The organism is Psychroflexus gondwanensis ACAM 44, assembly GCF_000355905.1.
Classification (GTDB): Bacteria; Bacteroidota; Bacteroidia; order Flavobacteriales; family Flavobacteriaceae; genus Psychroflexus; species Psychroflexus gondwanensis.
Genome location: NZ_APLF01000012.1, coordinates 1 through 57671, shown reverse-complemented (window position 1 = coordinate 57671; position 57671 = coordinate 1). Strand labels below are relative to the sequence as shown.

46 protein-coding genes, 1 tRNA gene and 1 pseudogene (1 of these 48 running past the window's edge) are annotated in these 57671 nt (G+C 35.8%); 26 read left to right on the top strand and 22 right to left on the bottom strand.

Annotated features, from left to right (window positions below; all coding sequences use genetic code 11):
- The 8 genes from purL to PGOND44_RS11610 all read left to right on the top strand — a co-directional run.
- A protein-coding gene (gene purL, locus PGOND44_RS11645; protein WP_003442266.1) for a phosphoribosylformylglycinamidine synthase crosses the window boundary here: on the top strand, nucleotides 1-3387 show its 3' portion. 267 nt of this gene lie to the left of the window's left edge; only the last 3387 of its 3654 coding nucleotides appear in the window; its start codon lies beyond the left edge, outside the window; its stop codon occupies nucleotides 3385-3387.
- A gap of 3 nt (nucleotides 3388-3390) precedes the next feature.
- A complete protein-coding gene (locus tag PGOND44_RS11640; protein WP_003442263.1) occupies nucleotides 3391-3891 on the top strand; it encodes a cupin domain-containing protein in 501 nt (166 codons plus the stop codon).
- A 506-nt stretch (nucleotides 3892-4397) separates the two neighbouring features.
- The gene (locus tag PGOND44_RS11635) at nucleotides 4398-5531 is read left to right on the top strand and encodes a hypothetical protein (RefSeq protein WP_003442262.1); all 1134 of its coding nucleotides are present in this window, start codon (nucleotides 4398-4400) and stop codon (nucleotides 5529-5531) included.
- A gap of 119 nt (nucleotides 5532-5650) precedes the next feature.
- Nucleotides 5651-7267, top strand: coding sequence for a BCCT family transporter (locus PGOND44_RS11630; RefSeq protein WP_003442259.1), 1617 nt, complete (start codon nucleotides 5651-5653; stop codon nucleotides 7265-7267).
- Nucleotides 7264-8136, top strand: coding sequence for a universal stress protein (locus tag PGOND44_RS11625; RefSeq protein ID WP_003442256.1), 873 nt, complete (start codon nucleotides 7264-7266; stop codon nucleotides 8134-8136). The genes PGOND44_RS11630 and PGOND44_RS11625 overlap by 4 nt, the downstream gene beginning before the upstream one ends.
- 6 nt (nucleotides 8137-8142) lie before the next feature.
- A complete protein-coding gene (ggt, locus tag PGOND44_RS11620) occupies nucleotides 8143-9864 on the top strand; it encodes a gamma-glutamyltransferase (RefSeq protein ID WP_040556102.1) in 1722 nt (573 codons plus the stop codon).
- Between the two features lie 156 nt (nucleotides 9865-10020).
- Nucleotides 10021-11796 carry an AMP-dependent synthetase/ligase gene (locus PGOND44_RS11615; protein WP_003442253.1) on the top strand — a complete coding sequence of 592 codons (1776 nt, stop codon included), beginning with the start codon at nucleotides 10021-10023 and terminating at the stop codon, nucleotides 11794-11796.
- Between the two features lie 99 nt (nucleotides 11797-11895).
- Nucleotides 11896-13086 (top strand): LETM1-related biofilm-associated protein, encoded by a 1191-nt coding sequence (locus PGOND44_RS11610; protein ID WP_003442250.1) that lies wholly within the window; start codon nucleotides 11896-11898, stop codon nucleotides 13084-13086.
- 80 nt (nucleotides 13087-13166) lie between these two features.
- Here the strand turns inward: PGOND44_RS11610 and PGOND44_RS11605 are convergent, their stop codons facing one another.
- Genes PGOND44_RS11605 through PGOND44_RS11595 form a run of 3 tightly spaced genes read right to left on the bottom strand, consistent with a single transcriptional unit; the run spans nucleotide 13167 to nucleotide 15930 of the window.
- Nucleotides 13167-14015, bottom strand: a complete 849-nt coding sequence (locus tag PGOND44_RS11605; protein ID WP_003442247.1) for a GIN domain-containing protein — start codon at nucleotides 14013-14015, stop codon at nucleotides 13167-13169.
- A gap of 6 nt (nucleotides 14016-14021) precedes the next feature.
- A complete protein-coding gene (locus PGOND44_RS11600; protein WP_003442244.1) occupies nucleotides 14022-15593 on the bottom strand; it encodes a PspC domain-containing protein in 1572 nt (523 codons plus the stop codon).
- On the bottom strand, nucleotides 15586-15930 hold the full coding sequence (locus PGOND44_RS11595; protein WP_003442241.1) for a PadR family transcriptional regulator: 345 nt from the start codon (nucleotides 15928-15930) through the stop codon (nucleotides 15586-15588). Before PGOND44_RS11595 ends, PGOND44_RS11600 begins: the two co-directional genes overlap by 8 nt.
- A gap of 261 nt (nucleotides 15931-16191) precedes the next feature.
- Between PGOND44_RS11595 and PGOND44_RS11590 the strand changes: the two genes are divergently transcribed.
- The 6 genes from PGOND44_RS11590 to PGOND44_RS11565 all read left to right on the top strand — a co-directional run bounded on the left by PGOND44_RS11590 (nucleotide 16192) and on the right by PGOND44_RS11565 (nucleotide 22250).
- Entirely contained in the window at nucleotides 16192-16644 is a 453-nt protein-coding gene (locus PGOND44_RS11590) for a DUF4442 domain-containing protein (RefSeq protein WP_003442238.1), read from the top strand.
- A gap of 122 nt (nucleotides 16645-16766) precedes the next feature.
- A complete protein-coding gene (locus tag PGOND44_RS11585; RefSeq protein ID WP_003442235.1) occupies nucleotides 16767-16961 on the top strand; it encodes a hypothetical protein in 195 nt (64 codons plus the stop codon).
- A gap of 86 nt (nucleotides 16962-17047) precedes the next feature.
- Nucleotides 17048-17584, top strand: coding sequence for an NADPH-dependent FMN reductase (locus tag PGOND44_RS11580; protein ID WP_003442232.1), 537 nt, complete (start codon nucleotides 17048-17050; stop codon nucleotides 17582-17584).
- Nucleotides 17581-18888, top strand: coding sequence for an anthranilate synthase component I family protein (locus tag PGOND44_RS11575; protein WP_040556100.1), 1308 nt, complete (start codon nucleotides 17581-17583; stop codon nucleotides 18886-18888). Before PGOND44_RS11580 ends, PGOND44_RS11575 begins: the two co-directional genes overlap by 4 nt.
- A 33-nt stretch (nucleotides 18889-18921) precedes the next feature.
- On the top strand, nucleotides 18922-20235 hold the full coding sequence (gene tilS, locus PGOND44_RS11570; RefSeq protein ID WP_003442226.1) for a tRNA lysidine(34) synthetase TilS: 1314 nt from the start codon (nucleotides 18922-18924) through the stop codon (nucleotides 20233-20235).
- A complete protein-coding gene (locus PGOND44_RS11565; RefSeq protein WP_003442223.1) occupies nucleotides 20232-22250 on the top strand; it encodes a protein-disulfide reductase DsbD family protein in 2019 nt (672 codons plus the stop codon). The genes tilS and PGOND44_RS11565 overlap by 4 nt, the downstream gene beginning before the upstream one ends.
- 48 nt (nucleotides 22251-22298) lie before the next feature.
- Here the strand turns inward: PGOND44_RS11565 and lysA are convergent, their stop codons facing one another.
- The 5 genes from lysA to pheT all read right to left on the bottom strand — a co-directional run bounded on the left by lysA (nucleotide 22299) and on the right by pheT (nucleotide 27535).
- A complete protein-coding gene (gene lysA / locus PGOND44_RS11560) occupies nucleotides 22299-23504 on the bottom strand; it encodes a diaminopimelate decarboxylase (protein WP_003442220.1) in 1206 nt (401 codons plus the stop codon).
- Between the two features lie 265 nt (nucleotides 23505-23769).
- Nucleotides 23770-24492, bottom strand: a complete 723-nt coding sequence (locus PGOND44_RS11555) for a hypothetical protein (RefSeq protein WP_081606530.1) — start codon at nucleotides 24490-24492, stop codon at nucleotides 23770-23772.
- A 101-nt stretch (nucleotides 24493-24593) separates the two neighbouring features.
- Entirely contained in the window at nucleotides 24594-24791 is a 198-nt protein-coding gene (locus PGOND44_RS15910) for a PaaI family thioesterase (protein ID WP_236611994.1), read from the bottom strand.
- A 32-nt stretch (nucleotides 24792-24823) separates the two neighbouring features.
- Nucleotides 24824-25030 carry a hotdog family protein gene (locus PGOND44_RS15905; protein ID WP_236611993.1) on the bottom strand — a complete coding sequence of 69 codons (207 nt, stop codon included), beginning with the start codon at nucleotides 25028-25030 and terminating at the stop codon, nucleotides 24824-24826.
- A 78-nt stretch (nucleotides 25031-25108) separates the two neighbouring features.
- A complete protein-coding gene (gene pheT / locus PGOND44_RS11545; protein ID WP_003442213.1) occupies nucleotides 25109-27535 on the bottom strand; it encodes a phenylalanine--tRNA ligase subunit beta in 2427 nt (808 codons plus the stop codon).
- A 99-nt stretch (nucleotides 27536-27634) separates the two neighbouring features.
- On the opposite strand from pheT, the gene PGOND44_RS11540 reads away from it, so the two are divergent.
- Entirely contained in the window at nucleotides 27635-28972 is a 1338-nt protein-coding gene (locus PGOND44_RS11540) for a M28 family metallopeptidase (RefSeq protein WP_003442210.1), read from the top strand.
- Nucleotides 28973-29035: 63 nt separating this feature from the next.
- Here the strand turns inward: PGOND44_RS11540 and PGOND44_RS11535 are convergent.
- The 11 genes and pseudogenes from PGOND44_RS11535 to nhaC form a co-directional block, all read right to left on the bottom strand.
- Nucleotides 29036-29111: transfer RNA gene (locus PGOND44_RS11535), tRNA-His, on the bottom strand.
- A gap of 167 nt (nucleotides 29112-29278) precedes the next feature.
- Entirely contained in the window at nucleotides 29279-33139 is a 3861-nt protein-coding gene (acs, locus tag PGOND44_RS15360; RefSeq protein ID WP_003442207.1) for an acetate--CoA ligase, read from the bottom strand.
- Between the two features lie 11 nt (nucleotides 33140-33150).
- Complete coding sequence (locus tag PGOND44_RS11525) at nucleotides 33151-33525, bottom strand: response regulator transcription factor (protein WP_003442204.1); 375 nt, start codon at nucleotides 33523-33525, stop codon at nucleotides 33151-33153.
- Nucleotides 33522-36218, bottom strand: coding sequence for a sensor histidine kinase (locus PGOND44_RS11520; RefSeq protein ID WP_003442200.1), 2697 nt, complete (start codon nucleotides 36216-36218; stop codon nucleotides 33522-33524). The genes PGOND44_RS11525 and PGOND44_RS11520 overlap by 4 nt, the downstream gene beginning before the upstream one ends.
- A 278-nt stretch (nucleotides 36219-36496) precedes the next feature.
- Nucleotides 36497-38284, bottom strand: a complete 1788-nt coding sequence (locus tag PGOND44_RS11510) for a sodium:solute symporter family protein (RefSeq protein ID WP_003442194.1) — start codon at nucleotides 38282-38284, stop codon at nucleotides 36497-36499.
- Between the two features lie 7 nt (nucleotides 38285-38291).
- Nucleotides 38292-38564 (bottom strand): DUF4212 domain-containing protein, encoded by a 273-nt coding sequence (locus PGOND44_RS11505; RefSeq protein WP_003442191.1) that lies wholly within the window; start codon nucleotides 38562-38564, stop codon nucleotides 38292-38294.
- Nucleotides 38565-38566: 2 nt separating this feature from the next.
- Nucleotides 38567-39784, bottom strand: coding sequence for a hypothetical protein (locus PGOND44_RS11500; protein ID WP_003442188.1), 1218 nt, complete (start codon nucleotides 39782-39784; stop codon nucleotides 38567-38569).
- A 113-nt stretch (nucleotides 39785-39897) separates the two neighbouring features.
- Nucleotides 39898-40200: a terminase gpP N-terminus-related DNA-binding protein gene (locus PGOND44_RS11495; RefSeq protein ID WP_162138435.1), complete on the bottom strand. Its 303-nt coding sequence runs from the start codon at nucleotides 40198-40200 to the stop codon at nucleotides 39898-39900.
- Between the two features lie 21 nt (nucleotides 40201-40221).
- A pseudogene (locus PGOND44_RS16135) lies at nucleotides 40222-40311 on the bottom strand (transposase-like zinc-binding domain-containing protein); the annotation flags it as partial.
- A 121-nt stretch (nucleotides 40312-40432) separates the two neighbouring features.
- Entirely contained in the window at nucleotides 40433-41149 is a 717-nt protein-coding gene (gene bshB1 / locus PGOND44_RS11490) for a bacillithiol biosynthesis deacetylase BshB1 (protein WP_003442182.1), read from the bottom strand.
- 3 nt (nucleotides 41150-41152) lie between these two features.
- Nucleotides 41153-42625, bottom strand: a complete 1473-nt coding sequence (gene nhaC / locus PGOND44_RS11485; protein ID WP_003442180.1) for a Na+/H+ antiporter NhaC — start codon at nucleotides 42623-42625, stop codon at nucleotides 41153-41155.
- 276 nt (nucleotides 42626-42901) lie between these two features.
- Between nhaC and lpdA the strand changes: the two genes are divergently transcribed.
- Nucleotides 42902-44308 carry a dihydrolipoyl dehydrogenase gene (lpdA, locus tag PGOND44_RS11480; protein ID WP_003442176.1) on the top strand — a complete coding sequence of 469 codons (1407 nt, stop codon included), beginning with the start codon at nucleotides 42902-42904 and terminating at the stop codon, nucleotides 44306-44308.
- Between the two features lie 358 nt (nucleotides 44309-44666).
- Nucleotides 44667-45368 carry a DUF429 domain-containing protein gene (locus PGOND44_RS11475; RefSeq protein WP_003442173.1) on the top strand — a complete coding sequence of 234 codons (702 nt, stop codon included), beginning with the start codon at nucleotides 44667-44669 and terminating at the stop codon, nucleotides 45366-45368.
- A gap of 1 nt (nucleotide 45369) precedes the next feature.
- On the opposite strand, the gene PGOND44_RS11470 is transcribed toward PGOND44_RS11475, so the two are convergent.
- Complete coding sequence (locus tag PGOND44_RS11470; RefSeq protein WP_003442170.1) at nucleotides 45370-46008, bottom strand: MarC family protein; 639 nt, start codon at nucleotides 46006-46008, stop codon at nucleotides 45370-45372.
- Between the two features lie 224 nt (nucleotides 46009-46232).
- Between PGOND44_RS11470 and PGOND44_RS11465 the strand changes: the two genes are divergently transcribed.
- The 6 genes from PGOND44_RS11465 (at nucleotide 46233) to PGOND44_RS11440 (ending at nucleotide 53205) form a co-directional block, all read left to right on the top strand.
- On the top strand, nucleotides 46233-47681 hold the full coding sequence (locus PGOND44_RS11465; protein WP_003442166.1) for a glyceraldehyde-3-phosphate dehydrogenase: 1449 nt from the start codon (nucleotides 46233-46235) through the stop codon (nucleotides 47679-47681).
- 94 nt (nucleotides 47682-47775) lie between these two features.
- Complete coding sequence (locus PGOND44_RS11460; protein WP_003442164.1) at nucleotides 47776-48387, top strand: hypothetical protein; 612 nt, start codon at nucleotides 47776-47778, stop codon at nucleotides 48385-48387.
- Nucleotides 48387-49685: an MFS transporter gene (locus tag PGOND44_RS11455; RefSeq protein ID WP_003442162.1), complete on the top strand. Its 1299-nt coding sequence runs from the start codon at nucleotides 48387-48389 to the stop codon at nucleotides 49683-49685. Before PGOND44_RS11460 ends, PGOND44_RS11455 begins: the two co-directional genes overlap by 1 nt.
- Nucleotides 49686-49688: 3 nt before the next feature.
- Nucleotides 49689-50369 (top strand): tRNA (guanosine(37)-N1)-methyltransferase TrmD, encoded by a 681-nt coding sequence (gene trmD, locus PGOND44_RS11450; RefSeq protein ID WP_003442158.1) that lies wholly within the window; start codon nucleotides 49689-49691, stop codon nucleotides 50367-50369.
- Between the two features lie 105 nt (nucleotides 50370-50474).
- Nucleotides 50475-50825 carry a 50S ribosomal protein L19 gene (gene rplS, locus PGOND44_RS11445; protein ID WP_003442155.1) on the top strand — a complete coding sequence of 117 codons (351 nt, stop codon included), beginning with the start codon at nucleotides 50475-50477 and terminating at the stop codon, nucleotides 50823-50825.
- A 151-nt stretch (nucleotides 50826-50976) separates the two neighbouring features.
- Entirely contained in the window at nucleotides 50977-53205 is a 2229-nt protein-coding gene (locus PGOND44_RS11440; RefSeq protein ID WP_003442152.1) for an NADP-dependent isocitrate dehydrogenase, read from the top strand.
- A 143-nt stretch (nucleotides 53206-53348) separates the two neighbouring features.
- Here PGOND44_RS11440 and PGOND44_RS11435 read toward each other — a convergent pair whose 3' ends face one another.
- Nucleotides 53349-53615: a type B 50S ribosomal protein L31 gene (locus PGOND44_RS11435; RefSeq protein WP_003442150.1), complete on the bottom strand. Its 267-nt coding sequence runs from the start codon at nucleotides 53613-53615 to the stop codon at nucleotides 53349-53351.
- 88 nt (nucleotides 53616-53703) lie between these two features.
- Complete coding sequence (lpxK, locus tag PGOND44_RS11430; RefSeq protein ID WP_003442148.1) at nucleotides 53704-54714, bottom strand: tetraacyldisaccharide 4'-kinase; 1011 nt, start codon at nucleotides 54712-54714, stop codon at nucleotides 53704-53706.
- 47 nt (nucleotides 54715-54761) lie between these two features.
- Between lpxK and PGOND44_RS11425 the strand changes: the two genes are divergently transcribed.
- The 3 genes from PGOND44_RS11425 to msrA all read left to right on the top strand — a co-directional run bounded on the left by PGOND44_RS11425 (nucleotide 54762) and on the right by msrA (nucleotide 57410).
- Complete coding sequence (locus PGOND44_RS11425) at nucleotides 54762-55856, top strand: Nif3-like dinuclear metal center hexameric protein (RefSeq protein WP_003442146.1); 1095 nt, start codon at nucleotides 54762-54764, stop codon at nucleotides 55854-55856.
- Between the two features lie 2 nt (nucleotides 55857-55858).
- Nucleotides 55859-56641 carry a zinc ribbon domain-containing protein gene (locus tag PGOND44_RS11420; protein WP_003442142.1) on the top strand — a complete coding sequence of 261 codons (783 nt, stop codon included), beginning with the start codon at nucleotides 55859-55861 and terminating at the stop codon, nucleotides 56639-56641.
- 118 nt (nucleotides 56642-56759) lie between these two features.
- Nucleotides 56760-57410 carry a peptide-methionine (S)-S-oxide reductase MsrA gene (msrA, locus tag PGOND44_RS11415; protein ID WP_003442132.1) on the top strand — a complete coding sequence of 217 codons (651 nt, stop codon included), beginning with the start codon at nucleotides 56760-56762 and terminating at the stop codon, nucleotides 57408-57410.
- Nucleotides 57411-57671 lie beyond the last annotated feature (261 nt).

Below are 57671 nucleotides of genomic sequence, written 5' to 3'. Positions count from 1 at the left end.
CATTTTGATAAAATGCTTTTCCAAAAGTATAATGAACTGGATCAAGACCTGTTTACCATCGAGATAGAACCGGAACCGGTTTTAGGGGTAGATGACATCGCCGCTTACAATCAAAAAGAAGGTTTAGCGCTTAATGGCGAGGAGGTCAATTATCTAAAGGACTTATCCAAAAAACTGAACCGCCACCTTACCGATGCTGAGGTTTTCGGTTTTTCTCAGGTCAACTCGGAGCATTGTCGCCATAAAATTTTCAATGGCACTTTTATTATTGATGGAGAAGAGCAAAAAGAGTCCCTCTTTAAACTGATTAGAAAAACCTCTGAAACGCATCCCAATACAATCGTTTCTGCCTACAAAGACAATGTCGCTTTTATTAAAGGACCTGAAGTTGAGCAATTCGCTCCTCAAAGACCAGATATAGCTTCAGAATATAAAAATTCTAGGTTCAACTCTGTTATTTCCTTAAAAGCAGAAACTCATAATTTTCCAACTACTGTAGAACCTTTTAATGGTGCAGCAACGGGAAGCGGGGGTGAAATTCGAGACAGGCTAGCTGGGGGAAAAGGATCTTTACCTTTATCTGGATCTGCAGTGTATATGACTGCTTATCCAAGATTAAAAGATGACAAACCTTGGGAAAAAGCCATTGCTAAAAGAGACTGGCTGTACCAAAGTCCGTTAGATATTTTGATTAAAGCCTCCAATGGGGCTTCAGATTTTGGTAATAAGTTTGGACAACCTCTCATCAATGGTTCTCTTTTCACTTTTGAACATGAAGAACACGATAGACTTTTAGCTTACGATAAAGTCGTTATGCAAGCTGGAGGTGTTGGATACGGTAAAGCTGATCAAGCTAAAAAAGAACTACCTCAAGAAAATGACGATATTGTCATCCTTGGAGGAGACAATTATAGAATTGGTATGGGAGGTGCTGCAGTATCTTCTTCGGACACCGGAAAATTCGATAGCGGTATTGAATTAAATGCTGTACAGCGGTCTAACCCTGAAATGCAAAAAAGAGCAGCCAATGCTATTAGAGCCATGGTGGAATTGGATCATAATCCTATTCGTTCCATCCACGATCATGGCGCTGGCGGACATTTGAACTGCTTAAGTGAACTGGTAGAAGACACCGGAGGCCATATTGATATCAACAAGCTTCCTGTGGGAGACACAACGCTTTCCGCTAAAGAGATTATTGGTAACGAATCTCAAGAACGCATGGGACTTGTCATCAGTGAAAAAGATTCTAAATTTTTAGAAAAAGTTGCTCTACGTGAACGTTCGCCAATGTACAGAGTTGGAAAGGTCACTAACGATCATCAATTTGTTTTTAAGAATTCTAAAACTCAAGAAAAACCTCTGGATCTTAAACTTGAAGATATGTTTGGAAGTTCTCCAAAGACCTTCATGAAAGACCAGAGAATACATAGAGAGTATAGTGACATAAAGTATAATCCAGACCACATTTACAGCTACGTGGAACAACTGCTTCAGCTGGAATCTATAGCTTGTAAAGACTGGCTAGTCAATAAAGTAGATCGTTGTGTCACTGGAAGAGTTGCTGTACAGCAAACCCTGGGCCCACTTCAAGTTCCTCTCAACAACTGTGGAGTGGTGGCTTTAGATTACAACGGGAAAGAAGGTGTTGCCAGTTCTATTGGTCACTCCCCTATTTCTGGACTTATCGACCCTGTTGCTGGTGCCAAAAATTCTATTGCTGAAGCCCTCACCAACATTATTTGGGCTCCCCTAAAAGACAATTTAACTTCCGTATCATTATCTGCCAACTGGATGTGGCCGTGTAATAATCCTGGAGAAGATGCAAGATTGTATGATGCTGTGCAGGCCGTTTCAGAATTTGCCATTAATTTAGGCATCAATGTCCCTACTGGGAAAGATTCCTTGTCAATGAAGCAACGTTATAAAGACAAAGATGTGCTTTCTCCAGGAACTGTTATTATATCCGCCGCAGCAAATTGTAATGACATTACAAATGTTGTAGAACCCATGTTTCAGAAAGATAGTGGATCCATTTACTATTTAGATTTATCTCAGCATAGTTTGGAATTAGGGGGTTCTGCTTTTGCTCAAATCTTAAGTAAAGTAGGAAGTAAAGCACCGGGAATTCATAAAGATGAAGAGTTTAAAAAGAAGTTTAATGCTGTTCAAACTTTAATTAAACATCATAAAATAGCAAGTGGACATGATATTTCTTCTGGTGGTTTGATAACAACGCTGCTGGAATTGTGTTTTGCAGACAATAACCTTGGAGCTGATATCCAGCTTTCAAAGTTTAAAGAACAAGATATTTTTAAAATTCTATTCTCAGAAAATTCTGGTATTGTCTTTCAAGTGAATGACGAGATCACAAATGAGTTTAAAGAACTTGGTATTGAGCCTTTATATTTAGGAGAAGTTAATGCCTCTGGGTCACTCAAGATTTCTCATAAAGATCAAAATTTAGAATTTAATATCAATACGTATAGAACTCATTGGATGCAAACTTCTTATGAATTCGACAAGCACCAAAGTGGTGAGAAAAAAGCCAAGGAACGTCACGATAATTTTAAATACAATGCTTTAAAATTTAACTTTCCAGGGCATTTTGATGGAAAACTTAAACCTGTAAAAGGTAAGCGAATTAAAGCAGCTATTATCAGAGAAAAAGGATCTAACAGTGAACGAGAAATGGCTAGAGCCATGCATTTAGCTGGATTCGATGTGAAAGACATTCACATGACAGATTTAATGTCTGGAGAAGAAACCCTTGAAGATGTTCAGTTTATAGCAGCAGTAGGCGGTTTTTCCAATTCTGATGTTTTAGGCAGCGCTAAAGGTTGGGCTGGTACTTTCAAATACAATGAAAATGCTAATTTGGCTCTACGTAATTTCTTTGATAGGGAAGACACCTTATCTTTAGGCGTGTGTAATGGTTGCCAACTGTTCATAGAGCTAGGACTCATTACTCCTCACCATGAAGACAAACCTAAAATGCTTCATAATGACTCTGGCAAATTTGAATGTAGATTCACCGCGGTCGATATTGCAGAAAGCAATAGCATCATTCTAAAAAGCCTTGAAGGTTCTACTTTAGGAATTTGGGCAGCACACGGTGAAGGCAAATTTCACTTACCCTTAGAAGAATCTAAGTATTCCATTCCTGCAAAATACTTCAGAGAAGAGTTTCCTTGTAACCCGAATGGTTCAGATTATAATGCTGCTATGTTGTGTGATGATTCAGGGCGACACCTTGTAATGATGCCTCATCTGGAACGTTCCACCTTTTCATGGAACTGGGCTCATTACCCAAAAGATAGAAAAGATGAAGTTTCGCCTTGGATAGAAGCTTTTCAAAATGCAAAACACTGGTTAGATAAACACTAAAACATGCTTAGAAAAGAAGAACTGATTGAGAAACTTCAGCTCGAAAAACATCCTGAAGGAGGCTATTTTAAGGAAACCTATAGAAGTGAAATCCTACTTCCAAAATCTGTTTTACCTTCTGAATTTACTTCCAGTAGAAACGCAAGTACGTGCATCCATTTTATGCTTACCTCAGATGAATTTTCTGCGTTTCATAAAGTAAATCAAGATGAAGCTTGGCATTTTTATTTAGGGGAAACCATCACACTCCATATGATTTCACCTGAAGGTGAATATTCTCAAGTGAGCATCGGAAACGACTTTGGTCAAAATGAAACTCCTCAGTTTGTAGTTCCCGCTCAGCATTGGTTTGCAGCAGAAATAAAAACTGAAGATAGCTTTGCTTTAGTAGGTTGTACAGTGGCTCCTGGATTTGATTTTGATGACTTCGAACTAGCAGAACCCAAAGAACTTCAGCAGATATTCCCTCAACACAAAGAGATCATTCAAAGGCTCACCCGATAATTTTTACATTGATTTGAAAACAAAGACTTGTGCTATTTGTAATAACGACTTTGAAATCTTGTATAGAATTCAAATCAAAAAAGGAAAAGCATGGGTATTCGCTTGTAAAACATGTGTTGAAAAATATCAAAAAGAACCGCAGTATAAATACGGAGGGACTTGGAAAGGCAAAAGACACTAGCGTATTCTAAATTTTAAAATAATTCTGTAACAGCTAAAGCCTTTCAGTTTTTTAATTTGTACTTTAATCGTTCAATTTAATAAAAATCATGATACAACTGGATCTTTTTCACTTTGAAACAGGTTAACAAAAATGAGAATTGATAAAATTATGAATCGAATTTTCAGAAAAATATCGACTTATAAATATGATCAATTTGTTGCTTTTTCTTCGCGTTTAAATCCTTTCTTGGCAGATGAAATCATTGAAGATGTAAAAAAAGAAGCTTAATAAAATCCAGAATTACATTTTTGGATTTTATCTTTTCACAAATAGAAACCCAAATATGAAAAAAATATTGCTCCTCATTTGGATTCCATTTTTAAATTATAGTCAAGACAAACCTATTGTAGATATAGGCGGAGCTTTACGTTATAATTATTTGTTCAGTTCCTGGAATTCTGACCAAAAAGATATTGGAGGTGACTTTGTCTATGATATTTTTCGAGTGAATGCTGAAGCAAGGTACAAAGGTGTGTATCTCAATGTTGAGTACCGAGAATATTCTACTGCCTTTGGGGGAGGTTTTTTGAAACGAGGTTGGATGGGATATACGCTAAGCGAACAAGAAGATATTCAAATTGGCTTAACTCAAGTTCCCTTTGGGATTCAGACTTATAACTCTAATAATTGGTTTTTTAATTTGACCTATTATGTAGGTCTAGAAGACGACCATGATATGGGAATTAAATATATGAATAAAGGAGATAAATTTGAATATCAGCTAGCTTTTTTCAAAAACTCTGAGTTGTTCGATTTGGGGGGCTCCAATGAAGTAAGCCCCAATCGATATGCGTACGATATTGTAGGTAAAAATAAGGAGATCAATCAATTTAACGGAAAGTTTATTTACAAGACTGGTGAGGAGTTCAAGCATCGCATTGGCCTTTCTGCTCAATATGGTGGTTTGTATAACATCGATACTAAAAAAACTGGAGACCATCATGCTCTAGGGCTCCACCATGAGCTATTTTACAAACGCTGGAATTTAAAGACCGAGTTACTTACAGTACGTCACAATCCCATCAATGCTGATGGACAAAGTAGAGACATTGTTCGCATGGGGGCTTATGGATTTCCTTATGATATAGCTTCAGATTTTGAAATGTATACCGCTGCCATTTCTTATGACCTCCCCGTGGATATTGGCCCCATAAGTCACCTTAAATTTTACAACGACTTTGGGTACATGGATAAGCGTGCTCAAGGTTTCAAAAACTCAGCTATGAATGTCACTGGCATGCTCATAACCGCTGGAGATGTGTATATTTATATAGATTATGCTGCAGGATATAACCATTCTTGGTTTGGTGGTGATTTTACAAACGAATTGGGACAAGGAAAACCAAACTTAGGCTGGGAAGCCAGATTCAATATAAATTTTGGTTATTACTTTTTAACGGATACCAAATCTAGATAATTTATAAAATAAGGAACCTCCAGGGCAAGCTGATGAGGTTTGAATTAGGAAAACCATTTTAAAAATTCGAGGAAAGCCTTCGAATAATTAAACCCTCAAAAGGGATTAAAATAAAATTTATGTCAGAAAAAGTTACTAGAAGTGATGAAAAGAAATCCATCTTTGGACTCGAGGTCAACGGTCCCGTCTTTTTTTCTTCCATAATTTTGATCACCATAGGAATTGCTCTAACTCTAATTTATAAGGAATCAGCTGAAGAGTTTTTTAGCACTGTCCAAAACCAAGTGGCAGAGTATGGTGGCTGGTTATTTGTATTTAGCGTAAATTTTTTCTTAATCTTTGTTGTTTACCTAGCCTTTAGCAAGTTTGGTAAAATAAGACTTGGAGGAAAGGACGCTGAGCCAGAGTTTAAGACCATATCTTGGTTCTCAATGCTGTTTAGCGCTGGTATGGGAATAGGCCTTTTATTTTGGAGTGTTGCCGAACCTGTAACCCATTTTGGCGCACCTCCTAATGCTGATGCAGACACGATTGCAGCAGCCAAGCAAGCCATGAATTTTACTTTTCTACACTGGGGTTTTCACCCCTGGGCTATTTATGCTTTAGTAGGTTTAGCCTTAGCTTTTTTCACCTATTCTAGAGGTTTACCACTAACGATAAGAAGTGTTTTTTATCCTTTTTTGGGCGATAAAATCTATGGAGTTATAGGAGATATTATTGATATTTTTGCAGTTTTAGCCACTTTATTTGGTCTGGCGACTTCACTTGGGTTTGGAGTACAACAAGTAGCTGCAGGCTTAGAACAGGTCTTCGGATTAAGTAGTGGAACTACTACCCAAGTATTGCTTATTGCAGGTATTACCTTAGTAGCAACAATTTCGGTGGTTCTTGGAGTCGACAAAGGGGTAAAGGTGTTAAGTGAGTGGAACATCAGGATAGCCGTTTTACTGTTGGCTTTAGTTTTGATCTTAGGCCCTACCCTTTTTATTTTTGAAAGTTATTTAGAAAATTTAGGAAATTATTTTAGCAGTGTAGTTGAAATCTCACTTTGGAATGAAAGTTTTACGGGAGGAGATTGGCAAAATAATTGGACAATTTTTTATTGGGGTTGGTGGATATCATGGTCTCCTTTTGTTGGAACCTTTATTGCCAGAATTTCCAAAGGGAGAACGATTAAAGAATTTATCCTTGGAGTTTTGATAGTTCCTAGCTTAATTACATTTTTTTGGATTACAGCTTTTGGAAATTCTGCATTAGATATAATTATGAATGGTAACGATGCAATTTCCACAGCGGTTGACAACGATGTAGCCACTGCCTTATTCGTCTTTTTTGAGGACTTCCCCTTTACCATAGCTCTTAATGTAGTTGCCATTCTTTTGATTATTGGCTTTTTCATAACCTCTTCAGATTCAGGATCTCTAGTTATAGATAGTCTTACCACTGGTGGTAAAATTGACGCTCCTGTGGGACAACGAATCTTTTGGGCGATTACCGAAGGAGCTGTTGCAGCGGTCCTACTTATAGGTGGTGGACTTGGAGCACTTCAAACTGCAGCAATTGCTTCTGGTTTGCCTTTTGCCATCATCCTCCTTGTCATGTGCTATTCCTTGTACAAGGGATTGAAGGATGAGGTCAAAAAACACGAACGCTACAAAGAGGATGTTCAGAAAGAAGATTACGAAGAAATTGTAAGAAAGATTATCAAAAAACGCAATAAAAATGAATCATCATGAGAACATTAAATAAAGTGTTAGTCGGTTTAGACTTATCCGATATTGATCAACAATTAATCACCTACAGTTCTTTTTTTACTGAATTAACCGACGTCAAAAAAGTTTATTTTGTTCATAATATTAAGCGATACGAAATATCTGAAGTCCTTGAAAAAGAAATCGAAAATGTAGATCTAGAAAGCATTATTACCGATGAGCTTAAGGACATGATACAAGCAAACTTTACTGCAAAAGTAGAGTGGGAAGTATTGATTTCTGATGATCCCTACACAGAATCCTTAATGAGTTATATCGTGAATAAATACAGTATCGACTTGCTTATTTTAGGCAATAAAAACAATCAAAACGGCTCCGGCAGTCTCGGGTTTAAACTACTAAGAACCATAAAATGTCAATTTTTATGGGTTCCCTCCACTATGAAAACAAAATTGGAAAAAGTGTGGATTGGTACTGATTTTTCTGGTGCTTCAAAAAAATGCTTTTCATTTGCTGAGTATATTCAATCCAAACAGAATTTTAATTTGGAGGCCGTCCATGTATATAGTTTGCCTATTCATTTTTCTCCCTACGTCTCAAACTCTAAAATAGAGCCTAAACTGAGTCGCTACGTAGACAAAAAGTTCGATCAATTTCTCAATAAAATGAATTACTCTGGGGAAGTCAAACAATATAAAATATTGGGGCGAGAAGCCAATATTGCTTCCAAATTAAAAAATGAAGCTTATAAAAATGATGTTGATTTGTTGATGGTCGCCGACAAAGGCTCCAATACTTTTTCTAAGCTCACCTTAGGTACCGTTACGGAAGATTTATTCAATAGAGATCTTAAAATTCCTTTACTTATTGTAAAAGATTATATTGGCAATTAAAAAATAATGAATACATCCCTAGCAAAATCATTTAGCTTCTTAAGCTGCTTATATGTTTTAAACCTTTCCATAGCTTGCCAAACTTCAACTACTCAGGGACCTAAGCTTGAGAAGCCAACAAACCAGGCAGATTCTGCAATGGTGGTTTCTGCTCGAGAGGAAGCCTCCAAAATTGGTCTTCAAGTTCTAAAAGATGGAGGAAATGCCTTCGATGCTATGGTAGCTACAGAAATGGCTCTTGCCGTTTGCTATCCGTTTGCCGGAAATCTTGGAGGTGGTGGCTTTATGGTTTACAGAAAAGCTAATGGAGAAACTGGAGCTTTAGATTATCGAGAGAAAGCGCCTTTAGCCTCCACCAAAACTATGTTTTTAGATAAGTATGGTCATCCCAATCCAGCATTAAGCAGAAGAGGAAGTTTAGCTATTGGGGTGCCTGGAACTATTGCTGGAATGTTTGAAGTTCATAAGAAATTTGGGAGTTTACCAATGTCAGCTTTATTGAAACCGAGTATAGAATTGGCTAAAAAAGGCTTTGCAGTGACCGAAAATCAATCGGAAATGCTTAATCACTTTCAAAAAGATTTTCTCGATATCAACAAAGATTCTATACTCTTTTCAAAAAACTTCAAACAAGGAGATACTCTCAAGAATTTAGCTTTAGCTAAGACCCTAGAAAGAATATTAAAAAATGGAAAAGCTGAATTTTACAGAGGTCAAACTGGACAAAAGTTAGTTGAATTTATAGCCCACTATGGAGGCATTTTAAGCTTAGAGGATCTAAAAACCTATGAAGCGGTTTGGCGAAAACCCATTCAAGTGGAGTATAAAGATTTAACCCTTATTTCAATGTCACCTCCTTCTAGTGGAGGTATTGTTCTGGGACAAATTCTGAAGATGATAGAAGATTATGATTTAGGAGCTTTAGGACATAATTCTACAACGTATATTCAAATCCTTACAGAAGCGGAGCGAAGAGCTTATGCCGATAGAAGTTTTTATCTTGGAGATCCAGATTTTGTAGATATTCCTGTAGATAGCTTGTTGAGTGATGACTATCTCCAAGGGAGAATGTCGACATTCAGTTTTGAGTCTGCCACGCCTTCAAAAGAGATTGAGCACGGCAAAATTATCGGCTATGAAAGTGAAGAAACTACGCATTATTCTATAGTAGATCAATTTGGAAATTCTATTTCTGCAACAACTACTCTTAATGGGGCTTATGGTTCCAAACTTTTTAGCGATGACCTAGGCTTTTTCCTTAATAACGAAATGGACGATTTTAGTGCAAAACCGGGAGTCCCAAACATGTTTGGATTAATTGGTGCGGAAGCCAACTCTATTGAACCTGGCAAACGAATGTTGAGTTCTATGACCCCTACTATCGTTGAGAAAAACGATGAATTTTGGATGAGTGTAGGGACTCCTGGAGGATCCACCATTATTACCTCGGTGCTGCAAACCATCTTAAATGTTCATGAATTTGACATGACTATGCAAGAGGCGGTCAATGCGCCAAGGTTTCATCACCAATGGTTACCAGACGAGATCGTTTTTGAAACCAAAGGCTTTGAGTCGAGTTTATTGGACTCTTTAAGGCTAAAAGGCTACACACCAATTCAACAGCAGTCGAAGATTCTGGGGAAAGTAGATGCTATCTTAAGGCTTCCAGATGGTCGTTTAGAAGGTGGCGCCGATTATAGGGGAGATGATAAAGCTCTAGGCTTCTAATGTAAGAATGATTTAAACGAAAATTTAAAACTCACTCATTATCAATTCATTAGATCTTTTATTAGAGAATTCTAAATTTTAGTTGGTTTAAAAAGATAATTTTATAGAATTTGATTCAAAAAATTTATATTTTGCATTGTTATAAAACATAAACCTATGTCATCACTTAAACGTTTATTTGATTTTCCATACTATCAATTAGAAAAATTTAATCTAGAAGATGCTCTTGTTACAAAATACAATGGCCAATGGAAATCTACCTCTTCAAAAGAATATGTTGCACAACTCAATAAAATAAGCCGAGGTTTACTAAGGCTTGGTGTGCAACCCAACGATAAAATAGCTCTTATTTCTACCAACAATAGAACAGAGTGGAATATCATGGATATTGGAATTATGCAACTTGGCGCGCAAGATGTACCGATATATCCTACTATTTCTGAAGAAGACTATGCTTATGTTTTAAACCATAGTGAGTCTAAATTTTGCTTTGTCTCCGATAAAGAGGTGTATGATAAAGTCATGGCCATAAAAGGACAAGTAGACTCTTTAAAAGAAGTTTATACTTTTGATGACGTTGAAGGCGCTAAAAATTGGTCTGAAGTTTTGGAGCTTGGAACAGATGAGAGCAATCAATCTGAGGTTCAATCTCTTATGGACAAAGTGACCGAAAACGATTTAGCCACCTTAATATATACATCGGGAACCACAGGTCGGCCAAAAGGCGTAATGCTTTCTCACAAAAATATTGCTAGCAATGCCATTAATAGTTCAACCCGCCTGCCCTTGGACCAAGGAAATGCAAAAGCATTAAGTTTTCTACCAGTTTGCCATATTTACGAGAGAATGCTTCAGTATATGTATCAATTTAGTGGGGTGAGTGTTTACTTTGCTGAATCTATTGAAACTATAAGTGACAATTTAAAAGAAGTTAAACCAGAGGTAATGTCTGCTGTACCAAGACTTTTGGAGAAAGTTTACGATAAGATTATCGCTAAAGGAACCGACCTTACGGGAATAAAGAAAATGCTTTTTTTCTGGGCCGTTGAACTAGGCTTACAATATGAGCCTTATGGTGCAAATGGCTGGTGGTACGAAACGCGCCTTAAACTAGCAAGAAAATTAATTTTTGTTAAATGGCAAGAAGCCTTAGGTGGAAACCTAAGAGTTATTGCTTCTGGGAGTGCAGCCCTACAACCTCGACTAGCCCGAGTCTTCAATGCCGCTGGAATGGCTGTAATGGAGGGCTATGGATTAACTGAAACTTCACCCGTTGTTGCTGTCAACGATATGAGAGATGGGGGTTTCAAAATTGGTACAGTAGGTCATCCCTTACCGGAAACTGAAGTTAAAATTGCAAAAGATGGTGAAATTCTAGTTAAAGGTCCTCAAGTCATGATGGGCTATTATAAAGACAAAGAGAAAACAGACGAAGTCTTAAACAATGGCTTTTTTCATACTGGAGATATCGGAGAAATAGATAAAGAAGGATTCTTGAAAATCACCGATCGTAAGAAGGAAATGTTCAAGACCTCTGGTGGTAAATATATTGCGCCACAGGTTATCGAAAATGTGATGAAACAATCTCGATTTATTGAACAAGTTATGGTCGTTGGAGAAGGTCAAAAAATGCCTGCCGCTCTTATACAATTGAATGAAGAATTTGTAAAAGAATGGGGAGAACGTAAAAACCTTCATCTTGGCAGTACATTGTCTGAAATGGTAACACACCAAGAATTAATTGACAGAGTTCAGGAAGAAATTGACTTTTACAATCAAAAATTTGGAAACTGGGAGAAGATCAAAAGATTTGAACTTACGCCAGACGTTTGGAGCATCGAAGAAGAACAACTTACTCCTACTATGAAATTGAAAAGAAGAGTTATAAAAGAAAGATATATCGATCTTTATAATAAGATTTATTCCAATTAAACCAACACCACAACGTATTAATTCATCTAAAAGAGTCCAATTGGACTCTTTTTCACTTAAAGTTTACGATTAAATACCAATTTATAGTTCCTTTGTTATATGAATCCTTCTGCATCAGGTTGGCTTACTAAATGCTTACATAGCATTGTGGAGAGCGATTTACTTTCGCTCAAACCAGAACGTTTTTATGAAACTCTAAGAAGTTCTGGATTTATTTATGGCTCTAGCCAGGCTGCTTTAATCCCTTTAAATAGTAAGCTCAAGTATACTCAGCAAGAACTTGCTAAAATTAATCTTTTTGTGGCGCTGGTATACATTGACCATAAGGCTTTTGATGATCAACCCTCAATTGAAATTATCACAAGAATAACGGGGTTTTATGAATCCATCTATTCGGAAAGAAATTATTTGAAATCTATTTTCAAGTTAAAGTCTAAACCTGAACAAAAATTGGAACAACTTATCCACAAAAGAGTTCAAACCAACGAGGGGTTAATTCAGAAAAATTTCAGTCATATTATAACCAACGCTTTGCTATTTACTGATGTGCTAACCTATAACAAAACCTTAATTAGTTCTACACCCCCAAGTGAGTATACCAAATCTTTAGAGTATCTTATTATGTCAACGGTTTACCTAGCTTTGGGTCAAAAAACCTCTCAGACCTCATACGATACTCTTATCCTGAAACTATTACAAAGTTCCTTAAGGTATAATTTCCAAACTGAAAAAGACATAAAGCAAATTGAGGACATCCACTACAGTGAAATATTAGATTATACTGGAAGTTTATATTTACTTGATCTAACTTGTATGGCTATCTATAGTGATGAAAAAGTTGAAGTTGATGAATTGAGTTTTCTATCAAAACTTGGGCCTCAATTAAATTTAAAAGACCATCATATAGAGACTGCGGTAGAGTTTCTCTTTAAATTTGTGTTCATCCACAAAAAAAATATTGCTTATTTCCATTTCAGCAATCCCTTAACTCATTTCTACAATAAGAATCAAAAAGCGGTCAAGTTGTTACTTTCTCGCAACAAGAATCGATTATCCAAAGAAATCATGCAAAGTAAAGAGCTGGTTTATTTAATCTCACAATCAACAAAGAGAGAACTCAACGCTGAAGAAAAAGCAAAAGTTAAGGCTCAGCTTTATGATATCTTCAAAAGCATCCCGTCTTTAGCTATTTTCGCTCTTCCAGGTGGTGGTGTTTTATTACCGATCATTATTAAATTCATCCCTCAATTACTACCTTCAGCCTTTAACGAAAACTACGAGAAGGATTAAATATAATCTAGGTAATTTAGGACAACAATTATAATAATTTTTAAAATGGTTACCATATGATGTGGTGTTTTAATGAATATTTATCGCTTTAATTTTATACTCCCTCCTGAATTAGATTCGTTGACAATAAGATTTTCAGAAGGTGTGTTATAATAAGAAATAGACCCTCCACTGCTGCTATTCGCCTCCAATCGTTCTAGAGGATAAATGGAAATGCTAGAACCTGAACTTGCCTTGGCTACGATACTATTTGCTTCAAAATTTTTGGAATTTATACTAGATCCGCTGGATGAATTTACATCCAATTGGTTGGTCTCACCTCTTAAGGTTATCGAAGAACCAGAGGAAGCACTCGCTGTTGTGGTTATAGAAATAGCGTCTATGGAAACCAAAGAACCACTTGAGCTTTGTACCGATAAGTCCTCTAAGTTTAAGTTGAGAGATGCACTAGACCCACTTGATGTTTGCAAGTTTAAACTCTCCAATTCTAGAGACAATTCGACGTTGGATCCGCTGGATAACTCCATTATTAAATTCTCAAATCTTAAGTCCTCTGTAGATGTCAACTTAACTCCGCTGGAGACTTCCAAACGTTCTAAATTTTCAGAAAAATAAAGTGTGATGATTTTAACATCTGCTTTCCCAATAGACTCGGAAGCTCCTATCTTAAGTGTTCCAGAAACGGTCTCAAACTCAAGAGCCTCAAAAAGATTTTCATTAGCTTCAACTAGCATATAATTAGTTGAAGAAGGGATGATGGTAACTTCCCAACCGCGCTCTAATTCAAGATTGTTGAAGCTTTCCAGGTCGAAGCGTTCTGAGATCACCTCCCCTTCGCCTTCAATTTCGCCTGGGTAATTAATGTTGAATTTGCAGCTCGTCATGCATAAGCAAGAAACAGCCAAAAATAAAATGGAAATAGTTTTCATAGTGATTTAGTTTTGAGTTGAAAGAGTATCTAGTGTAGTCCTACAGTCTAAACATTTCCAATCATTATTTTTATAGTTTAAATAATGATTGTACTTGGATCGATTGAGGTTTCTACGGTTATTAAAATTATTTAAATTTTCATCCAGATAAATCACGTGATTTTCTGGAATATAGATAGTTACTTCTACTTTTGCGCTACGGTCCGTAGGTTCAGAATTGGACAACAAATAACTATCAAGTTTCAGAACATTATCCTCTAGCTTGTATTTATAATCAATTAAAGAGGCTCTTTCTCTAGCTCTAGCTTTGCTTGACGCATAACTTTTTTTGGTTAACCTTAGTTTTAATTCATCATCGGAAGTCGATTTAAAATTAACGTGAATATTTGAATTATATAAGCGCTCATTATCAAATTCATCTTTGACAATCTTAGATTTTTTACTTTGATTTAAAGTTTCAGAAAACATAAGATTAGGATTCATTCTTATTTGCAAGGTATCACCAGATGAGATGTCTAAATTAATAACTTCTATAACTTCTGCATCATAACTCACATCTAGTTGCTTTTTCACACTTAATGTTGTGATGACCATTACAGATAAGACCCAAATACCAATTAAGGTAATATGAGCTACTTTACCAATTGATTTTAGATTAGAAAAAATCAATTTCAAACTTAGAATAAGCAAATAGAAAAAAGGAATGGAAGCTACTAGGAAGTACAAAACAATTTGAATCCAATTGGGAATGCCAAGAACAAAGAATTCTATTTGAGAGAAATCTCCCAATTCAAACACGGATAGGGTTCCAAAACTGAATAAAAAAATCAACAAACCAATAAGAACAGGCCCTGAGACGAGCAGAAGAATGATTCCCAAAAATTTAAACAGAATGATCCCTAAAGCTCTCAAAACTTCGCCTAAGCCATCTAAAAATTTAGTCACCCCAGATTTGGTCTGTTGGCCATATTTCTCGTAATCGATATCTCCCATTTTATCAGCAAATTTGGAATAGCCTTCTTTCACCTTACGCTCTATATTGGATAAATTCACAGGTTCCCCTTGCATATCTAGCTTTTGTGCCGTAGTTCTAGCCGCTGGAATTAGTATCCAAATAATCACATAAATAGCGACTGTACCTCCAAAAGAAAAGAAAGCAGAAATCACCCAAAAAAGTCTAATTAAAAGCAAATTGATTCCTAAATAATGGTTGAGACCAGCAGAAACTCCTCCAAGATAATTGTTTTCAATATCTCTATAAAGTTTTCTAGACGCTTTAAATTTTGAAGACGTAGATGAAGGCTCTTCTTCATCTTCCATCCTATAAGCTTCAGGTTCTCCCATTATAGCAATCATATCATTTACTTGAGACATGATAATCACCTGATTAGCCTGAGCCATGGACTCTGTAAACAACTCTGCAATACGAGCTTCTATATCTTGTAAAATTTCATCCTTACTCTGCTCTTTAGATAAATAGCGTTCAATTGCTTTAAGATAGCTATCGAGTTTTATAAAAGCATCTTCATCGATATGAAAAAACACATTTGCTAGGTTGATGTTTATTGTTTTATTCATTGTTCGTATTTTTTTTAGAAGTAATTGTGGTCACTGCGTAGTTAAGTTCATTCCATGTGGTTGAGAGTTCGTCTAAAAATTCCTTTCCATCCTTTGTTAATCCATAATATTTTCTTGGTGGTCCACCGGTGGATTCTTCCCATCTATAAGACAATAAATTGGCATTTTTTAATCGAGTTAATAGTGGATAGATCGTTCCCTCAACTACTAACAATTTTGCTGACTTTAATGTGTCTAGAATTTCTGCAACGTACGCATCGTTATGACTCAACACCGATAAGATGCAATATTCCAAAACTCCTTTTCGCATTTGAGCTTTTGTGTTTTCTATCTTCATGTGATCCTAAAATAAATAAGTACACGACAAAGATATATTTTTAAAACACTACTATGCTATGCAAAGTAATATATATTAACTTTATTTTAACTTTTAAGAGAAGCCCAATAGTAAAATAAGATTTGAAATACTTAACTTAATACTATGATTTTAAGCACTTTAAAAGATTACAAAAAATTATATCAAAGTCAGAAATAAAAAGGTAATAAATCATGATAAGGAAATTAATTTAGGTAAATTGTAAGGTGAAAAACTTATAAAATGAAGCTTACTCCTTCTAAAATCAATTTATTTTTACTCACCAAATTACCATCTGCTTGGCTTTGCGGTGTGCGGTTAAAACATATCGATGATACCTCTTGTGTAACAACCGCAACTCACAAATGGATTAATCAAAATCCCTTTAGAAGTATGTATTTTGCGGTACAAGCTATGGCAGCAGAATTAAGTACGGGTGCTATTGTTATGAAAGCAATTAATGAGAGTAATCTTAAAATTTCCATGTTGGTGGCTGAGAATACATCAGCTTTTCATAAAAAAGCAACTGGAAGAATAAAGTTCACCTGTTTAGATGGTGAGTTAGTAAAAACAAGTGTAAAGAAATGTGCAACTGAACCGGAGGGCCAAAAATTTTGGATGACCTCTATCGCTAGAAATGAAAATGGAGATATGGTTTCTGAATTCAAATTTCTATGGACACTTCGAAAAAAATAAAATTTATATTTTAAATAACATATCCGCTTAAAAATTTTAAGAAACGTTATTTTAAAAATTATTATATTTAGGTAAATAAAAATTATATGCCATAAATCTACTTAACTTTTAAACATATTACCATGCCAAGAGCCATGTTTGAATACACTAAAGAGGTCTTAAAAAAAGTGAGTTTTGATGTAAATTTATTTTGCAAAGAACTTAAAAAGGCGACAGAACGCTTATTGCCTTATGAACTTGAAGAACTTAGAGATTTTATTTTGAGTTTGATGCATCAGAATCCCTCTTTGAGACGATGCTTGATTTATCTTAATTAACTTTTAAACAAAACTTATAGAATCCACTATTTTTGAAAATCAAATAGTGGATTTTTCTTTTATACGTACTTTTACAAAAAATCAATATGAGTAAAATTATAGCTTTTACAGGCTCAAATTCGTCCACCTCTATTAACGATCAATTGCTTCAATACACGCTAAATTCTTTGGTGAAAGCGAGTGTCGATTATATCGATTTAAAAACGCTGTCTATTCCCATTTTTTCCGAAGACATCGAAAAATCTTCAGGTATCCCTGATGATATAAAATCTTTAAAAGCTAAAATTGATGTCGCCTCTGCTCTTATTGTGGCTGTTAACGAACACAACGGAGCAATGTCTGCTTTTTTCAAAAACATTACCGATTGGTTATCGAGAACAGACCCTAAGTATCTCCAAGACAAAAAGATATTATTATTGGCTACATCCCCTGGAGAAGGTGGTGCTAAATTCTGCTTGGACTATACAATAGGCAACTTTGAAAAATTCGGCGGTACTATTGTGGATCATTTTAGTCTACCTTCCTTTCAAAATAATTTTAGTAAATCTGGTTTAAGTGATGATTACGCTCAGGGCTTAAAGGATTCTGTTTCTAACTTTGAAAACGATTTAAACCCAGCTTGAGAACACTAAAGACCTTTCATATATCAATTCCGCAAGATTTTAAAAGCAAATTGATGCTTTGGGGAAATCAGTTTGAAGAGGCTATTTATCTAGACTCCAATCAAAATCAACAAGTGCATCAAAATTTTGAGGCTTTATTGGCAATTGAAGCCTTCACTGCCATAAAATCTGACCACAAGGAAGCCTTCTTAAGGCTAGACGAATACCAACACACTACACAAGATTGGCTATTTGGTTACATGAGTTATGATTTGAAAAACGATACTGAACACCTCACTTCTCAGAATCAAGATCAACTCAGCTTTCCAGAATTGTATTTCATTCAGCCTAAAAAAATATGGATTTTAAAAGGGGAAACTATAGAAGCTCATTATCTCAAACTTGTGGATGATGAGATAGAATCAGATTTACAATCTATTTTAAATTTTAACTCTGGTGAGGAGAATTATTCAGACCCTATTGTGTTTACGCCTAGATGGAACAAAGAACAATATATTGAAAAGGCTCAATCCATTTTGAAACATATTCAAAGAGGAGATATTTATGAGGTAAATTTTTGTCAAGAATTCTATGCTGAAAACTCAAATATTGATCCTGCAAAGACTTTTCAAAGTTTAAATTCTATTTCTAAAGCCCCGTTTTCTAGCTATCTTAAATTGGAAAATTACTATGCGATGGGAGCTAGTCCTGAGCGTTTTTTGATGAAAGAAAACCAACAATTGATTTCGCAACCTATCAAAGGAACGGCCCGAAGAGGGAAGACACGAGAAGAAGATGCAGAGTTAAAAGCTCAACTTGAAATCGATCCCAAAGAGATTTCAGAAAACGTGATGATTGTTGACTTAGTCAGAAATGACTTATCCAAAACAGCTCAAAAAGCTTCAGTGAAGGTTGAAGAATTGTGTAAAATTTACTCTTTTGAGCAAGTCCACCAAATGGTGTCTACAATAAGTTCCCGAGTAAAATCAGAATTTTCTACAGCAGAAATCTTAAAATCTTTATTTCCAATGGGAAGTATGACAGGAGCACCAAAACTATCTGCTATGAAAATAGCAGAGCAGAATGAATCTACCAAACGAGGGCTCTATAGTGGTGCCATTGGTTATATCACTCCCAATGGTAACTTCGATTTTAATGTCGTTATAAGAACTTTACTCTATAATTCTGAAAAGAAATACCTTTCTTATATGGTAGGCAGCGCCATTACAAGCCTAGCTAATCCAGAACAAGAATACGAAGAGTGTTTGGTAAAAGGCAAAGCATTACAATATGCTGTTAATACCTCCGCTGTTTCCGAAAAGTAGACTAATAAAGCTTAATTTTGAAGTTTTTACGTCATGCAAGATCGATTTCAATCCTATATTCAATCTGAATTTCCAGAACTTCTCACTACTCCTTTTCTCATTGCGATAAGCGGTGGAGTAGACAGTGTAGTTCTGGCCCATTTGTGTAACTCCTTACCTTTAAATTTTAGTTTAGTACACTGTAATTTTCAACTTAGAGGATTAGAAAGTGCTAAGGACGCAGAATTTGTAAAGGATCTATCGATTAGCTTAGGATGTGATTTTTTCATTAAGACTTTTCAAACAGAAAGCATTGCCGAAAAAAGAAAATCCTCTATTCAACTTACCGCTAGAAAACTAAGATACGATTGGTTTCAAGAATTGATTGAAACTACTTCCTATAACTACCTTCTTACCGCACACCATTTGAATGATAATCTGGAGACGTTTCTCATCAATCTAAGTAGAAGTACTGGTTTAAAAGGGCTAACAGGTATTCCACAACGAAATGCTTATATCCGAAGACCACTTTTAAAATTCTCTAAAGCTGAGCTAAAAGAGTATGCCATAAAGCATAACATCAACTGGAGAGAAGACCAGAGTAATGCCTCTACAAAATACCTTAGAAACGAAATAAGACATAAAATTGTTCCCTCATTAGTGAAATTAAACTCTCAATTCCTTGAGAATTTTGAATCTACTCTCGAAAAATTAAAACAAACCGAACTCTTAATTGAAGACTACACGGCTTCACTTCATCAAAGCTTGGTTAGCGAAGAAGTTAACCGCTTTAATATTGATATAGAAAAACTAAAAACGTATCCCAATCCACAAGCGATTTTATATCAGTTGTTAGAAGGTTTTGGATTTACACAATGGGAAGATGTCTATCATTTACTGGACGCACAAACTGGAAAAATCTTAAAGTCTTCATCACATCAACTTGTGAAAGACAGAAATAAATTGACAGTAGCACCATTATCTACAGAAGAAATTGACCCAATTATTATTGAAGAAAACGACAAAGTTGTGCATATAAACAACTCTCAACTAGAGTTTCAAGACCGCCAAAAGATAGAAGAAACGAAGAAACAATTTGCTTATTTTGACAAGTCAAAACTTAAGTTTCCCTTAAGTCTAAGACCAATCCAAAATGGAGACTATTTTTATCCGTTTGGAATGAAAGGGAAGAAAAAACTGAGTGATTTTCTTAAAGATGAAAAAATAAGTCCTGTAGATAAACCTTCTCAACTTGTCCTTTGTAATTATAATGGTGATATTATTTGGGTATTAAATTTGCGAACAGATCACAGGTATAAAGTAGAAAAAAATACTCAAAACATCCTTAAAATCGAACTTAAAGAATGATTAAAAAGATTTCGTATTTAGCCTTGGCTTTGTTCATCAGCTCAACCACATGGGCTCAATTTGGTTTATCGTCGGAAATGGCCACAGAGAATCCTTCAGAGTGGAAGGCTTCTGTTAAAAAAACTTCAGATAGTGTTTATACCGTTTCGGTAGTAGCGACCATCGACGCCACTTGGCATTTGCCCTCTCAAAAAGAACTCGGGGAAGATGAAAATGGCCCCATCCCTACCGAGTTTAATTTTGAATATGATCCCAATACACTTGAAAAATTAGGATCTACTCAAGAACCCCAAGGCATTACAAAATTTGATGAAATCTTTGAAACCAATCTCACCTATTTTCAAGATAAGGCTGTTTTTGAACAAGATTTCAAAATTAAAGCTGAAAATGCAACTCTAGATCTGGAGATCCTTTTTATGATCTGTAACGATGAAATGTGCCTGCCGCAAGATCAGCAACGTTTTAATTTTGAGGTTCAAAATAGTGTTTTACAACTCGCTGAGACCAAAGCCATAGAGATTGAAAGCAAGGATAAAGTTAATACTGAAGCCCTAAAGTTGAACCTTATAGGCAAAAGCGATTATAGACTGAATACGGATGAACCCGATGATTCCAATCTTACCATTTTTCTTCTAGGCTTTGTTGGTGGACTTATAGCTTTGCTCACCCCTTGTGTATTTCCTATGATTCCGCTCACTGTTTCCTTTTTTACTAAGGGGGCAAAAACCAAAAAGCTAGGATTGATCAATGCCATATTGTACGGAGCTTTTATCTTTTTGATTTATATACTATTGAGTATTCCTTTTCATCTTCTCGACTCTGTAAATCCCGAAATTTTAAATAATATTTCAACCAACCCCTACTTGAATGTGACATTTTTTGTCATTTTTATGATTTTTGCATTTTCCTTTTTTGGTTATTATGAGATCACACTACCCAATTCTTGGAGTAGTCGCCTAGACCAGAAAGCAACCAGCGTTGGAGGTGTTGTAGGTATATTCTTTATGGCACTTACTTTAGCTTTAGTTTCCTTTTCGTGTACGGGCCCTATTTTAGGATCCTTGTTAGGAGGTTCTCTATCTTCAGATGGCGGAGCTACTATGCTCACGTTTGGCATGGGAGGTTTTGGCTTGGCGCTAGCTCTTCCTTTTGCTCTATTCGCCTTATTTCCCAATTGGCTTAATTCGTTACCAAAGAGCGGTGGCTGGCTGAATACTGTAAAAGTTGTTCTTGGCTTTCTAGAATTAGGACTCGCTTTCAAGTTTTTATCCAATGCAGACCTCGTACAACATTGGGGAATTTTAAAAAGAGAAGTTTTTATAGGGATATGGATTCTTATAGGTATTGGCTTGGTGTTGTATTTGTTCGGAAAACTAAGATTTCCACACGATGGTCCTAAACAAATGCTAAGTAAAGGCAGGTTATTTTTTGGCGTCATCACTTTAGCCTTTGTCATTTATCTGATTCCGGGCTTAACCAATTCTCCTTCTGCCAATTTGAAATTGCTTAGCGGCTTCCCTCCTCCACTCTTTTATAGCGTCTATGAAAAAGATACCGAAGGACCATTAGGGTTGAAAGCCTATAAAGATTTTGATGAAGGCTTAAAAGTTGCTCAACAACAAAACAAACCCATTTTGCTCGATTTCACAGGTTGGGCCTGTGTGAATTGCAGGAAGATGGAAGAACAAGTCTGGAGTGTTCCCGAAGTTTACAAAACAATCAAAAACGACTATATTCTGATTTCCCTTTACGTAGACGACAAGGCTAAACTCAGCGATAATGACCAATTCAATTTTGAGAGATCAAATGGCACCGTTAAAAAAATAAGAACCATAGGAGATAAATGGGCTACCTTTCAGACCCTGAATTTTAAGAACAACTCTCAACCTTATTATGTTTTATTATCTCCAAAACTAGAGGTTTTAAATGAAACGATTGCTTACGAACCTTCGTCTAAGGCTTACCTTAGCTGGTTGATGCAAGGTTTAGAAAATTTCGAAAATAAAAAAAGGTAGAGTGTAAATCTCTACCTTTTTCTCCTGTGTTAATAAAATGAAGTTTCTTTAAAGTGCTACTTCCAATTGGTTTCTTACGATATCATCGAAGGTTTCTCGTTGCCTAATCAGGTGAGCCTTGCCTTTATGCCATAAGACCTCTGGAGGTCTAAATCTAGAATTATAGTTACTCGCCATAGAGTAACAATAGGCACCAGCATTTTTAAAAGCTAGAATATCGCCTTCGCTTATTTCAGTAATCATTTTGTTATTGGCAAAAGTGTCGGTTTCGCAAATATAACCAACAACTGAATAAAATCTTTTGTTGCGCTTTGGGTGAGATATATTTATAATATCATGCTTAGAACCATAAAACATAGGCCTAACTAAATGATTGAAACCAGAATCAATCTGAGCAAACACTGTAGAAGTTGTTTGCTTGACAACATTAACTTTAGCCAAAAAGAAACCAGCATCACTTACCAAAAATTTACCTGGCTCGAAGGCTAAGGTTAAATCTTTACCGTAGGATTTACAAAATTCATTGAAACGCTTTGTTAATTTTGTACCTAATTCTTCAACGTCCGTTTCGATATCTCCCTCGTGGTAAGGGACTTTAAATCCACTTCCGAAATCTAAGAATTCAAGATTTTGAAATTTAGCTGCCACATCAAATAAAATCTCAGCTGCGTGAAGGAAAACTCCGATATCCAAAATATCACTACCGGTATGCATGTGGATACCGTTAATAGTCATCCCTGTATTTTCAACAATACGTAATACATGAGGCATTTGATGAATAGAAATACCAAATTTTGAATCGATATGACCTACAGAAATATTGGTGTTTCCGCCAGCCATAACGTGTGGGTTTATTCTAATACAAACAGGAACTTTGGGATGTTTTGCTCCAAATTGTTCTAGAATAAGCAAATTATCTATGTTAATTTGAACTCCCAAACCTACAGCTTCTTCCAACTCTTCCATGGAAACACCATTGGGAGTAAAAATAATTTTTTCAGGATCAACCCCAGCGGCTATACCAAGTCTAACTTCTTGTATAGAAACCGTATCTAAACCACTTCCCAGCTGATTGAACAAACGGAGAATACTCAAATTTGAAAGGGCTTTAACTGCATAATGTAGACGCAAATGTTTTACTTTCTTGAAGGCTTCCGTAAGACGTTTATATTGATTTATTATAGTTTCTGAATCATAAACGTAAACGGGGCTCCCAAACTGTTGGGTGACTTCTAGAAGATTTTCGTGTGTCATTAGTTCTAAAATTTAAATATATAAGGGTTTTGCGGTTAAAGTTAATTTAATCGGGTCTTGATAGTAGACATAAGTTGAATTGAAATTACGCTGCTATCTTGGACTTCAAAGCACATTTCTTTGAAATCTTGCAGTGTTTTCGTTGTGATTTTTTGGAAAGTAATACTGTTTTAAGTCGCTTTTTGTAGGACTTAAAAAGGAACCCGCAAAACATAGCGGGTGATAATTGATATTTTATAAATTGAAAAATTATCATGTTGCAATTTTAAGCATTATAATATTTACTTCTCCAAATTGCGGTGTTAAAATTTTTGCCTTTTGCAAAACCGTAATAAATAGAGATTCCACCTATCCATTTAAACATAAATAAGTAGAGCAATATAAACTCAGTTGTATAATTATCTTCATTCATAAAAAATCCACTAGGGACTAAGAATGTACCGATTAAAGCTGAAAACAAAATAAAAAATACAAAGTTTTCGAAAGTTTTGAATGGCCACATCATAATACGGCGAAAAGGACTCAAGTCGTTTCCCCATTTATGGATTAGGTAATAATAATCATTTCCAATAGGCGCAAATAATAAAGGATCATCTGCATTTTCGAGTTTGAACAATTTGGAAGGTGCCATAATTTTAAAACCCCTTAAGTCTGTCTCATGCTCTTCTTCTAAAGTTTTAATTTTTGAGATGGCTTCGTATGGTAATTTGCCTTTGAAATATTTAGAATCCAAAAACCTCAATCTATAATTGATACATATTTGTTCAATCTGCTTGATATGGTAAATTTTGCTTGACTCTAACTTATCGATATTAAAATCATTGAAATTCATATCGTCACCAGAGGCGATTTTATTCAAAATAGTATCATTTTCAGCATCAACATTGCTGAAAATAAATTCAACTTCCTTTAGAATATCTTCATTGGAAGTCTTTTTGAATTTTACTCTATCGAGTTGATCTTTAAGATTTGTTCTTGGAAACATCATATATCATTTTCATCGTTGATGATAAAAGTAGTAACTAAGTTAAGTTCAAACAATAGCATCTTTAAATTTTAACACGTATTAAGTATATATTCAATCAAGAATTAGCTTTGTTGTAAGCGTATGAAATTATAGACCCCTCTTCCCACTGCTAAAACCTCCTTATTAGGATCTTCTTCTAGCCAACATTTCATGTTAGCAAAAAAAATTCTAGATCTTAATCTTAAAGTCTTTCCTTCTATTATTATAGCTTTGCCATGAGCAGGATTTAAAAAATCAACTTTTATGTCTATAGTGGCCATCTTATCCTTTAAAGAGCTTAGATGAGTTCTTCCTACACTCCTCCAACTGAATCCATAATTGTGGTAATAATTCCTCCATACCACCGATTGGATCTTATGTCTCCAACCACTTCAGCTCTAAAAGGAACTCTTACTTTGACGTCATCTTTCTTGATCTCCAACAATTGTAGACCTAAGAATTTATGAATTAGGACAAATTCTTCAATCATTCGCTCTACAAAGTCATCTTGTAAATCCATTTCAATTTAATTTACATTAAAAATAATAATGCCTCGATGTAAGACTATTAAGGATTTTGAATATCATTTAAAATCAAATTACCTTAAACTAGCACCAAATTCAGTTTCAAATCGATTTTGGAGTTTACTCATAACTTTATCTACCTGCTTGTCGGTGAGTGTTTTCTTTTCATCTAGAAATTTGAACCTAAGTGCGTAGCTCTTTTTTTCTTCAGGTAACTTGTCTCCTTCATAGACATCAAATAAATCTACATCCTTTAGAATATTCTTATCCGTTTTAAAGGCCAATGTTTTAAGATCATCAAATTTTATCGATTTATCTAAGAGTAATGCAAAGTCTCTTTGAGTAGATGGATACTTGGGTATGTCTTTTATTTTTAATTGATGCTTTTGAATTACCTCTAAGACAGCATCCCAGTGAACGTCTGCATATAAAACTTCTTGTTCAATATCAAATGACTTTAAAATATGAGGTTTTACTCTTCCAAATTCAACAATGGTTTTAGTATTGATTTTACCCATAAGACCTTCTGAAAATAATGAAGATTTTACTGAATGATAGGAAAGATCTGTAATTCCAAGTTTTTCAAAAATGCTTGCTAAAATTGCTTTGAGTTCAAAAAAGCCACTGGTTTCTTGGGGTCTGGTCCAAGACTTAGAAGATTTAAAACCAGTTAGAAATAAAGACAAGTGCTTAAGCTCCTCGTAATCTAAATTGAATTTGTGATAGGTTTTACCAAATTCAAAGAATTTTAAATCGGTGCTTTTCCTATTGATATTGTAGCTTAAAGATTCCAAACCAGAACACAGCATAGTTTGCCTCATAACGCCAAGGTCGGTACTCAAAGCGTTAAGAATATCTACATTGTGTTCCTCCTCTAGGTCGTCGATTAAATCTACGTAGGATTTGGTCGTCAAAGAATTTGCCATCGTTTCATAGAAACCTTGAGACACAAGTTGATCTGCTATTTTATTTTGAACTTTATAGTCATCGTAAGGAGATGAGTTGGCAACAGAAACATTGAACTTACTATCGGATTCAATATTATTATACCCATATACTCTCAAAATCTCCTCAATAACATCCACTTCCCTTTGTACATCTACTCTATAAGCTGGGATAGTAAGTCCCAATCCACTTTCCGAAACATTGTTTATTTTGATGTCCAAAGAAGTGAGAATGGTCTTAATGACTCCAGAATCAATTTCCTGTCCTATCAAATGATTTATTTTATCGAAAGTGAGAAACACTTGAAAATCTTCAATCTTCTTAGGATAAAAATCATCTACATCACTAGTCACAAGACCTCCTGAGATTTCTTGAATTAGCAACACCGCTCTTTTTAGAGCAAATTCTGTAATATTAGGGTCTATACCTCTTTCGTATCTAAAAGAAGCGTCTGTATTGAGACCATGCCGTTTGGCAGTTTTACGAATGCTTACAGAATTAAAATAGGCACTTTCTATAAATATGCTAGACGTATTTTTTGTAACTCCAGATTCTAAACCTCCGAAAACTCCAGCAATACAAAGTGGTTTTTGTGAATCACAAATCATTAAATCGTCTTCATGGAGTTCTCTTTCTATTCCATCTAAAGTGGTAAACTTGGTCCCGCTCTTTAAAGTTTTGACTTGGATTTTACGATCTTTAATTTTGTCTAAATCAAAAGCATGTAGAGGTTGCCCTAGCTCATACATCACATAATTTGTGGCATCCACAATAGTATTTTTTGGATTTATTCCTATCGCTTTTAGTTTATTTTTTAACCAGTCTGGTGATTCCTTTACCTCAATACCAGAAATGGTAACGCCACAGTATCTAGGGGCCAATTTGGGTTTTTTCACTTCTATAGATACCCTGTGACTTCTGTTTTCCACATGAAAACTACTCACAGAAGGGGTATCGATTGGTAGGTTGATTTCATTTTGAATTAATCCAGCTCTTAAATCTCTTGCTACTCCCCAGTGAGACATAGCGTCTGCTCTATTGGGTGTTAAGCCAATTTCAAAAACCTGATCGATTTCCACTGAAAATATTTCATTTAAGGGTGTTCCAGGTACTAATGCATCTTCCAAAACCATTATTCCATCGTGACTTCCACCTAGACCTATTTCGTCCTCGGCACAAATCATACCTTCACTCACCTCTCCTCTTATCTTGCCTTTCTTGATAGTCCAAGGTTGTCCTTTATCATCATATAAGGTTGTACCAATGGTTGCAACAGGAACTAATTGACCTTCAGCAACATTGGGAGCTCCACAAACAATAGTGAGCAAGCTATCTGTGCCAATATTGACTTTAGTTAACTTCAGCCGGTCGGCATTTGGATGGGGTTCACAAGAGTCTACACGACCTACAAGGATACCTTCTAGTCCACCTTTTACAGATTCGAAAGCTTCAATGCCTTCTACTTCAAGACCTAAATCTGTAAGTAAAACTTCAGTCTCTTCTGCAGACCATTTTGTATTGATGAATTGTTTTAACCAATTGTAAGAAATCTTCATACTTTATATCTATAAAGGCACAAAGATAACAAACCGCCGTAGCTCTTAAAATTTTTATTCCTCTAAAATTATAGTAAATTGAGCCTCAAAATAAACACTATGAAAAAAATTATAGCGATTGCCCTTCTAGGATTTACAAGTCTGTTTTACGGCCAGATAGATACTAGGATTTACGACATTGTGGATGAATTATCCGCTGAAAAACTTGAATATAAGGTTCAAAATCTAGTTGATTTCGGAACGCGAAATACCTTTAGTGAAACAGAAAGCGATACTCGTGGTATTGGCGCAGCTAGACGATGGATCAAAGGCGAGTTCGAAAGTATTTCAAAAAACTGTGGTGATTGCCTGAATGTTTTTTATCAAAGTGAAACCGTTACGCCAGAAATGGGAAATCGAGTTCCTAAAACGGCAGAAGTGGTTAATGTTGTGGCTGTTCAAAAAGGAAAGAAATATCCAAATTCATACGTTATTATGAGTGGTGATATAGATTCTAGAGCCTCAGACACTCAGGATTTTAAAACAGACGCTCCCGGAGCCAACGATAATGCTACAGGAATTGCCGGGGCTATGGAAGCTGCCCGTGTTCTTAGTCAATATGAGTTTGACCATAGTATTGTTTACGTAGGTTTGAGTGGAGAAGAACAAGGTTTGTATGGCGGGCAGTTTTTGGCTAAATATGCTAAGGAAAACCAGTGGAACATCATTGGAGTTCTCAATAACGATATGATAGGAAATATTGAAGGTTTGGATGGAGTTATCGACAACCGTACGTTTAGGATCTTTAGTGAAGCTTACAATCCAACTGAAACAGATAGGGAGCGACAAATGAAGCGTTTTTATGGCGGAGAAGTAGATGGGAGTTCTAGACAACTGGCCAGGTATGTTCATAAAACAACGCAAACCTATATGCCAGAAATGAATCCTATGATGGTATACAGGCTAGACCGTTTTGGTCGTGGAGGCCATCATAAACCTTTTAATGATTTAGGCTTCCCCGGGATACGTATTATGGAAGCTCATGAAAATTATAATCGTCAGCATCAAGATATCAGAACAGAAGATGGTATTGAATACGGCGATGTGATCGACTATGTCAATTTTGATTATCATAAAAAATTAACGGCAGTAAACGCTATATCCATGGCTAGTTTAGCATGGGCTCCTCCTGCCCCAACAGAGGTAGAGATTGGTGGTATTGTAGAACCTTCTGTAAAACTTGCATGGAAACAAGAAGGGGCTAAAGATATTAAAGGCTATAAGATTTACTGGAGATCCACGACTTCTCCAACGTGGGATCATTTTAGATATGTCGAGAATGTAAATGAAGTGACTCTAGAAGGAATTATTATCGATAATTTTTACTTTGGAGTAGCAGCGGTTGGAAAAAACGGTCATGAAAGCGTAGTCGTCTTTCCTTCAAAAATCCTGAGATAACTACAAAAAAAGATAAAAATGTCTAAAATAAAAAAGTCCTATCAAAAACGATAGGACTTTTTTGGGTGGAAGATGGGGCTCGAACCCACGACCCCTGATACCACAAACCAGTGCTCTAACCAACTGAGCTACATCCACCAGTTGTCTTTTAAGACATTGCAAATTTAATATAATATTGCATTCTACAAAAGGATTTCAATAAATAACAAGAAAAATAAAAAAAATGAAGTTTATCACCAAATCAATTCCCTTTAAATGAATAGGTTATAAATTTCAATAAATCAACTTAAACCAAATTTCAACACATTATTCATTTAAAAAAGGGGCTACCTTTTCTTTTATTTCATCAACAATGGTAGGATCGAGCAAAGTTGAAACGTCTCCTATTTGATCTGCTTCGTTGGAAGATACCTTTCTCATAATTCTTCTCATGATCTTTCCACTTCGAGTTTTAGGTAAACCAGAGACAAAATGAACACGATCCAACTTGGCTATAGGACCTATTTTGCTTGAAATTAATTGATTAATTTCTTTACTTAAATTTTCCCTATTTCTAGATTCTCCATCATTTTTCAAAATGATAAATCCAGCTAAAGCATTTCCTTTCACTTGGTGAGGAAATCCTACAATGGCAGACTCTGCAACTGCTGGATGCTCATTGATAGCATCTTCTATTGGTGCAGTTCCCAAATTATGACCAGACACAATGATAACATCGTCTACTCTACCTGTTATACGGTAGTAACCCACCTCATCTCTAAGGGCCCCATCTCCAGTGAAATAAATATTTTCATAAGCTGAATAATAAGTGTCGATATAGCGTTGATGATTTCCATAAACAGTTCTTGCCATACTTGGCCAAGGATGCTTAATGCATAGTCTTCCAGATATGCTATTACCTTCAATTTCATTTCCTTTTTCATCCATTAAAGAGGGCTGTATACCTGGTAGAGGAAGTGTGGCATAAGTAGGCTTGGTGGGAGTTACAAAAGGAATTGGAGAGATCATGATACCTCCTGTTTCAGTTTGCCACCACGTATCTACAATGGGGCATTTCTTTTTGCCAATATTTTCATTGTACCAATTCCAAGCTTCTTCATTAATAGGCTCTCCTACACTTCCTAAAACTTTAAGGGATGATAAATCGTATTGATTAACAAACTTAATGTCCTGTTTAGCCAATGCTCTTATTGCTGTAGGAGCCGTGTAAAATTGGTTAACCTTATATTTATCTACAATATCCCAGAATCTTCCGTAATCTGGATAAGAAGGAACACCTTCAAACATTAAGGTTGTTGCTCCATTGAGAAGTGGACCATAAACAATATAAGAATGGCCAGTAATCCACCCTATATCTGCCGTACACCAGTACACATCATTTTCTTTGTATTGGAAAACATTTTTAAATGAAAACGCAGTATATACCATATATCCAGCTGTCGTATGGACCATCCCTTTTGGAGTTCCTGTAGAACCAGAGGTATAAAGTATGAAAAGCATATCTTCAGCATCCATCACTTCTGCTTCACATTTATCATCTACTTTTTTCAATTCTTCATGAAGCCAGACGTCTCGATTTTCTTTCATCTCGATTTTGGAAAATGTACGCTTAGCGACCAAAACACATTCTACAGAAGGCGTGCTTTCCAAAGCTTCATTTACAATACCTTTTAAATCAATAGTTTTAGAACCGCGGTATGACCCATCGGAAGTGATGACCATCTTACAATCTGAATCGTTAATTCTTGAAGAGAGTGCAGATGCTGAAAATCCTGCAAATACGACAGAGTGAACTGCTCCTATCCTAGCACAGGCCAGGGTTGAAATAGCCAACTCAGGAATCATGGGTAAATAAATACAAACGCGATCTCCTTTTTGGACACCATTTCTTTTCAACACATTCGCCATTTTATTGACGCGCTTAGACAGCTCATTATAAGTGATGTGCAGTGCTTCTTCGTCTGGATTGTTGGGTTCCCAAATGATCGCCGTTTTGTTTCCCCTAGTTTTTAAATGTCTATCGATAGCATTTTCAGTAATATTGAGTTGAGCTCCTTCAAACCAACTTACCTCCGCTTTTTCAGGATTCCATTTTAAGACAGAATCCCATTTTTTTCTCCATACAAAGTTTCTTTCTGCAATGGTATTCCAAAAATTCTCTGGATCATTTTGAGAAATCCTATAGACATCAATGTATTTTGCTAAAGAATCAATAGTATAATAACTTTTGGTAAGTGCTTTTAGAGATTGTGTGACTTGATTTTTATTAGAACTAAATGCACCAATTTTTTGTTGATCAAAAATCTCTATGATCTCACTTATTACCATCGGGTCTTCAATAGTAGATGGCAGGTTGTAGGGATCTCCAGCCACTAGTTTTTTAAGCGTCCTTCTTAAAGTTTTACCACTTCTTGTTTTGGGAAGTCGTTTAACGATAACTACATTTTTTAATGCCGCAATAGGGCCGATTTTATCCCTTACCAGTTGAATGATTTCAGTTTGCATCTTATAGGATTCATAATTCTCCTCACCCAGTCTTGGAACGACAATAGCTAAAGGGATTTCACCTTTGAGCGCATCTTGTAGTCCAACTACGGCACATTCAGCAACAGAGGGGTGTTGGGATACCACTTCCTCTAGAGCCGCAGTAGAAAAACGATGACCAGAAACATTGATAACATCATCAATTCTTCCGGTTATAAATACGTAACCTTCTTCGTCTATGAAACCACCGTCCCCAGAAAAATAATAACCAGGAAACTTACTCAAGTATCCATTTTTAAAACGCTCATGGTTATTCCAAAGCGTTTGCATAAACCCAGGAGGCAGCGGTAGTTTAGAACAAATGTAACCTTCCGTATTAGCTGGTAAGACCTCGCCTTCTTCAGAAAGTATTTCAAGATCATATCCTGGAACAGGCTTCCCTGTAGAACCTGGCTTAATTGGTAAAGCATCTAATCCCATAAGATTGGCAACAATAGGCCATCCCGACTCTGTTTGCCACCAATGGTCAATTACAGGAACTTTTAGATGATTCTGTGCCCATTTCAAAGTGGTTTCATCACATCGCTCTCCTGCCAAAAATTGATATTTCAGAGAAGAGATATCATATTTTTTTATAAATTCACCCTTTGGATCTTCCTTTTTAATAGCTCTAAACGCAGTAGGTGCTGTAAACATTACATTCACTTTGTGATCTTCTATCACTCTCCAAAAAGCGCCAGCATCTGGAGTTTTAACCGGTTTACCCTCATAAATTATAGTCGTATTTCTATGAATCATTGGAGCGTAGACTATATAACTATGCCCTACTACCCAACCTACATCCGAAGCGGCCCAGAAGGTATCACCTGGTTTGGTGCCATAAATATTTTCCATTGAAAATTTAAGGCCAACAGCATAGCCACCAGTGTCTCTTACCACTCCTTTTGGTGAACCAGTCGTTCCAGATGTATATAGAATATAGGATGGATCTTGAGACTTTAAAGCTACAGCCTTTACTGGTTTAGCCTTTTCCATTAATTCTAAGTAATCTATATCATAAGATTTTTCCTCAAATTCTACTCCAAGTTTCCTATTGAAGACGATTACTTTTTCAACTTTGTGCTTTGCCTTTTCAATTGCCTCATCTACCATAGGCTTGTAGGCAATAAGTCTATCGACTTCTATACCTGAAGTGGCTGTAATAATAAGTTTAGGTTTTGCATCATCTATTCTCATCGCCAATTCATCTGGAGCAAAACCTCCGAAAACTACGGAGTGTATAGCGCCTATCCTAGCACATGCGAGCATACTGAATAATGAGTGAGAAATCATAGGCATATAAATGATGACCCGGTCTCCCTTTTCTACTCCCAATTCTCTTAGTCCACCGGCAAGTTTAGATACTTTTTCTAAAACTTCATTGTAGGTATGCTTGACTTGCTTTTGCCTTACAGCAGAATCGTATATAAGAGCGATCTCATCACCAAATCCATCTTGAACGTGCTGGTCTAGACACAAATAACTCAGGTTGGTCTCTCCATCTGGAAACCAATTGTAAATCCCTTCTGAAGTCTGCTCAAGAGCTTTAGTTGGAGCTTTGAACCACTTTATTTTTTTGGACTCTTCCAACCAAAATTCTTCTGGATGTTCAATGCTTTTTAGATATACTTCTTTATAAGTCATAATGCTATATTTTAATGGTTTGGTGTTAATAAATCAGTTACAGTACTCAAAAGCTTTTTCATTGAAAATGGCTTTTTGATATATTCTTTTGCTCCAAGACTTAAAGCCTTCTGGACATCGCTTTCTTTTTGTTTAGCACTTATAATAATAGTTTGAGTTGTATGTCTTAGTGTTTCGTGTTCTCTCAAATAATCTAAAACTTCATAACCATCCACCTTTGGCATCATGATATCCAGAATAACCAGGTCGGGTTGTAGCTTCTCTGAAAGCACAATGGCTTCTTCTCCATCTCTTGCGATGAAGATATCATAGTTATTCTTTCTCAAAGTATACTCCAACGCCATAATGATGTTGGGTTCGTCATCTACTAGTAGTATCTTTTTCATGACTTGAATTTTGGCAATTTTATTATAATTTCCGCACCGATTTTTAGTTTTGGATTTGCATAAATCTCTCCTCCATGCATCTCCACAATTTGCTGGCATATGGCTAGTCCAAAACCACTTCCTGTTGGCTTTTTGAAAGTTTGATTCTTAGACTGATAAAACTTCTTAAAAATTAAGTGTATATCCTCTTCTGGAATTCCTTTCCCATTGTCTTTTATTGTACACACTATTTCTTCTGAATTGTGCTCTAGAAAAACTTCAATAAGTCCCTTCTTATCAGGGACAAATTTTAAAGCATTAGAAAGCAAATTAGTAAAGACTTGCAAAATTTTACTGTAGTCGAATTCCAATACTACATTTGAAACAGGTTGAAATCTGACATCGATATTCTCCTTTTGAGCAATACTACTTATTCCATGTATAGCCTCTTGAACGCATTCGTCGAGACGATGGGATTTTAAGGTTAACATATCTCTACCTGAAGCCATTTTTTCTAAATCTAAAATATCATTAATCAGCACATTTAAACGCTCTGTATCTTGAATGATATTACCCAAAAATCTTTGCTGAAGCTCCAGCGGCATGTCATCGTCTTCTGATAGAACTTCTGAGCTGGCTTTTATAGACGTAATTGGTGTTTTAAGCTCATGTGCAACCGTATCTAAAAAGTCATCCTTCAATTGATCTTGAATTTTAAGTTCTTCATTGGCCAATTTTAAATCTGAAGTTAGCTTTATCAATTTTTGAGATTGTTCTTCCAGAGATTTATTTACAGAAATGGTTTCTCTATTTTCTTCAAGTATTTTAAGCACTTCGACCAAAGAGACTGGCTTTTCTTTTGCCACATTAGAAATCAATATTTTCGCTGAAGCACTACCTACTGCTCCGGTGAGTAGACGTTCTGAAAAGTTTATAAATCTTGCATCTGCCAACTTTTCTTCTGGATTTACCTGGTATCTCTTTCTAAAAACCTTTAAGGCCTTATCAGCTTTTTCTTGCCCAAGAAAGCGAATTAAAATATTCTGAATATCCTCCACGTAGGCTTCCCCTTTCCAAACAAAAGCATTCTCTTTAAGTTGAATGACTTTTTCACTATTTACGAACATCTCTCCGTAATTGCGTTCTCTATAATTACCTTTTCTAATGACGGACAACACTAGATAAGCTCCAGTATTCAGAAGTAAACTCCAGTATAAAGCGTGATTTACAGGATTCAGTAATTCGATTTCGAAAAGAGCGTAAGGCTTTAAAACTCCTATACCGAACAATCCCTCTTCTACAAATTTATTATTATTCAAAACATTTTCAGTAAAAAAAGGCAGCAAATAGGTAAAAACTATGACACTCATTCCAAGTAAGATTCCAACTTTGGACCCTAAAGCAGAGCCCCTATTCCAAAACATTCCTATAAAAAAACTTGGAGCTAGCTGGGCTATAGTTAAAAATGAAATGAGCCCAATCGAAAATAAAGAAACCTGTGGATTGAACATTGAATAGAGTAAATAAGCAAGAATTATTGAGCTAAAAATACAAAGCCGTCTTATGTTTTTTATGGTTTTCTCATTGTTCAAGGACTTATTATTGGTTAGCTTTTTTAAAAAACCATAGGGTATAATGAGGTTATTACTCAACATCGTAGACAAAGCAACTGTAGAAACCACTACCATTGATATGACTGCAGAAAGACCCCCTAAGAAGACTAAAACAGCAAGCCATTTATCGCCAAAATGCAAGGGAATAAGAAGCGTAAAATAATCTGCATTAGATTCATTTCCTAGAATCAACAAACCACCCCAAGCTATAAAAATAACAAAAACATTGAAAAGCAATAAGTATAAAGGAAACAACCAAATGGCCGTTTTAAGTTGCTTGCGGTTGTTGAATTCTACCACTGAAGTCTGAAACTGTCTTGGCAATAGAAAAATTGCTAAAAAGGAAAGTGCGATACTAAAGTACCAGTTTATACCTCCGTTTAAACCATTTATGGTGCTAAGCTTATTCAAGTTTAAATCCAAATTAGCTTGTTCATAAAGGTCTGTCGTCCCATCAAAAACATAGAAAGTGACATAAACACCAACGATTACGAAAAATGTAAGTTTCAAAATAGATTCAGCAGCGACAGAAAACATGACTCCTGTTCGGTTTTTGGAAGCATCTAGAGATAAAGTCCCAAAAAATGAAGCAAAAACTGCTAAAATGAGAGCGATATAAAAAGTGGAATCTGTGATAACAGAGGTCCCTTCAATTCCTATCGTCGAGGTAGAAACAATTTCAAAAGTTTCAGAAATTGCTTTGAGCTGTAAAGAAATATAAGGAATGATGCTAGCAAGACAAACTAAAGTCACCAGAGCACCCAGTGACCGGCTATTTCCATATCTTAGAGATATAAAATCTGCAATACTAGAGATATTATAAGCTTTGGATAGTAAAATAATTTTCTTGAGTACTATAACCCATAATGGGGCGGCTATCACTGGACCAAGGTATATGGTAAGAAATTCTATTCCAGACGTTGCAGCCATCCCAACGCTACCATAATAAGTCCAAGCAGAACAATAAACCGCAAGTGAAAGTCCGTAAATAGCTGGATGTGAAACTAATTTTGACCCTTTATTTTTTTCAGCAAAAAAAGCAATGAGAAACAAAATTCCCAAATAAACAAATATGAGAGCTATGAGTGCAGTTTTACTCATTAATCTGAATATTTTTTAAGGATTGAAAATGAGATGACAACACTTATCAACCAAATTACAAAAATGAAAAAGTAGAATAAGGGAAATCCCAAAACCGAAACATCAGAATTGTAAGCGAAGACAAACGGTATATTAATAAGCAAGATTAAACTCAAGCTTAAAAAAATAAGTTTTTGTTGATGTCTCTTTTTCATTAACTCTGAATTGCGACTTAATTTAAATAAAATTCTCAAGAGAATGAGCTTGTATTAACTTTCTCTTGAGAATTAATCTAAAACCTAATGATCTGAAGCTTCTCCTACTCCACTTGGTATTCTTACACTTTCAACCATTTCTTGAACTTCAAGTGGAGGTTCTGGTGTAAACTTACTTATCACTATCGAAACAAAGAAGTTAACGAACATAGCAACAGATCCAAAGCCCTCTGGAGAAATACCAAACCACCAATCTTCTGGGGTACCTCCTCCAAAAAAGTCAAATTTGAATTTCAACATATAAAATAACATCAGGCATATCCCTACTACCATACCTGCTATTGCACCCTCTTTATTCATTCGCTTATAAAATATACCCAAAATTATCGCTGGAAAAAAAGAGGCTGCTGCCAAACCAAAGGCCAGAGCAACAACCGCTGCCACGAACCCGGGTGGATTTATGCCAAAGTAACCTGCCACAACCACAGCCGCTACCGCTGCTAAACGTGCAGCAACTAATTCTCCTTTATCAGAAATGTCTGGTTTAATCATTTTCTTGATGAGATCATGAGAAACAGAAGAGGAGATAACCAGTAGAAGTCCAGCAGCAGTAGATAATGCAGCAGCCAAACAACCAGCAGCAACTAGAGCAATAACCCAGTTAGGTAAATCCGCTATTTCCGGATTAGCTAAAACCATTATATCACGATCTACATAAAGCTCATTTTTGTTTTCTGAAGGATTTTCAACTAAACGTTCTCCACTTTTGCCCCTTTCGTTTTCTGAAAATATCGGAATTCCCGTTAAGGCTTCACCACCCTCTTTAGCAGCCCCTAAATATTGAATTTTACCATCGGAATCCTTATCTATCCAAGCGAGTAAACCCAAATTTTCCCAAGTCGTAAACCATTTTGGCATTTCGGCATACTCTTTTTCGTTTACTGTTTCTAGTAGATTGAGTTTTCCAAAAGAAGAAACAGCAGGGGCTGTAATGTATAAAATACCAATAAACAGCAATGCATATCCTGCAGATTTTCTTGCATCTTTAACCCGTTTAACCGTGAAGAACCTTACGATAACATGTGGTAAACCAGCAGTACCTACCATTAAGGCAAGAGTAATCGCAAAAACATCTATTAAATCTTTAGAACCTTCAGTATAAGCGCTAAAACCAAGCTCCTGACTTAAGCCATCTAGCTTGTCTAGCATGTAAGTGTCTGGTTGACTAGCAAGCGTATCTCCCATCCCAAACATTGGAATAGGGTTTCCTGTCGCTTGAAAGGATATGAAAATTGCAGGAACCAAAAAAGCAAAAATTAAAACACAATATTGAGCAACTTGGGTGTAAGTAATACCTTTCATCCCACCTAATACCGCATAAAAAAGGACTATAATCATCCCAATGATAACTCCTGTTTCAATTTCTACTTCCAAAAATCTTGAAAAGACAACCCCTACCCCTCGCATTTGACCAGCGATATAGGTAAAAGAAACAATTAGTGCACAAATAACAGCAACAGATCGAGCTGTTTTTGAATAGTAACGATCTCCTATAAAATCGGGAACTGTGAATTTTCCAAATTTTCTCAAGTAAGGAGCTAGCAATAGTGCTAATAAAACAAAGCCACCGGTCCAGCCCATCAAAAATACTGATCCATCGTACCCCATGAATGAGATAATACCAGCCATCGATATGAAAGATGCCGCAGACATCCAATCTGCAGCAGTAGCCATGCCATTTGCTAATGGCGAAACACCTCCGCCGGCAACATAAAACTCTTTAGTTGAACCAGCTCTGCTCCAAATCGCAATTCCAATGTATAGAGCAAATGAAACGCCAACAAAAATATAAGTAAGTGATTGAGAATCCATAGTTTATTTATTTATCGTATCCGTATTTTTTATCTAATTTGTTCATTAACCTCACGTATACAAAAATTAATATGATGAATACGTAGATAGAACCTTGTTGTGCGAACCAAAAGCCAACATTGAAGCCTCCTATCTGAAATTGGTCTAGCCAGTCTTTAAAAATTATACCTGCTCCATAGGATACTAAAAACCAAATGGGGAGTAGTATAGCAAGATATTTGAGGTTTTCTTTCCAATAAGCGGAGGCGTGTTTCTGTTTGTTGTCAGTTTGTTTATCCATAGTTATAAGTATATCATAGCCTGAAGGCTAAGGGTGTTCTGGTTTATATTTCCGAATGACTCTGATTTGTACTCTAAAGTTAATTTTGAATTATGACCATTCAGAAAGGCGTTTATCCCCAATCCTAAAATAGTTCTATCCTGATCTGAAGCATCTATAAAAGTATAGTTATAGGAAACGTAGGGTTGAAAACGAGTTGTAGAATTTGTACTTGAAAGAAGATACCCAAAGTGTCCGTAAAGCATCTCACCAGAAGAATAGGGTCCTAATAAATAATTTGTCCCATAATCATTAGATTGAAAAACGGCGTAACTTGTTAAAGAAGCCCCTTGTTCTCCTATTGGAGCATCATAAAATAAATCTGCAGCAAAAAGATTCACATTCTCACCAACAGCTTGATTTTCTTTAATTATGACCGCTCCATTTGGATGATGGTAAAACCCAGCACCTACATTAAAGATTCGCTCAGTACCTAAGTAAGTCCCTACTTTATATGGAAGGAAGTTGGATTCCAGATTAAGGAAATTATATGCAAAATAACCTGTGTACGTTTTTCCAGCTTCAGCAGTTCCCAGAATATTGGCACCTCGGTAGACCGCATTAGTATTAGATAAAGGATTGGTGTCTAGACCATTCACAATTGCTTCATTAATTGCTACGTTATATTGAAGTTTTCCAAAATTACCTTTAGCAAATACACCAACATGCCTGGCAAACTGGTCAACAAGTCCTAAAGTAGCCCAAGACGATCTATTATTATCTAATGTCATCAAATTTAAAGTTCCTTGAGAATTCAATCTCGACAAACCATTCCAATAATGAAGTCCCCCACCAACTACGATCTGATCTGAAACATCGTATTGTGCCCAAGCATCATGCATAAAGACTTGAGGAGCGCCATCGGCTCCCAAAGGATCCATATTTGAAGCATTCAGGCTATTAATACCAATATGAGTTAGAATTAGGAAGTCTTTTGTTATTTGACCATAAACAAGTAATCGTGCACGTCTTAATTGAAAAGAAACATCGGCTTGGTCGTCTGAACGAGAGTCTGAAAAGTTAGCTTGCGTTTGAACCCAAGTTAAAATTCTAACGTACTTATCATCGCTATCGTCAAACTTAATTTTGAATCCTCCCTTATAATAAGGTGACCCTTGAGAAAACCCACTCTTACTAAAAACAAGTGCAAACAATACAAAGAGTGTAATATAATATCTCATTATGTGTCAAGTTTTTAATTTTTTAAACTTTTTATTGCTAATAACTTGACACGAACTTGAAATAATAAATCTGTTAATTAAAATTAAATATATATTTTTGGTAACTGGTATAGCTATTCTTTAAATCGTTCCCATTTAATAACCATGAATTTATCTCCAAGTTCTGTGACAATCATACCAGATCCTTTTGTGTTCTCTGGTAGAGAAAAGTAATTTCCAAGTTCGTTTTGACTTAAAATTTTGTAGGTGGGATGAAAATCTAAATTTTGAACTTTTTGAATATTATACTTCTTTACCCAATTCATCACACTCACATGAGAAATTCCTAAAATACGTTCAATTTCACGATAAGTGAGCCCTTCTAAATATAGCTGAAGCGCTTTAGTAACATAATACTGATCAATTTTTTTTCCCAATTTATTAACAGTGAAAAAGTAATTACATGATTTACATTTATAACGCTGACGGTCGTTCACGATACCACTTTTCACTATTCTATCAGATTGACATTGAGGACAAAAATTCATATATATTAATTTTGCATAAATATATCAAATTAGCAATATATTTTAATGAAATTGACCATAAATAAAAAACCCAAAAGTCAATTTATCGACTTTTGGGTGATACGTTTTTGGTTTAAAATTTCTAAATAAGATCTAAAATTGAATCAACTGCTGGATAGCGTTCAACAGTGAAGCCTTCGCCATGTTCAGTCCCTATAATTCGACCTAAATTCCTAGCTCTGTAAGTAACACTGTCAATAAAATTGGAGCTTGAAATTGGAGTGTTTGGCTCCTTACTCCCTTGATCAAAAAATTGGGTTTTATAAGCTTTTACACTCTCTAACTTCTTCTCCATAAAACCAGAAATATCTACAACAAAATCTGGTTCTATATCGTACCACTGTATGTAGTGATAAATATGTTTTGGCCTCCATTCCTTTTGAGAATTACCTTCATAAATCGTTTCAATCTTTTTTAAGCCACTTAAAAAACAGGCATCACTCACAAGCCTACTTCCTTTTCCATGATCTATATGTCTATCGTGTATTGCATTACACAGGACTACGTCAGGTCTGTACTTGCGTAAGATTTTGATGATTTCTAATTGGTGAGCCGTATTATTTGAAAAAAAACCATCACTGAATTCTAGATTTTTCCTTACTCTTACTCCAAGAATTTCAGCAGCATTTTTAGCTTCTTGGTCCCGCGTTTCTGCAGTCCCACGTGTTCCAAGCTCGCCGCGAGTAAGGTCTAATATCCCAACTTTTTTCCCTTTGTCAACTTCTTTGGCTAAGGTTCCAGAGCAGCTCAATTCTACATCATCTGGGTGTGCTCCTATCGCTAATATATCTAATTTCATAATTTACTTTTTCGTCAATTGTTTAATCTTAATGTTGAAAGCTGCAAAAATTAGAGTAACAAATGGGCTCAAATAGTTGAAAATCGCATAAAAGAAATAATCTGCTACAGGCACTCCAAGTACGCCACTGTGATACGCTCCACAGGTATTCCAAGGAATTAGCACAGATGTCACCGTTCCAGAATCTTCTAAAGTTCGGCTTAAGTTTTCGGGGGCTAACCCTTTTTTCTCATAGGCTTTGGCAAACATTTTCCCAGGGACAACAATCGCCAAGTACTGATCTGAGGCGGTCAAATTTAAAACTAAACAACTAGAGACTGTACTAAAAAATAACCCAAAAGTAGATGTAAATAAATTCAAGAGGGCTTCACTTATTCTTTCCAAAGCTCCAATCGCATCCATAATTCCACCAAAGACCATGGCGCAGATAATCAACCAAATAGTCCCTAGCATACCAGCCATTCCCCCAGCAGAGAATAAGTCTTGTAAAGATTTGTTCTCTGTAGGGATAGTAATATCCACAGTAATTGCGTCTATAATTCCTCTATAAGCGGTTTCAAAGTTCAAGGTCTCCCCTCCTCCAATCATTTGAACGAGATCTGGCTGAAAAATAAGTGCAGCTCCAGCAGCCATAAGTGTTCCCAAAAGCAATGCAATAAGTGGAGGTGTCTTTTTTATAATTAACGCAATCACAACTACGGGAACTAGAAATAACCAAGGAGTAATGTTAAAAGAGGCGTCAATAGAACCCAGAATTTCTTCAGGATTGGTTTGTCCAGAGGTGTCTAAGTTAAGACCTATAATAATGAAAGCAATAAGGGTAACTATTATTGTAGGAACTGTAGTTATAGTCATATACCTAATGTGAGTAAACAAATCTGTACCCGCCATGGCAGGAGCCAAATTTGTCGTGTCACTCATAGGAGATAGCTTATCGCCAAAATATCCACCAGAAAGGACAGCCCCAGCCGTCATCGCTACAGAAACTCCAAGCGCTTCTGCTATACCAATTAAGGCGATACCAACGGTCGCCGAAGTCGTCCAACTACTCCCTGTTGCAATCGAGATCACGGAGCAAATGACTACGGTAGCTGCCAAAAATATAGTAGGGTTCAAAATTTGTAATCCATAGTATATCATTGTTGGAATAATACCACTCAGCAGCCAAGTTCCGGCGAGTGCTCCAACCATCAATAAAATAAGAATAGGCTCGGCAGTTGCCTTAATATTCTTAGCCACATCCTCAATCATCACTTCAAACTTAACTCCTTTAACAACTCCAACAATAGCTGCAACAGCTCCACCCATCAATAAAATAAACTGATTAGAACCTCCTAAGGAATCATCTCCATATATAAATACATTATAGGCTAGCATACCTATTAATGCTATAATTGGAATAAGGGCTTGCCAAATACTTAATCTTATCTTGGAATTGGACTGAATTTCTTCAGTATCGTTTGAGGCTTCACTCATGTTAAATATTTAAAATCGACGTAATGTTACAATTTTGTGACTTATTTCACAATACAAACCTATAGTTTTATCCACATCAGATAATCAATAGCCTTGCTTTCAAGAAGTTATTTATTTTTTCCATTCTCATTTTCTTAATAGGTCTTCTAATTTGCGTGAAGCTATCAAAACAAAGTCACTATCAAGAATTTAACAAGGTTTTCTAGCCTAGAAATTGTCCTTTAGTGAAGAAGGTGTAAATTTGTAATACTTTATTTTGAAACTAAAATTCGTAATATGAATACATACGATGTAGCCGTAATCGGCTCTGGACCTGGCGGCTATGTAGCAGCCATTCGCTGTGCACAACTAGGCATGAAAACCGTTATCATTGAAAAATACGCAACCAAAGGTGGAACCTGCCTTAATGTAGGCTGTATCCCCTCTAAAGCTTTGTTGGATTCTTCGCACCACTACGAAGACGCCATAAAAAACTTTGAAGAACACGGCATAGATATTTCCGGAGAGGTCAAGGTCAATCTGAAAAATATGATGAAGCGGAAGTCTGGTGTTGTCGATCAAACCACCAAAGGAATTGATTTTCTGATGGATAAAAATAACATAGAGTCTTACCAAGGTGTTGGATCTTTTAAAGACAAAACACACATTATCATTACTGATGCTGATGGCAAGGAGACTGAAATTGAAGCTAAAAACACCATTATCGCTACAGGAAGTAAGCCTTCTAGCTTACCATTTATCGATATTGACAAAGAAAGAATTATCACCTCTACCGAAGCGCTTTCTTTAAAAGAAATTCCAAAACACCTCATTATGATTGGTGGCGGAGTGATTGGTCTTGAGCTAGGACAAGTCTATAGAAGATTAGGGGCAGAAGTTACAGTCTTGGAATATATGGATCGCATCATACCTGGCATGGACAAAGACCAAAGCAAGGAGTTGATGAAAGCCATGAAAAAACAAAAAGCAAAATTTATGCTTTCTCATAAAGTGAAATCCGTGGAACGCAACGGAGATGAAATCACTGTGAAAGCTGATGATAAAAATGGTAAAGAAGTAGAATTCAAAGGAGATTACTGCCTAGTCTCTGTTGGAAGACGACCTTTTACTGATGGTCTAAATGCCGAAAAAGCTGGTGTTGAAATCAAAGAAAATGGCAAGGTGAAGGTGAATGAGAAATTACAAACGACGGCAGATAATATTTATGCCATTGGAGATGTCATTGAAGGCCTAATGCTTGCTCATAAAGCTGAAGAAGAAGGCACATTCGTCGCTGAAGTCATTTCGGGACAAAAGCCACATATCGACTATAATCTTATCCCGAATGTGGTTTACACTTGGCCAGAAGTAGCTTCTGTAGGTAAAAACGAAGAGCAACTCAAGGAAGATAACATCAAGTATAATACTGGTAAATTCCCAATGCGTGCCCTAGGGAGATCTAGAGCTAGTGGGGATGTAGACGGATTTGTAAAGATTTTTTCAGATAAAGAAACAGACGAAGTTCTGGGAGTACATATGGTTGGCGCCAGAGTAGCCGACCTTATCGCAGAAGCGGTGACCGCCATGGAATTTAGAGCTAGTGCAGAGGATATCGCGAGGATGAGTCACGCTCACCCAACCTATGCGGAAGCTGTAAAAGAAGCAGCCCTTGCCGCAACAGGAGATAGAGCTTTACACATTTAAAACTTCAATAAGGATTAAACTAACCGGTATAGAAATATATCGGTTTTTTTTTGCTGATTTTGTTAGCGTCAACCTAAAGTCTGTAGACAGGAAGCTCCAAGTTATCCTTGATTTAAAGCTCCGTCCTGAGTATACGTTAATTTCAATAGCTGTAACTTTGCTCAACATACTGTACCAAATTAAACCCATAATGTCGCAATAAATCGTTTCTTTTTCGCCTGATTTTTATCAAAAATAATTACCGTAACTAAGGCTATGCTAATTATTTTTTATTTCAATCAATCAAAAAATAATTCAATTAATTTATACGACATTATAAATTTAATTTGGTATTAATCATCTGAAGCCTTTTTAAAAAATGAAAATAGCTGGTATAGATTCCTGTCCATTGGGCTGGATTGTGATTTTGCATGACCAAAATGGATTTTCTAGTTTGGCCGTCACACAATTTTCAAAATTGGTCGACTTACACCCCGATCTAAGACGTGTATTTATAGACATTCCTATTGGTTTATCTTCTGAAGGTTTCTACAGAACAGTGGAAAGCTCTATGCGAAAGCAATTAGAAAAAAGAGCCTCTACCATTTTTACACCAGCTTGCCGAGAAGCTGTCTATGCCAAAAATTATGACGCCGCTCGAGAAATCAACAAAAGGGTTTTAGGAAAGAGTATTTCTATCCAAAGCCATAATATTTCTAAAAAAATAAAAGAAATCGATCAGTTTTTTCAGGAAAAATCAAACGCTTTAGAGATATATGAAAGCCATCCTGAAATTGTTTTCAAATACTTAAACGACTCTAAGGTGATCAACTCCAAGAAGTCGACAAAAGAAGGCTTTCAAGAGCGTTTTCAAGTTCTCATAAGCTTAGCTCCTGAACTGGAAGACCTTTACCATTCGATTATATCTTCGTATCCAAAATCGAAAGTAAAACCAGACGATATAATGGATGCGATGTCTCTTTGCATCTCAAATTCAAAAAGTGAAATAAACAATCTAAGGTTTATAGAAGATGAAAACCATACAGATGCTAATGGGATTTCAGTAAAAATCGCTTATTAACTTACTGTCCTGAAATAATTTCTTGAAAGATAGGTTTGAAGCCGCTTAAAAAGAATTCTATAGCGATTACCATAATGATAAGGCCCATTAAACGCATCAGAACATTATTTCCTGTTTGCCCTAATAGTTTTATGATTTTGCCAGCACTCAAAAGGATAGCTAGCGTGATACCAAGAACCACAATAATAGCTCCAATTAACACGGCTTGCATTTCTACCGTTTTAGCATCTTCCATCATCACAATGGCATTGGTAATAGCTCCAGGACCGCATATCATTGGGATGGCTAAGGGAGTGATAGAAATATCGTTGACATAAGTTTTAATCTCCGACTCTTGAACTTTCACTTTACCAAGTCTAGCTTGTAGCATATCCATACCCATCAAGAAAAAGATAATTCCTCCTACTACTCTAAAACTGTTCACCGATATGCCGAAAAATTTAAAAAGGATTTGACCCGTAAATGCAAATATAATAACGGTAACAAAAGAGGCTAAGATTGCTTTTTTGGCTGTAGCTTTTCGACTTTCTTTATCCAAATCAGAAGTCATTGTCATAAAAATGGGCATCACACCCAAAGGGTTTATGATGGTAAAAAAGGTAGTAAAGGAGAGAATCCCAAAACCTATCAATTCAGTCATTAGTAACGGATTAAGTTCAATTTAAAAATCCTGCAAAAGTATTTTGAATTTTCTGATTTGCAATGCGAATAATTTAAACTTTAAGATAAGTTTTTTATTCAAATTTTGAAGAATGAAAAGTTTGAATAAAGACTTTAAAAAACGTGCTTTTTTTCTTAAAAAACAGTTTACGAAAACGATTGAAATCTATACTTTTGTCGAAATTTTAAAAATCAATTCTTCCAATGACTCCATCACAAGTATACGAAAAGGAACTTTCTTTTCAAGCAGACCGAAGACGCGCTTCAGTAAAGTTTATTAGTATTGTTAACGACTTATGGTATGAAAAATCCATCGAACTCGTTTTATTTAGAAATTCTCTTATCAATAAAAATGTTGGAGAAATTTTAAAGCTCCACGAATACGCAGGTGCATTTGTCAATAAACCTATCTCTATTTTCGATTCTACAGAAATCGCAGAAGGGATAAAAAACCTCCATCTACCTCCATCCAAATTAGATATTGGAAAATTGACTTTTGAATATCTTCAAAATGAAAACAAAGATCAGGATGTGATGAGTTTTCTTTCCAATAAACTGAAAGACTCTCAAAGTTTTAATGCGATTACCCCCAAAGATGTTGTGCTTTACGGTTTCGGAAGAATAGGACGTCTAGTCGCTCGGGAACTGATGGCCAAAACTGGTAAAGGAAACCAATTGAGGCTTAGAGCTATCGTCACCCGAGGAAAAATCACTCAGGACGTTTTAGAGAAAAGAGCTTCCTTATTAAGAAACGACTCTATTCATGCCGATTTTAATGGAACCGTTCAAGTAGATCTAGAAAATTCTTCCCTTATTATTAATGATACTACGGTAAAAATAATTTCTGCTCAGCAACCGGAAGATATAGACTACACTGCTTACGGTATTCAGGACGCTTTAGTCATTGACAACACTGGCGCTTTTCGAGATAAAGAAGCTTTAGAAAGACATTTGTCGTCCAAAGGAGTGTCAAAAGTTTTATTAACCGCTCCATGTAAAGGCATTCCTAATATCGTTCATGGCGTCAACCATAAGGGGTATGATCCCAAAAAACATTCTATCTATTCTGCGGCCTCTTGTACGACAAATGCCATTACTCCAGTCTTGAAAGCCATAGAAGATAGTTTTGGTTTGGAGCATGGTCATCTAGAAACTATTCACGCTTACACCAATGATCAAAACTTGGTGGATAACATGCACAGCAAGTACAGAAGAGGTCGAGCAGCAGCTCTTAATATGGTAATCACAGAGACCGGAGCAGGAAAAGCAGTGGCTAAAGCCCTTCCACAATTGGAGGGTAAGCTTACATCTAATGCGATAAGAGTTCCAGTTCCCAACGGATCTTTAGCCATATTAAATTTGAATTTAAAGGACAAAGTCACCAAAGAAGCTCTAAATTCTAAAATTAAGGAATACGCCCTTAATGGTGAACTAGTGGAACAAATCAAATATTCTATAGATAATGAACTCGTCTCTTCAGACATTGTCGGGGTTTCTGCTCCCGCTATCTTCGATAGTCATGCGAGCATTGTAGATGAGAACACCAACTCCGTAGTTCTTTATATTTGGTATGACAATGAATTTGGATATAGCCATCAAGTAATACGATTGGCAAAATACATTTCAGAGGTCAGGCGATTTACATATTATTAGTCTCCCAAAAAATCCTTGAATTTCAAGGATTTTTATTTTTGATTTCGTTTTTATTAGCTGCATTTTAAATACTTTTGCTCAAAATCAAATTAGTATGAAACCATTACGCCTTTTAGCTATTGCTTTTTTTTGCACCAGCCTATCTTTTTCTCAAAACACAGAGGATAAAGAACAAGACCAACAGCCTTCAGCAATAGAAAGTCTTGAAACTGTAGTAGACGAGTCTAATAATTATCAGCAATATAAAGTTGTAGAAAAAGTTGAAATCAATGCTGCGATAAAAAAAGTTTTTACTGCTTTTGATTTATTGAATACTGAGATCTCTAATTTAAAAGACAGTATTCAATCTCAAGACAAACAAATTCAAAGTTTGAACACAGAAGTATCAGACCTGAATAAAGAATTGTCTAGTCTTCAAAACGAAAAAGATGAAATTGTATTTTTAGGAATGTCCTTAACAAAATCGAGTTATAAAACGATAACGTGGTCGATCATAGGCGTTCTTGTTGTTTTGTTATTCTTATTTATTTTCAAATACAACAGGAGCAACCTTCTTACCAAAGAAGCTAAGCAGAATTTAAAAAATCTAGATGCAGACTTCGAAAATTATAAACGGATCTCTTTAGAGAAGCAACAGAAACTGGGAAGAGAACTTCAAGACGAGAAAAATAAAGTTCAAAAATTGAATAAGGGTAATCAAAAATAATGTCCAAGACCGAAGGTTTTTATGAATTTTTGACTGAAGATACTGATGCTAGAATTTGCGAATCCATCCCGGATGATCAATGCACACATCTTCCGAAAAACTTTATATTAAATGTTTTTAATGGTAGCCTTACTAAATTTGCAGAAAAATTAATAAGTCCAGGGCTTACTCTACCTTGGATATTGAGCTTTCTTGGAGCACCACTTTTTCTTATCGGTATGTTGGTTCCTATAAAAGACATAGGTTCTCTTCTGCCACAGCTTCTTGTTAGCGGAAAAATAAGAGAGAAACGGAAACGAAAACCGTATTGGGTTGCTGCTGGATTTACCCAAGGCTTCTGTTTACTTGTTTCGGCAATTTTACTTGCCTTCCTCGATAACCAGACCTTGATAAGTTATGCTATTGTCTTCTTGTTACTTCTATTTAGTATAGCTTCAGGAGTTGGCTCTGTAAGTTTCAAAGACGTAACTGGAAAAACTGTCCCCAAAGGAGAACGAGGACAAATGTTGAGTTATAGATCTACATTTGGGGGCTGTCTAGCTCTTATCGCTGGAGGTACTTTGGTCTTTTTCCTAAAAGGAGAGGATAGTAAATGGCTGTACGTAGCTCTATTTGCTATCGCTGCCCTACTTTGGATTTTTGCCTCATTTATATTTTCGGCTATTAAAGAACAACCAGGTTCTACAGAGGGAGGAAGAACGCCTTTGGAAGAAATAAAAATTGGAGCTTCCTTGTTGAAGAAGGATTCATCGTACAGGAATTTCATCATTACTAGAGCATTATTGATGGCCATACCTCTCTTAGACCCGTTTTTTATTCTGCTTGCAAAAGATGTAAGTAAGGAAAACTGGAACTATTTAGGTTATATCATTGTTATTGGGAGTCTAGCACAAATAGTAAGTAGTCCTATTTGGGGAAGATTGGCAGATAGATCTAGTTTACAACTTATGAGAATTTCAGCGGGTTTGTCTATCTTAAGTATTTTATATGCGCTGGTTTTTGTTTATTTTGATAGCGAAACCCTCAATTTTTACTATTTTATGCCAGTCTTATTCATTAACGGAGTTGCTTATTCTGGAGCAAGGCTGAGTAGAAAAACGTACATCATAGATTACGCCCCAGAAAAAGAAAGGCCCACATATGTCTCTGTTGCAAACACATTAATTGGATTATTTACCATAGTAGCAGCTTCATTCGGCCTTATTGCACAACATTTTGGACTGGCCTACCAATTTTGGTTTTTCCTCTTACTCTTGGTCGCCTGTATAACATTGAGCTTCACACTCAAAAAAGTTTAAGAAATGCGAATAGATATCATTACTGTAGTTCCGGATTTGCTAAAGAGCCCATTTGAGGCTTCTATCCTAAAGAGAGCCATTGAAAAAAAACTAGTTGAAATTCATATTCATAATCTCAGAGATTATACCACGCTCAGTTATAAACAGATTGATGATTACCAATATGGTGGCGGAGCAGGAATGGTGATGATGGTAGAGCCTATCGACAAATGTATTTCTAAATTGAAAAGTGAAAGAGATTATGATGAAGTCATTTACCTCACCCCAGATGGAGAAGTTTTAAACCAAGCTATGGCAAATACGCTTTCCCTTAAAGGCAACTTAATTATGCTTTGCGGGCATTACAAAGGAGTAGACCAACGCGTAAGGGATCTTTTTATCACAAGAGAAATTTCTATTGGTGACTATGTCCTTTCTGGAGGAGAGTTGGCAGCAGCAGTCTTGTGTGATAGCATCATAAGACTCATCCCTGGCGTACTTGGAAACGAAACCTCTGCCCTTACCGATGCTTTTCAAGATAATTTGCTATCTCCACCCATCTATACAAGACCTTCAACCTACAAAGGATTGGAAGTTCCAAAAGTCTTATTGAGCGGACACCAAAGAAAAGTCGACGAATGGAGAGATGAAAAAGCCCTAGAAAGAACCAAAGAGCTCAGGCCGGACTTATTGAAGGAAGATTAAATTTAGGTTTGCATAAAACGAATTTTTATGTATTTTTGCAATCGCTAATTCAACCTCTGACGAAATGCGTGAATGTTGGTTTAGGTTATATTAAAACCCAATACAATGGATTTAGTAAAATTTGTACAAGACGAATTTGTAGAAAAGAAAGATTTTCCAGAATTTTCTGCTGGTGATACTATTACAGTATACTACGAAATAAAGGAAGGTCAAAAAACACGTACTCAGTTTTATAAAGGAGTCGTGATTCAGATTAAAGGATCTGGAGCTTCAAAAACCTTTACTATTCGTAAGATGAGTGGAACTGTAGGAGTTGAGAAGATTTTTCCAATTAACATGCCTGCCATTCAAAAAATTGAAATTAATAAAAAAGGTAGTGTTAGACGCGCTAGAATTTATTACTTCAGAAACCTTACTGGTAAAAAAGCAAGAATTAAAGAGAAAAGAACTAACTAGTTTATTTTTTCGATCTTTTAAAAAACCTTCTATTGAATTCAATAGAAGGTTTTTTTAGTTTTTAACAGCCTTATAACCGACTCCGCAAGGTTTTTAGATTTCAAATCTTTATCTTTGAGGGTTAAACAATTTTTAAAATAAATTATAATTCATGGAAGAATATAGCACAAAAATCATTTACACAAAAACGGATGAAGCACCAGCTCTGGCCACCTACTCTTTTTTACCAATTGTAAGGAGATTTACAGAAAGTGCCGGTATAAATATACTATCCAAAGATATCTCTTTGGCAGCAAGAATTTTGGCTACTTTCAGTGATTACTTAACTGAAGAGCAAAAAGTTGATGACAGCTTGGCTTATCTTGGAAAGTTAGCCAAGTCTCCTGAAGCTAATATCATAAAACTTCCAAACATAAGTGCTTCTGTTCCACAACTAACTGAAGCTATTAAAGAACTACAAGATAAAGGATATAAAATACCTAGCTATCCTGGAGATCCACAAAACGATAAAGAAGAAGATATAAAAAATAGATTTGAAAAAGTCTTAGGAAGTGCTGTCAATCCGGTTTTAAGAGAAGGTAATTCAGACAGAAGGGTTGCTGGTCCCGTAAAAGAATATGCTCAAGATCATTCACATAAATTAAAGGAATGGAGTAAAGAGTCCAAGACCCATGTTTCTACAATGAAAGATGGAGACTTTTATGGAAGTGAAAAGTCTGTTGTTCTTACTTCAGAAGATGACGTGAAAATTGTTCATACAGATGCTAACGGCAATCAAACTGTCTTGAAAGACAGCACAAAGCTTGAGGATAAAGAAGTTATAGATGCCTCTGTCATGAGTAAGAAGGCTCTACGTGAATTTTTGGCTGAAGAAATAAAGGATGCCAAAGAAAAGGATGTTTTGTTTTCCATTCACTTGAAAGCAACCATGATGAAAGTTTCGGATCCTGTGATTTTTGGTCACGCTGTTACAGTCTATTTTAAAGAGATTTTCGATAAATACGAAACAGAATTTGATCAGATTGGTGTAGATCCCACCAATGGTTTAGGTGATGTTTACAATAAAATCTCTAAACTTCCTGAAGAAAAGGCTAAAGCCATCATCAAAGAACTTGAAGAAGTTTACACTAATAAAGCGGATTTAGCGATGGTAGATTCCTCTAAAGGCATCACCAACTTGCATGTCCCAAGTAATGTTATTATTGATGCTTCAATGCCCGCAGCTATAAAAGCTGGAGGTAAGATGTGGAATAAACATGATAAGACTCAAGACATGAAAGCTGTTATACCAGATAGAAGCTATGCTGGAATATATCAACAAGTGATTGATTTTTGTCAGAAACACGGAGCTTTTGACGTGACTACTATGGGGAATGTTTCTAATGTAGGATTAATGGCCAAAAAGGCTGAAGAGTATGGTTCTCATGACAAAACGTTTATTATCCCTAAAGAGGGTCGTGTAGAAGTTTTAGACCATAACAATAAGGCTTTAACGACTCACGATGTAAAAGAAGGTGATATTTGGAGAATGTGTCAAACCAAAGATCTACCTATTAAAGATTGGGTAGGCTTGGCAGTTAGAAGAGCGAAAAAAACAGAGAATCCTGCTATTTTTTGGTTAGATGAAAATAGAGCTCACGATGCAAATCTTATCACTAAGGTGAATTTGTATTTAAAAGACCTTGATTTAACTGGTTTGGACGTACAAATCATGAGTCCAAAAGAAGCAATGCAATACACCCTAGAAAGAGTAAAAGAAGGTAAAGACACTATCTCTGTAACGGGTAACGTCCTTAGAGATTACCTAACAGACCTCTTTCCTATTCTAGAATTGGGCACAAGTGCAAAGATGCTATCTATTGTTCCATTACTTGCTGGTGGCGGTTTGTACGAAACTGGCGCTGGTGGATCTGCTCCCAAACACGTTCAACAGTTTTTAAAAGAAGGCCATTTAAGATGGGACTCTCTGGGAGAATTTTTAGCTCTTGCGGTCTCAATTGAAGATATTGCAGAAAAAACCAACAATGAAAAGGCAAAAGTTATCGCCAAAACATTGAATAAAGCAAATAGTCAATATTTGAAAAATGATAAATCTCCATCTAGAAAAGTCAATGAAATTGACAATAGAGGAACACATTTCTATTTAGCTTTATACTGGGCAAATGCACTTGCTGAACAAAGTGAAGATGCAGATTTAAAATCTGAGTTTGAAAAAGTAGCAAACTTTTTGGAAGAAAATGAATCTAAAATCAACGATGAGTTACTTAAAGCTCAAGGCCATAAGAACGACATTAACGGCTATTACTTTCCAGATGAAGATTTAGTCGCCAAACAAATGCGACCAAGTTCAACATTAAATTCGATTATTGATATTAAATAACTGAATTGGAACTTTGAATTCATTAAAAAAAGCCTCAAGAAATAAATCCTTGAGGCTTTTTTTTTAGTTTATTGTCATTAGAATTTAAAACCAAAAAAACCTTCAATTTGCATTGAAGGTTTTTGTTATAGTCTAAAAAGGAATTAAGCCTTTTTATCTTCTTTTTTGAATTTCTTGTATTTGCTTTTGAACTTATCAATACGTCCAGCACTATCAACAAGTTTAGTCTTACCAGTGTAGAATGGATGAGATGATCTTGAAATCTCAAGTTTTATAAGAGGATATTCTGCTCCGTCAACTTCAAGAGTTTCTTTGGTTTGGGCTGTAGATTTGGTTAAAAACACGTCATCGTTAGACATATCCTTAAACGCTACTAATCTATAATTTTCTGGATGTATTCCTTTTTTCATCGTATCGTCTTTACTAAATTATTTCAGGTTGCAAATTTAAATAAAAGAATCTATTATACAAGCAAATATTAGAAATGTTTGTAACTATCTATTCCAAATGGTCAAAGACTTGCTTTTCTATATTTAATTTCAGTGAATCTGGATCATTTAAGATACGAGATTCAATTGGAAGATAGAATAATTTCTCAGTAGAGAATTCAGTTTTTAACCTCATATAGTCTTTTTGGGTTGTCAATAGTAAAGGTAACTTTTGAAGTCTTTGTATTTCAGCAGCAGAGAATTCATGATGGTCTGGGAATTTTTCATGGCTAAACTTCTTATCCAAAGCTTTTAAATGATGGACTAAAGGGCTTGGGTTAGCAATACCAGTAACAAGGGTGAAATTATTAAAACTATTGATATCTATTTTTTGAAGTGTATTTGTAACAAATTCAGAATAGAGAATCGTAGAGAATAACAACTTTTGATAAGGCTTGGGCCTCAATTGCAGAGCAATATTTTTTTGCTTTGTTCTGCTTAAATCCTTTGGACACTTAGTGACTATAATCATGTCCGCTCGTTTTGCGCCCGTTTTAAACTCTCTTAAGTTTCCTGTGGGAAGCACAAAATCTCTCACATAAAGATCCTTATAAGTCGTGAGTACTATAGAAAAGTCTGGTTTTACTTTTCGATGTTGAAAGGCGTCGTCCAAAAGAATCATATCCAGTTTTGGATAAGCCCTTAGCAAATTGGAAATTCCCCTCTGTCGATTAGCATCAACGGCTACTTTTAAGTCTGGGAAGTTATTTTTGAATTGTAAGGGTTCATCACCAACGTCCGATGAGGAATGATTGGTGTTAACCTCTATAAATCCTTTAGTAGCCCTCTTATACCCTCGACTTAAGGTTGCTAAGTTATACTCTTCGCCTAACGTCCTCACCAAGAGCTCTATCATTGGAGTTTTTCCTGTGCCTCCTGTATTTAAGTTTCCCACGCAGATCACTGGAACCGAATAAGATTTCGACTTTAAGAATTTATGATTATATAAAAAATTGCGAATAGATAAAATGCAGCCGTAAAGGACAGATAATGGAAAAAGGAAATATCTAAAGTATTTCATGATTGCGAAATTATAATTTTTAAATTTAGACATTAAATTAATTTCACATGATTGTAAAAAATTTTACTGATGCTATAGAAGAACTGGCCCCTTCTTACTATGCTGAAGATTTTGATAATACAGGCCTTCTTATAGGAGAATTCACTACAGAGGTGACTGGTGTTTTAGTTACTCTAGACACGCTTGAAACTATAGTTGACGAAGCTATTGAAAAAAAGTGCAACTTGATTATTAGTTTTCATCCTATTATTTTTTCGGGCTTAAAGAAGCTGAACCGGAAAAACTATGTAGAGCGTGTGGTGCACAAAGCTATAAAACACGATATCGCTATATATGCCATGCATACCGCTTTAGACAATGTTTATAACGGGGTAAATGGTATGATGTGTGAAAAACTTGGATTGTTAAACACTTCGATCTTAATTCCAAAATCCAAAACCATTAAAAAGCTCACCACCTATGTCCCAAAGGCAAATGCAGAGGTCGTAAGACATGCTCTATTTGAAGCTGGCGGTGGTAATATTGGAAATTACAACTACTGCAGTTTTAATATTAACGGAACTGGGACTTTTAATGGAAATGAAGATTCCAACCCTAGCATTGGAACCCCTGGAGTTACTCAGTTTGAAGAAGAAGTTCAAATTAATATGACGTTTTCTTCTCATCTTGAATCTTCTCTCATAAAAGCACTTTTCAAGAGTCACCCTTATGAAGAAGTCGCCTATGAAATTGAAACTTTAGAAAACCTAGACCAACAGAGAGGAATAGGTATGGTAGGCGAATTTGAAATAGCTAAAACTGCTGAAGAAGCTCTTAGGCATGTGAAGTCTGTATTCAAGACCAAAACTATACGTCATTCCCAGTTTATTTCTAAAGACATAAAGCGCGTTGCGGTTTTAGGCGGCAGCGGAGCTTTTGCTATTGATCGAGCTAAAGCGGCGAAAGCAGACCTTTATATCACAGCAGATTTAAAATATCATGACTTCTACAGAGCTGAAAATAGCATCATTTTAGCAGATATTGGTCATTATGAAAGCGAGCAGTATACAAAAGATTTAATACATGCTTATCTTACGAAAAAATTTGCTAATTTTGCACTCGTTTTATCAAATAATAATACCAACCCGATTCAATATTTTTGATTATGGCTAAGAAAAAAGAGGTTACAGTAGAGCAGAAATTGAGAGCTTTATATGATTTACAGTTAATAGACTCACGTATTGACGAGATTAGAAATATGCGAGGAGAATTACCTCTTGAAGTTGAAGATTTGGAAGATGAAGTTGCTGGACTTACCAAAAGGATTGATAAGCTAGAGTCTGATCTTGAGATTACAGAAGAAAAAATTAAAGAGAAGAAATTGTTCATAGTGGAAGCGGAAGCTATGATCAAAAAATACAAAGGACAACAGGACAACGTTAGAAACAACAGAGAATTTGATGCGTTGACTAAAGAAGTTGAATTTCAAGAATTAGAAATTGAATTAGCTCAAAAACACATTAAAGAATTCTATGCTCAAATAGAACATAAAACTGTCGTGATTAAAGACGCTAAAGAAAAATTAGCAGAAAGACAAAATCACTTAGATCACAAAAAATCTGAGTTAGACAATATCTTGAAAGAAACTGAAAAAGAAGAAGATGCTCTTGCAATAAAGTCTGATAAGTTTAAAAAAGATATCGAAGAGCGTTTAGTGAAAGCTTATACTAGAATTCGCAAAAATGTGAAAAACGGTATGGCCGTCGTGACCATACAAAGAGGAGCTTCTGGTGGTTCTTTCTTTACCATTCCGCCACAAGTTCAAGTTGAAATTGCTGCTAGACGTAAAGTTATCATCGATGAACACAGTGGAAGAATCCTTGTAGATCAAGAATTGGCTAGAGAAGAAGAAGAGAAAATGGAAAAGATGTTTACAAAATTGTCGTAAATCCTAACCTAACTTATATCAAAAGCTCAAGTATATCTTGGGCTTTTTTTTATGTCAAAATTTAACTTGACCTTAAAAACAATCCTAGTTATAAATCCTATTTTTGAAGTAAAAAAGAATGAAATCATTTTATAGTTTAATACTACTTTCCATTCTATTTGTGAGCTGTGGAAAAGCTCAGAATTCCCAAACAACCAGTAAACTAACTTCAGAAAGTTTTTCTAATGACACGTATGAGAGAGCTTACTTTGCCAGCGGTTGTTTTTGGTGTGTAGAAACCATTTACGAGAGCGTAAGCGGTGTAAAAGAGGTGTTTTCTGGGTATTCTGGTGGGCATACCAAAAACCCTACCTACGAGTCTAGCAATACAGGTAGAACTGGTCATGCTGAGGCTGTAGAAGTTATTTACGATCCAAAAGTGGTATCCTTTAAAACTCTTATAGATGTGTATTTTGGATCTCAAAATGTCACACAACAAAACGGACAGGGCCCTGACATTGGATCGCAATACCGTTCTATTATTTTCTATCAAAACGAGGATCAAAAAGCGATTATTGATACTAAAATGGAAGCACTTTCCAAGGAATACAATAAACCCCTAGCTGCTGAGGTTATGGCTTTCGATAAATTTTGGATGGGAGAAGAATACCATCAAGATTATAAAGTAAAAAATCCTAATAATCCTTACATACGAAATGTATCGGTACCAAGGTACACTAGGTTTAAAGTTAGATTTCCGGAGTTGCTAAAACCAAAATCCGAACGCTAAAAAAGCAAATGACAGCAGCGTTTTGTCATTCCAACAGAGAAGCCCTTTTGCTTCGATGAGAAATCTCTTTGTCATTCCGACAGAGAAGCTGTTTTGCTTCGACGAGGAATCTTTGTGTTTTCGACAGAAAAAGATTCTTCAGTCGCCGAAAAGGCTCTTTCAGAATGACAGCAGCGTTTTGTCATTCCGACAGAGAAGCTAAAACCTAAATCCGAACGCTAATTCCAAATTTTAATTCACAAAAAATGCCGCACTATTAGC

Excerpts from the sequence above, each read along its gene's own strand:
- acs (WP_003442207.1), bottom strand. The coding sequence starts at position 33,139 with ATGACTTATAAAGAAGTATATCTAAAAAGCATTGAACATCCAGAAGAA.
- msrA (WP_003442132.1), top strand. The coding sequence starts at position 56,760 with ATGAAATCATTTTATAGTTTAATACTACTTTCCATTCTATTTGTGAGC.
- PGOND44_RS11505 (WP_003442191.1), bottom strand. The coding sequence starts at position 38,564 with ATGGATAAACAAACTGACAACAAACAGAAACACGCCTCCGCTTATTGG.
- PGOND44_RS11455 (WP_003442162.1), top strand. The coding sequence starts at position 48,387 with ATGTCCAAGACCGAAGGTTTTTATGAATTTTTGACTGAAGATACTGAT.
- PGOND44_RS11425 (WP_003442146.1), top strand. The coding sequence starts at position 54,762 with ATGATTGTAAAAAATTTTACTGATGCTATAGAAGAACTGGCCCCTTCT.
- PGOND44_RS11540 (WP_003442210.1), top strand. The coding sequence starts at position 27,635 with ATGAAAAAAATTATAGCGATTGCCCTTCTAGGATTTACAAGTCTGTTT.
- trmD (WP_003442158.1), top strand. The coding sequence starts at position 49,689 with ATGCGAATAGATATCATTACTGTAGTTCCGGATTTGCTAAAGAGCCCA.
- rplS (WP_003442155.1), top strand. The coding sequence starts at position 50,475 with ATGGATTTAGTAAAATTTGTACAAGACGAATTTGTAGAAAAGAAAGAT.
- PGOND44_RS11435 (WP_003442150.1), bottom strand. The coding sequence starts at position 53,615 with ATGAAAAAAGGAATACATCCAGAAAATTATAGATTAGTAGCGTTTAAG.
- PGOND44_RS11565 (WP_003442223.1), top strand. The coding sequence starts at position 20,232 with ATGATTAAAAAGATTTCGTATTTAGCCTTGGCTTTGTTCATCAGCTCA.
- lpdA (WP_003442176.1), top strand. The coding sequence starts at position 42,902 with ATGAATACATACGATGTAGCCGTAATCGGCTCTGGACCTGGCGGCTAT.
- lpxK (WP_003442148.1), bottom strand. The coding sequence starts at position 54,714 with ATGAAATACTTTAGATATTTCCTTTTTCCATTATCTGTCCTTTACGGC.
- PGOND44_RS11585 (WP_003442235.1), top strand. The coding sequence starts at position 16,767 with ATGCCAAGAGCCATGTTTGAATACACTAAAGAGGTCTTAAAAAAAGTG.
- PGOND44_RS11525 (WP_003442204.1), bottom strand. The coding sequence starts at position 33,525 with ATGAAAAAGATACTACTAGTAGATGACGAACCCAACATCATTATGGCG.
- PGOND44_RS15910 (WP_236611994.1), bottom strand. The coding sequence starts at position 24,791 with ATGGCCACTATAGACATAAAAGTTGATTTTTTAAATCCTGCTCATGGC.
- PGOND44_RS11460 (WP_003442164.1), top strand. The coding sequence starts at position 47,776 with ATGAAACCATTACGCCTTTTAGCTATTGCTTTTTTTTGCACCAGCCTA.
- PGOND44_RS11610 (WP_003442250.1), top strand. The coding sequence starts at position 11,896 with ATGAATCCTTCTGCATCAGGTTGGCTTACTAAATGCTTACATAGCATT.
- lysA (WP_003442220.1), bottom strand. The coding sequence starts at position 23,504 with ATGACACACGAAAATCTTCTAGAAGTCACCCAACAGTTTGGGAGCCCC.
- PGOND44_RS11605 (WP_003442247.1), bottom strand. The coding sequence starts at position 14,015 with ATGAAAACTATTTCCATTTTATTTTTGGCTGTTTCTTGCTTATGCATG.
- PGOND44_RS11520 (WP_003442200.1), bottom strand. The coding sequence starts at position 36,218 with ATGAGTAAAACTGCACTCATAGCTCTCATATTTGTTTATTTGGGAATT.
- PGOND44_RS11615 (WP_003442253.1), top strand. The coding sequence starts at position 10,021 with ATGTCATCACTTAAACGTTTATTTGATTTTCCATACTATCAATTAGAA.
- PGOND44_RS11625 (WP_003442256.1), top strand. The coding sequence starts at position 7,264 with ATGAGAACATTAAATAAAGTGTTAGTCGGTTTAGACTTATCCGATATT.
- PGOND44_RS11420 (WP_003442142.1), top strand. The coding sequence starts at position 55,859 with ATGGCTAAGAAAAAAGAGGTTACAGTAGAGCAGAAATTGAGAGCTTTA.
- PGOND44_RS15905 (WP_236611993.1), bottom strand. The coding sequence starts at position 25,030 with ATGGATTTACAAGATGACTTTGTAGAGCGAATGATTGAAGAATTTGTC.
- PGOND44_RS11500 (WP_003442188.1), bottom strand. The coding sequence starts at position 39,784 with ATGAGATATTATATTACACTCTTTGTATTGTTTGCACTTGTTTTTAGT.
- PGOND44_RS11590 (WP_003442238.1), top strand. The coding sequence starts at position 16,192 with ATGAAGCTTACTCCTTCTAAAATCAATTTATTTTTACTCACCAAATTA.
- pheT (WP_003442213.1), bottom strand. The coding sequence starts at position 27,535 with ATGAAGATTTCTTACAATTGGTTAAAACAATTCATCAATACAAAATGG.
- PGOND44_RS11510 (WP_003442194.1), bottom strand. The coding sequence starts at position 38,284 with ATGGATTCTCAATCACTTACTTATATTTTTGTTGGCGTTTCATTTGCT.
- PGOND44_RS11580 (WP_003442232.1), top strand. The coding sequence starts at position 17,048 with ATGAGTAAAATTATAGCTTTTACAGGCTCAAATTCGTCCACCTCTATT.
- nhaC (WP_003442180.1), bottom strand. The coding sequence starts at position 42,625 with ATGAGTGAAGCCTCAAACGATACTGAAGAAATTCAGTCCAATTCCAAG.
- PGOND44_RS11555 (WP_081606530.1), bottom strand. The coding sequence starts at position 24,492 with ATGATGTTTCCAAGAACAAATCTTAAAGATCAACTCGATAGAGTAAAA.
- PGOND44_RS11470 (WP_003442170.1), bottom strand. The coding sequence starts at position 46,008 with ATGACTGAATTGATAGGTTTTGGGATTCTCTCCTTTACTACCTTTTTT.
- PGOND44_RS11595 (WP_003442241.1), bottom strand. The coding sequence starts at position 15,930 with ATGAAGATAGAAAACACAAAAGCTCAAATGCGAAAAGGAGTTTTGGAA.
- PGOND44_RS11635 (WP_003442262.1), top strand. The coding sequence starts at position 4,398 with ATGAAAAAAATATTGCTCCTCATTTGGATTCCATTTTTAAATTATAGT.
- PGOND44_RS11465 (WP_003442166.1), top strand. The coding sequence starts at position 46,233 with ATGACTCCATCACAAGTATACGAAAAGGAACTTTCTTTTCAAGCAGAC.
- bshB1 (WP_003442182.1), bottom strand. The coding sequence starts at position 41,149 with ATGAAATTAGATATATTAGCGATAGGAGCACACCCAGATGATGTAGAA.
- PGOND44_RS11640 (WP_003442263.1), top strand. The coding sequence starts at position 3,391 with ATGCTTAGAAAAGAAGAACTGATTGAGAAACTTCAGCTCGAAAAACAT.
- PGOND44_RS11475 (WP_003442173.1), top strand. The coding sequence starts at position 44,667 with ATGAAAATAGCTGGTATAGATTCCTGTCCATTGGGCTGGATTGTGATT.
- PGOND44_RS11630 (WP_003442259.1), top strand. The coding sequence starts at position 5,651 with ATGTCAGAAAAAGTTACTAGAAGTGATGAAAAGAAATCCATCTTTGGA.
- ggt (WP_040556102.1), top strand. The coding sequence starts at position 8,143 with ATGAATACATCCCTAGCAAAATCATTTAGCTTCTTAAGCTGCTTATAT.
- PGOND44_RS11600 (WP_003442244.1), bottom strand. The coding sequence starts at position 15,593 with ATGAATAAAACAATAAACATCAACCTAGCAAATGTGTTTTTTCATATC.
- tilS (WP_003442226.1), top strand. The coding sequence starts at position 18,922 with ATGCAAGATCGATTTCAATCCTATATTCAATCTGAATTTCCAGAACTT.
- PGOND44_RS11440 (WP_003442152.1), top strand. The coding sequence starts at position 50,977 with ATGGAAGAATATAGCACAAAAATCATTTACACAAAAACGGATGAAGCA.